Consider the following 55,602-nt stretch of genomic DNA (forward strand, 5'->3'; position numbering starts at 1 on the left):
GGGCTTCCACTGATGGAGACCTGCAGCACCCCAACTTTCTGATGGCTCTTGCGGCTTTCTGGATTTTTGGTGGTGGTCAGTGGTCGGCGGTGACTGCCGGTGCCCATGATGCCCACAATGACACCCCCTGGGTTGAAGAGCTAGCCTGGGATCTTGGCCAACCGACCGGCCCCATTGAGGGTGCACTGGGTATTTATGGGCGTAGCTTTGAGAAGGGCTGGGCGGCGGTTAACCTTACTGATCAGGTGAGCCCTGCGCTGAACTTTCCCGGTAGTGGACATGCGAACGGTACGATTTCTATCCCGCCGCACCAGGGTATGTTGGTTCAGGCCCAAGACGATGGTGGCCTGATTATTGCCCGGCGTTTTGATCTGCAGTAGGGGCGCGCTTCTAGCCGTAGACCGGGAAGTTGTGGTGGCCTGCGTGAACAAGGAGCTGGGTGCGGGTGGCTACACCCAGCTTGTCGTAAATGCGGGATAGTGCATTTTTGACGGTTGAGAGTGAGTAGTGGAGTTCTTCTGCTATCTCTTGATTGGTTTTACCTAGGCAGACTAGCTTGACGATGCCCTGTTCGGTTTCTGTGAGTTCGCTCCAGGGGTCCCCCTGGGGCGGTTCTGTCATATTCATGGAGATTACCAGGCTGGCTAGCGCCCGGCGGTCGATGATGGCGCGCCCCTCAATAGCTGCGGTGATGGCCTGTTTGATTTCTCGTGGCCGGGAGTTCTTGAGCAGGTAGCCGTCTACCCCGGCTTGGAGGGCTTTGCGGACGTAGTCGTAGCTATCAAAGGTGGTGATGGCGATAATTTTGGTGTCGGGGTAGGTGGCAAGGATCTGGCTGGTAGCTTGGATACCGTCCAGGCCGGGCATGTGTAGGTCCATGAGGAAGACCTGGGGGCGAGTGTTGGTTGCCAGTTCTATGGCTTCTTGCCCGTTGGTGGCTGTGCCTGCCAGGTGTAGGTCTTCTTGGCTCTCGATGTAGAGGCTGAGCAGTTCGAGAATTTCGGGGACGTCGTCGGCTACGGCCACGGTTGTTGTCTTCATGCTGGGCCTTTCTTAGTCAGTAACCAGGGGTAGGTTGATGGTTAGCCGCCAGGTCTGGCCCTCTACTCCGTAGTTGATGGTTCCGCCCAGCCTGCGGATGCGTTCTTGGATCCCGACTAGCCCGTAGCCGGTGCTGGGCGAACGCTTTTTCTTGCCGGTGATAGCCGGTAGGGGGTTGCTGGTGGCGATGGTGATACCGGTGAGGTTGGGGTGGGCTGTCACCTTTATAGTGCTGCCGGGCGCAGCATATTTTTCGGCGTTAAAGCGAATCTCTTCAATAACCTTGTGCAGGGTGGGGCGTACGCCTTCGGGAATCTCTGTGCTGGCTAGGTCGATGTGAGCATCCACCGTGAAGCCCTTGCTGGTCAGGCGGGCAATGGCCTGGTTGATGGATTCTTCAAGGTTGATGGTGACAGGGGATACCTCTGGGAGTGCCGTGATGCTGTGGTCTGCCCTGGTTGCTTGAATGAGTAGGCGCATATCGGCTAGGGCCCTATGGGTTTTTTCTTGAATGGTTGTGAGTGCGGTGTCTTTAGCATCCAGGGTGGGGGCGCTGAGTGCCTGGTTGGTGCTGAGCCCAATGATGCTGATCTGCCGGGCTATGGTGTCGTGGAGTTCGCGGGCCAGTGCTCTGTTGGCTTCTGCTACCTGTTCTTGGAGTTGCTTGTATTTGCGGTCGCTGGCTGTTTTCTGTTCCCAGGCTAGGCGCAGGCTAAAAGGGAGGCCGAAGAAGATAAAGAAGAGCGAAATGGCGACGATTATTGTGTAGACCATGCTACCAACCATGAAGCCATTGGAGAGAGCAATGCAGAGTGAGATTGCCAGGGCTAGTGCCTGCCGGGAGCTTGCCAGGAGTACTGCTAAGGGAAAACCAAACATACCCAGGAGAAAAAAGAGTTCGGATACCTGGTCGTTGAGGGTAAAGGCGGCGATAGTGATGATGCCAAAGATGTAGGCCGTGGGCAGGGCCCGGGCTGAGACACTCAGAGCGAGAGCTAGAACTAGCAGAAGGCAGTAAGCACGTACTAGAGCTTCGTCCGCTGGGGCGGTGAAAGCTAAGAAGATTTCGACAGCTAGCAGAGCAACAGTAATGATGAGAGCTGCTCTTTTGGCCTTGGGTGGGAGCCGAACCTCTTGGAGGTGCCTACCGGTTTCTAAAAGACTGTGCATCAGTAATGGCGGGAAAAATTGTTTACGCTTTCCAGCACCAGGGGAAGAGTCTAGAAATTCCCCGGTCGCACCTGATAGCTTCTGGGTCATTTGAGCTAGATACCAGAAGCCCCTGAGCGGGTAGCTCTGCGGCTGAGGCTGCGGTGGGGGCGGTGAAGGTGCTGGTCAGGGTGAGCAGGGCCAGAGCTAGGTATTTCATAGGTACTCTCTTTTTAGGTTATGTCTATCACCAGGTAATTCTATGGAGGCTCTGATGTCAAGGAGGGCAGGTGATAGTACAACCTTTATTCTTATTCCCTTGATTTCTGTTGCTCTGAATTTTTGGCGGGGCGAAGACCTAGAGCTTGAGTGCTTTATCTAGGTTGGTAATCACCATAGCCGAGGGGAACTGGTATTTTTTGTCTACGTTTTTGTAGTCGGGTAGTTTGGCGTGGGATTCCATTTCTCCGGTGGTGAGGTTGTAGCGGTAGAAGTCTGTATCGCGCCCAAAGCGGGGAATGGAGTGGAAGAGGTAGTCTTCCTCAAAGTAAATGAGTCCCGGTGACTCGGTCTTGGGGTCAAAGCCTTCTAGGGTGAAGAGCAGCGTGTTGTGGGCGGTTGCAAGGTCGGTGCGCACAACGTCACCATTGACCAGTATCCAGTAGAGACCTCCCTTATAGGTGTATTTTTCAAGTAGGGTGCCACCCCACATATCATCTGTTCTCCGAATGGCCCGGTCACCGGTGATATTGCGCTGTTCAATTTTTCCGGTTGCGGTGTCATATGAGATTAGCGTGGAGCCGTCATGGTCGCCGGGACCCCCACCGTAGGGGTCGGTGATTTCTGGTTTGAAATTATCAGTAATGTAGTAGAGCACCTTGTCGTAGCAGTTGAGGGCGGTGCCAGGAATCACCATACGGTCTTGGTTAATGGTGGCTATGGGGTCTGCCTTAAACTCGGGATAGATCTGTAGGATTCCTTGGGGTGCATTAGAGGGGCCGTACCCGCTATCGGTCGACGTTGAGTAGGGGTCAGTCATGGCCCAGACGCTGCCATCCTCGCACTGGGCGGCATAGTTGACATAGTGATGCAACGGGTGGACGGTGCGCTTGTTACCCTGGGTGACAATGACATCCCAGAGGTAGCCTTTCCCATCGTCAATGACCCCCTGATTTGCTAGGGCAACCATGCCTCCTCCCCGGTCTTGGGGGATACCGAACATGAGCGGAATACGGGGTACTTGGTGATCCTGGTGCTCAGCGGTGGCGAGGCCCTTGGGGGTGAGAGCGTAATCGGTTTGGTAGTCGGTGTAGTAGAGGGTCTGGTCTCGGTAAGTAAGCCTGGAGTGCTCCATGCCATCGGTGGCGACATCTGTCCAGGTCTTGGTGTCTGGGTTGTAGAAGAGGATGCTACCGCCGGGGTTATTCTCAAGCCCCCCGGCTGAGCGGTAGTCGGTTGACATGGAGTAGGCGATGACGCTGTTGGCTAGTTGCTCTTCGGGTGGGGTGGTGCTGATTTGTTGGTTGCCGTGGGTGCAGGCAGTAAGAAGGAGGAGGGCGGCGACTAGCGATGCGGTAGATGACTTTTTCATGGCTGTACCTTGTAGAAGTGGTGGTGCGTGGGCACCTTAATCCAGGTGCCCACGCACTGTTGACGAGAAATGCGGAGTCTAGGAGCGGGTCTCGTACCAGGTGGTCCAGCGGGAGTTAGCAATATCTGCCGGGTAGACTCCGGAGCCACCGTTAGAGTCTAAATCTACGTTGGGATCTGTTGATTTATAAGCCGCCCAGACCAGTTGGGAGCAGTTATACCTACCGCGCCTTACCCATAGCTACTTTTCTTGCTCATCCACCTGAGTTGAGGTCTGCTTGCCCTGCCTGAGAGTAGCTGGCAGTTTCGTGTGGAAAGGTATTGGTGCTGTAGCTTCGGGACTCATCTGCAACCCGCTGGGCGGCTTGCTCCAGGGTGAGGCCCTGCTCCTGGGCATATTCCTGAAGCCCCTCCAACATCTCAGCGCGGATAGCCTGGTCGTTGGCCTCTGCCCCTACCGAGGTAACAATATAATCAAGGTTCTGCTCAAAGGTGGTTTCTGCCCCTGCTGGTGCTATCCTCGACAAGCAGGTGAGGGTAAGTGCGGTAAGGGCAAATAAGCCGATAGCTTTCTTCTTGAAGGCTGGCATGAGAGTCATCTCCTAGGGGAGTGCTGCAGTTTTCGGGTTACAGAAAAGAGATAGTTTCTGTAATCTGGAATATACTCCTTTGATTATGAGATTCAATACATTGTGTGAAACATAGTACTTAAGTCCTGACTTTTCAGATCCCTCTTGATGTTCTGCCCACATGCGAGCAAGGACAGTAAGGAGTGTGTCTTGAAAACTTCGACAAGGGCAGTTGCTCAGTGCTCACACTTTAGTACATATGTCTTCCTGAAAAGCGCTCAAGCTGAATTGACGGCTTATAAGGTTAACCTAACCCAGCCCCCAGCGGTAGACTAATGGGTAATTGTGAAAAACGTCCTCAGCCGGTCAAGTCCACAGCCACCGGCGCCGAAAGGAAAACCCGTGTCCTCAGCCCCCCGCGCCCTCCGTGTTGCCGTCATCGGCGCAGGCCCCGCCGGTATCTATGCCGCCGACATCCTCACCAAGTCCGAAGAAGTCCGCTCAGGCGATGTCCCCGTAGCCATCGACATCTTCGACCGCTACCCGGCCCCCTTCGGCCTGATCCGCTACGGCGTAGCCCCCGACCACCCCCGCATCAAGGGCATTATCAAAGCCCTGCACAAGGTACTAGACCGCGGCGACATCCGCTTCTTTGGCAACGTAGACTACGGCACCGACGTGACCCTGGCAGACCTAGGCAAGCACTACGACGCCATCATTTTCGCCACCGGTGCCATCAAGGACGCCTCCCTGAACATCCCCGGTGTTGAGCTGGATGGCTCCTACGGTGCCTCCGACTTCGTCTGCTGGTACGACGGCCACCCCGACTACCCCCGCACCTGGCCCCTAGAAGCCAAAGAAATCGCTGTGCTCGGTAACGGCAACGTGGCTTTGGACGTTGCCCGCGTGCTCTCCAAGCACGCCGACGACCTGCTGGTTACCGAAATCCCCGACAACGTCTATCAGGGCCTTAAAGCCTCACCCGTCACCGACGTTCACGTCTTTGGTCGCCGCGGGCCCGCCCAGATCAAATTCACCCCCCTGGAACTGCGCGAACTAGCCCACTCCCGAGATGTAGACATCGTGCTCTACGAAGAAGACTTCCAGTTCGATGATGCCTCCCGCCAAGCCATGGAAACCAACGCCCAGACCAAGGTCATGATGAAGACCCTCAAGGGCTGGCTAGAGGAGCAGAAGGAAAACCCCGGCACCGCCTCCCGCCGCCTGCACCTGCACTTTTTGCAGGCGCCTTCAGAGATCCTGGGTGAGGACGGTAAGGTCACCGGTATTCGTATGGAACGCACCCAGCTCAACGGCAACGGTGGCGTTACCGGCACCGGCGAGTTCATCGACTACCCCGTCCAGGCCGTCTACCGCGCCATCGGCTACTTCGGCTCAGAACTACCCGAGGTAGGCTACGACTCCGAACGCGGCGTAATCACCAACCGAGAGGGTCGCGTCATTGACGACAGCGATGTGCCCGTCCCCGGCCTCTACGCCACCGGCTGGATTAAGCGCGGCCCGGTTGGCCTGATCGGCTCCACCAAGTCCGACGCCCTCGAAACCGTCACCCACCTGCTTGAGGACCGCGAGAACCTTTATACTGCAGAAGCTACAGACCCCGCCGACATTGAGAACTTCCTCAAGGGCAAGGGCATCCGCTACACCACCTGGGAAGGCTGGCACCGCCTGGACGACCACGAAAAGGCCCTGGGTGCAGCGGCAACCGATGCCGCCGGTGAGCCTCGCGCCCGCATTAAGGTGGTAGACCGCGAAGAAATGACCGCCATCTCTCGCGCAGAGTAAAACCGGGTGTGCCCTCTCCAATCAGTTCCCTTGGCCCCTGGAGAGGGCACCCCTAGGCCTTCGCTATCAAGAGGGTCTAGCCCCAAAGACACGCCCGGAGGATATTTTGTGGCTACTTCAGCCCTGAGCAGGTAACAGTACCTAAGATAAACCTTGTGCTACGTTCTTCCCGAATCAACCCTCAGCGCAGTGTTTTTTACGGTTTCCTCTCTGTAATCCTGATGGGCACTGTTCTCCTGCTCCTGCCTATCTCCCACCTGGACCCTTCTTCCACCAGGGTCATTGATAATCTTTTCACCGCTGTATCAGCAACCTGCGTGACCGGACTTTCAACCGTGGATACCCCCAACTACTGGTCAAACACGGGTTTAGTCATCATCCTGATTTTGATTCAGGTGGGCGGCCTGGGGGTTATGACCCTGGCAACGGCTATTGGTGCCTCGCTCCAGGGCAGGCATCTAGCATTCAGCGCCAAGCTCAGAGCCTCTGCAGAAGTGCGAGGCAACGGCCTCTTCAACATGCGCAAAGCCGTGCTTGGCATCGTTAAAACATCCCTGCTTTTTGAAGCCTGCGGTGCCCTTGCCCTGACCCTACGCTTTCACTGGGGTTACGATATGCCCCTAGGGCAGGCAACCTGGTACGGAGTCTTTCACGCGGTATCCGCTTTCAATAACGCAGGCTTTGCCCTCTACTCCGATAGCTTGATGGGTTTTAACCATGACCCCTTCATTCTTCTACCCATTAGCTTTCTGATTATCCTGGGTGGCCTGGGGTTTCCCGTGCTCATGCAACTACGCCGTTACGGCTCTAACAGGCGGCTGTGGCGTATGGGAACCAAGCTTGTTATCTATGGGACGCTTCTGCTTTTGAGCGTAGGCACCCTTGGGTTCGCTATCCTGGAATGGAACAACCCGGGCACTTTAGGCCCTATGAGTGCCTCCCAAAAAATTCTCAATAGCTTCGCTCAATCTGTTTCTACCCGAACAGCAGGCTTTAGCAACCTGGATATAGCCCAGTTCCACCCGGCAACAACCATGTTCGTTGACCTATGGATGTTCATCGGGGGAGGGCCAGCAGGAACAGCCGGCGGCATCAAAATTACAACCTTCGGTGTGCTTTTCTTTTTGATGCTTGCGGAGATCCGTGGCCAGGGGGCAGTAAACATCTTCGGTAAGCGTCTATCACGTTCGGTTCATCGTGAAGCAACCACGGTGCTCCTGTTAGGTTGTGCTTTTGTCTTTATCAGTATTTTTGCCCTGGAGCTCATCACAGATTTTACCAGTGACCAGCTCACCTTTGAAGCTATCTCCGCTTTCGCTACGGTGGGCCTGAGCACCGGAATCACCCCCATGATGCCAGATGCCGGCAAGGTTATTCTGATCGTTCTTATGGTCATAGGCCGGGTGGGTCCAGTTACCGCAGCTGCCGCCTTCGCCTACCGCCGTAAACCCGTCAACTATGAGTTCCCCAAAGAAAGGCCCATCATTGGTTAGCAAGAAGAAACTCTCCTTTTTTAGCCCAGAGCTGGTCAGCGAGCGTAAATCGGTAGCTGTCATAGGTCTGGGGCGTTTTGGCCAGTCGGTAGCCTTAGAACTTATGGAAGACGGTGCCGAGGTACTGGGTATTGATAGTGACCCCGGCGTTGTTCAGCAGTTGAACGGCCGGCTCAGTCACGTTGTGCGAGCCGATGCAACCCAAGAAGAAGCCCTAGAGCAGCTCGACATCTTAGATTTTGATCGAATTGTTGTGGCTATTGGCAACCACCTGGAATCCAGTATTTTGGTCACTTCTTACTTAATCCGGCAAGGGGTCAAAAATATCTGGGCCAAGGCCGTCTCAGATCAGCACGGTATTATTCTGCAGCAGCTAGGGGTAGAAAAAGTCGTTTTCCCCGAACGTGACATGGGTAAACGCGTTGCCCACCTGCTCCAGGGGAGCCTGAAAGAATACATCCAAATTGATAGCAACTGCGTAGCGGTTTTATCTGCAGCTCCACAAGGCTTTGTCGGTAAAGAGATCTATACCAGGTCCCTGCTTAAGGAGCACGGGATCGCAGTTACTGCCGTCAGAGACTCAAAAGGAACCTGGCACCATTTACCCGATAATTTCCCGGTTGAGTCCAACGACACGATCCTTTTTTCTGGGACGCCCCAGGCCGTTGAACAGTTCGCTCGGAACTATCTGCAGTAAAAGGTTCACAACTAGCCCTCAAGGAGCACCCTGTGCAGGTGGGGGTTGAGGAAGATCCCCCGGGGGTCCAGCTTGGCGCGCAGCTCTACAAAGTCCTTGAAGTGCGGGTAGAGCTCGGCTAAATCGTGAGCGCTCTGGCTGTGGAACTGCCCCCAGTGGGGGCGTCCCCCGTGCGCCTTGAAGATAGCCTCTAGGGGGCTAAAAAGCTCAGCCTGGGGTTGCCGCCAATAAGAGCGCGCGGAAACATAGAAAGTCTCACGCCCATAAGCTGGGGAGAGCCAGATATCGTCAGCGGCCGATGTGCTTATGACGAGCGGGTAAGAGCTCTGTACGGGGCTTCCCTTACAGTGGGCGCGGATATCAGACATGAGCTCGCTGAACTGGGATATATCGAAGGCATATTCCATAGTGCTGTGTCGCACGGTACGGTGAACGGTGAATACGCGGGCAGAGTAGTCTGCGTAGCGTCGGTTGCCCTTACCCCAGTTAGAGACCTTGTTCAGGGCAGGCTGGAGGGCAGGAGCCTTAGCGCCCAGGTAGCTGAGGGCAGAGAACATCCCGTTATTGAGCAGGTGGTCCCCGCCGTAGCGGCGGGCCTGGCTGACCGCTGCACTCGCAGGCATGTAGCCCTCGGTCAGCAGCGCCAGACGGGTGAGCCTGCGGGTGCGAACCTCAGCGGAGCCGGGGAACCAGCTGAACTCGTAGTGATCGGATCCGTGTGCGCGTTCGGTAAAGCTATGCACAATGTCGGTGTAGGAGTGGCCGCGTTCTACCGCATGCAGGCGGAATTGGGGAACCACCGCGAAGGTAATTTCTACGATGATGCCCAGGGCACCCAGACCGCAGAGGGCTGCCTTAAAAAGTTCTGGATTCTCCTGTACTGAGCAGGTGATGAGCTGACCTGAGGCCCCTACCAGTTTGAGTTCGGTTACCTGGGTAGCAAAAATACCGTAATCTACACCGGTGCCGTGGAAACCCGTTGAGATAGCACCGGCCAGGGTCTGCTCATCGAGCCTGCCCAGGTTGCTGAAAGCAAGATTGTAGTAACCCAAGATTTGATTGGCTTCGCGCACCGTGGTTCCTGAGCGAAAGGTGGCGGTAAGGCCCTCGGTGTCTACCCGCGTGAGGCCTGTGAGGTAGTCAAGTTCAAGTAGAGCATCGGTGGGCTGGGCTATAGCGGATGAACTGCGCCCCCGGCCTACTACCTTGAGGCGCTGGCCGGTTGCACCTGCATGCTCGATACATTCCTGCAGTTCGGGTATGGAACGGGGCCGGAACAGGCCGGTGGCCTGGGCCTCGTGCTGGCGGGCCCAAGTGCTCCAGGCCAGAGTGCTGTTTTGCGGGGTATCTGCCATGGTTTTCCTCTTATCTTGCTTCCTAGTGCATATCTTCGCACGATTAGTCAGGCTCTTACTAGCTGTTTGCTGAGTCTTTGCAGGGGCGGTTATCAGTAATGGTGAAAGGAGCGGGTAACCTGCCCGACCTGTCCCTGTCATGATGTGAAATAGGGGGATAAATGTGAGCGCACCCACTAAACTTTAAGTAGGACCCCAGCAGGGCTACCGGTAGACCGGCTGGCAGAGCGGGGTCGTCGTGAATCTAAGGAGATGACCATGACCGAACGCGAACTCACCTTCGGCGAAAAAGCAGTAGCCAGCCGTGACAACCTATCAGAAGTCGCCCAGGCTTCCGGGGAGATTATTGTAGGCATCGATGGCTCAGAGCAGAGCTATGGTGCCCTTCGCTGGGCGGTCCATGAGGCCGAAATTCGCAAGGTGCCGGTCCGAATGGTTACCGCCTACTCTCTGCCCGTCTTTACCGGTACCGGCTTTGACGCGGGTTATTCCATGGTCGATGAGCAGGCCCTGACCGATGGTGTCGCTCAGATTCTTGACGAGGCCCACTCCCGCGTTGGCGACACCAGCGTAGAACTGCGTGCCACCGTAGAAACCGGCGATGCCACCGCTGTCCTGCTTGAGCTCTCCAAGAAAGCCGAACTGATGGTGGTTGGCTCACGTTCACACGGAGGCTTCCTGGGTCGCCTGCTGGGTACCGTTTCAACCTCCCTTCCCGCTCATTCGCACTGCCCCACTATCGCTGTGCCCCAGTCTTACGCCGAGAAGATTGAGGGCGACCCTGAGATTCTGGGCCGTGGCCGTTCTATCGTGGTGGGCTCTGATGGCTCCGATGAAGCCCGCCTAGCTATGATGCAGGCGGCTGACGAAGCCTCGCGCCGCGGAGTCAAGCTGACCCTGGTCAATGCCCTGGCCCCCTACACCGGTGCGCTGAACTGGGTGCCCGCTGCCGTTGACTTTGAGGCACTTTACCGCGAAATCGCTGATCTTCAGCGTAAGGCTGCCGAGTGGATTCGTGGCTACTTCCCCCAGCTTGAAATTGAGTTCAAGCTGATTGATGGTTCGCCCGTTCAGGTTCTGCTTGAAGCTGGTAAGGCTGCCGACATGATCGTTGTAGGTACCCGTGGACGCGGCGGTATCGCCGGCATGATTCTGGGTTCAACCTCCCAGGGCATCCTGCACAACACTCAGGTTCCGGTCATGATTGTTCCGGAGATTGACGATCCTCGCATTAAGGAAGCCCCTGACGCAGGTATTAGCTGGGGTTAAGAACAGTCGCTAACTTCTGGTTAGAATCCCCGGTAGGGGAGTAAGCTAGAGGTAGAAAAGGCAGGACAGCTCCCGCCGTAGCATTTTCCGCAGTGAAGATGCTCCGACGGCGCTGTTCTGCCGTCTTTTTTAAAAAAGTTGAAAATTTTTTGTGCCCCCTATTGGAAATACCAGAATATGCCTTTGACAAGTTGTTTTAGGTGCTTTGGGGATTTGATTTCACTCATTTTTGTGTCGGAGAACACCGGTTTTTTAGCTCCAATAGGGGGTTTTGAGGGTTTCTCGATTTGCACGCCTTTTAGAAGTCGCGTAATGTATTACTTGTTCGAGCGACGGGCCAAGGGAACGAGGCCTGGAGCGAGTAGCGAACTAGCCCCTATCGTCTAGCGGCCTAGGACGCCGCCCTTTCACGGCGGTAACACGGGTTCAAATCCCGTTGGGGGTACTGTGAAACTTCGGTTTCACGGCCATGTTAGAATTTCGGTTCTAGCCTATGGCCCCGTAGCGCAGTTGGTTAGCGCGCCGGCCTGTCACGCCGGAGGTCGCGGGTTCAAGTCCCGTCGGGGTCGCTCCGACCGCGTAATTCTCACTTGTGGGGAAGGCGCGGTTGTGGCATATCTAAGGTATGCCTGGCTCTGTAGCTCAGTTGGTAGAGCGTGCGACTGAAAATCGTAAGGTCACCGGATCGACGCCGGTCGGAGCCACGAAATCCACTCTCTAGGCTTCTACGTGAGAGTGGATTTTTTACTTTAAACCTTTAAGCGCCCTATCTTCCTTGCGGAAGGTGGGGCGCTTTTGTGTGCCCCTGGGGGGGTGGCGCTTCTTGGTCTGTCTTTCTGCTCTGTTGCATATCGAAAAACGATATGTCACACTTTAAGCATATTGAAAAACGATATGTTTCTGTGTGGAAAGGAGAGTAGCCGGCAATGCCACCCCTTGAAGAACACCGCGTGACATGCCATTTGGATTGTTTGCTCTTGGACAGAGGAATGAGCTTGGTTGAACTCTCAGAAAAGGTGGGGGTTTCTGTGGCTAACCTATCGATTCTTAAAAATAACCGGGCACGGGCGGTGCGGTTTTCCACGCTGACTGCTCTCTGCGAGGTGTTGGACTGCGCCCCGGGTGACCTCTTTACAATCGACGAGGAAAGGAACTAGTCCTATGAGGCAAATCAAAAACTATCTAGGCTTAGAAGCACAGAACCCACAACCTGAGGAACACGCTTTCTCTCTTCCGTTGGTCTATAGCGCTGTTGTGTTCGTGCTTTTTATATGGCTCATTGTCATGCAGTGGCCAGAGGCTGGGATTCCTTCCCCTCTACACCGCTACAACCCGGAACTTGACGGTGGAATCAACTGGGTGGAAGACTCCCCGCTTGGGCAAGGTACTAGAGTGCTTGCCTGGGCGGCTTTTGCCTGGAAATTTAGCATGTACCTGGTAGTAACAGCCCTGCTCTACAGGTTGGCTCGTATTTTCTACACTAAGGCACACTTTGGTACCCAAGCTCTTGCTCTTTTGAGGGCGGCTCAGGTAGTCCTGCTAGGGGGAATGATCGTCTACTCGCTCCTGACAGCTTTTCTAACGCGGGCTGTGGCAAATGATTATGATCTGCCGGACATCCACAGCGAAAGCACCTTTTTCTCTGACCAGGGTCTGCTGACCCTACTCTTTGTGGCAACTCTCTTCTTTATAGAAGGCGCCCTGCGCCGCGGTCTCACTCTCCAGGAGGACTCCGATGCAACCATCTAAAACAGCCAACAGCTTCCAAGAATCATTCAGCCTACCGTTACTGGGCTTTATACTTCTGGCCTTTATTTTCCCAGTGACTATGGTCCTTTACTGGCCCTATCCCTCACAGGAAGCTCTGTGGGTGACCTATGAGTCGGCGCCGGGACAGATAACAACCCTGGACACAGCCTCGCTACCGCTCTTTGTCAAAGTTTTTGCTTGGGTGGACCACGCCCTACCCTCCCTGGGAGCAAGTATCTTTGCTCTTCAGATGGCCCGGGTATCAGCCAACTTTAACGTAGCTGCACAATTTACTCAGAAGTCAGTGCGCTACTTCTACCAGCTCCGTATGATGGTGCTGTGGTGGGGGATTGCTTATGCTCTTGTCCACAATATTATTGTTCTCTGGAGCGTAGAAAACTACTACGTAGGCTACGGCAGGATTACCATCAACGGTATCTGGCTCAACTGGCCAATCTTCTATGCAGTGGTTATCTTCCTAATAGCCGGATTTATGGAAGGGGCCCTAAGCCGTAGCCTCAAACTCCAAGAGGACGTAGACGCCACCATCTAAGAATTGAAAGAAGAGCACCCCGCCCACCCCGTAGCGCTAGCATATCTCCCGGGTTGGCGGGGTGCTCCTGTTTCTAGTTAATCTCCACAACCACCGGGGCATGGTCCGAAGCGCCCTTACCCTTACGCTCCTGGCGGTCAATCTCCGCACCCACCACACGGGCCGCCAGTGCAGGGGAATAGAGCTGAAAATCAATCCGCATACCCTCATTCTTAGGGAAACGCAGCTGAGTATAATCCCAGTAGGTATAAGGCACAGAGGTATGAGGCCGGGCCACATCGACCAGACCCAAAGGCTGATCCAAAAAGGCTTGGAAGGCCGCACGCTCCGGCTCCGTCACATGGGTCATCTGATTCTGGCGGAAGAAATCAATATCCCACACATCCTCATCGTGCGGGGCAATGTTAAAGTCACCTACCAGGGCAAACTGGGCGCCCGGGTCCTGCTCCAACCAGCCCAGCGCCTCCTGCCGGAGCTGACCCAGCCACTCCAACTTATAGGCCATATGCGGGTCGTCCACACCCCGCCCATTGGGCACATACAGGCTCCACACCCGAACCCCACCGCAGGTAGCACCCAAAGCGCGGGCCTCCACCTGGGGTTCCTGCCCCGGCTTACCAAAAGCAGGCTGACCCGCAAAGGTGCGCTGAATATCTTCAAGCCCTACACGCGAGGCAAGCGCCACACCGTTCCACTGCGAAAGCCCAAAATGAGCTACCTCGTAGCCCGAATACTCAAAAATCTCAAAAGGGAAATTCTCATCGGTAGCCTTGGTCTCTTGAAGGGCGAGCACATCCACGTCGCTACGCTCTAACCACTCCTCTACACGGTCAGCGCGGGCACGAATCGAGTTCACATTCCAGGTGGCAATCTTCATGAGTTTAAGGCTAACAGGAACTTCAAACGGAAGCGTCAAGATGGAGAGTAATCAGCAGGCAGGCGGTAGCAAATTGTATGCTGAATTTTTGTTCAGCCTCCCGCTAACTGGCAACCCGTACAAATAATTCAGAGGATAACTATTTACAGGGTGCGCTTTTCATGTGACCCGATGCCTCTGTGCGTGTAAGATTTAAAATTTAGAACTTCCCTGAATTGACCAGATCCTTGTGTGCGGGGATTTTCTCCATGTTATCCCAATGCTCAACGATTCTCCCTTTTTCGAGCCTAAAGATATCAAAAACAGCTAGCTCTTCATCATTAATTGTAACTTTTGAGTACGTAACTACATGGTTTCCCTGGCCTATTATTTTGAATACAAAGTTGTAATGAACTTTTTGTGTGGTTAGCAGTTTTTCTAGCGCATCAACCCCGTTTGGCATGCTCGGATTGTGCTGAATATAATTATCTTCAGAGATGTATTTTCGTATGTGTTCATAATTCTTGTTTTGAAATATATCGGTAATAAACTTACGGACAATAGACTTGTTCTCTTCAGTTTTATCCAGGTCGCAAATATGGAAGTCTCCAAGCACAGGGTCGTTCCCGGATACGGTTTCTTCTGGTGCCTTGTAGGCGGAGATGACGTCCCAGTGTTCAACCAGCTTATCATTTTCATCTGTATCGAACATGTCCGTGGTAACCCATTGAGATTCACCGTTATTGATGTTTTGGTAAACATGAACAAATACGTAGTTACCGTCTTCGAATGCCCGAACAATCCGAATATCTCGTTGCCTTGAGCGTTCTAAGAAATTCTGGAAAAATTCAATGAAGCCTTTCTGTCCATCCTTTACGCCGGTGCTATGCTGAACATAGCGTGAGCCTGTGTAACGGTGAACCGCATTGGTATCACCATCTCGAATGCCTTCCATATAAATTTTTCTTGCATTATCTAATTTTTGAGTCATTTTTTCCCTTGAGTGGTGCTGACGGTTGGTGGATGAATAAAATTTATGGCGAAAATATTTTTTGTGCACTGCGTAAAATTTAAAAGAAATTGTATGAATTATTTTATCATATATATCCTAGATCAATAAATGAAACCTTTCTATATTTCGATTCGTCGCCGCGGAGATATATCCGGTATTGCGCAAAATAACTTTAATGCTAGACTGATTCCCCTTTGAGAGCTAGGCTATGGCTCAGGAAATACCCGCTGCAGAGAGAGCATACATGGTAGGGACACCCGCAATTGAATTCATATCGGTCACTAAAAAATACGGAAACACGGCGGTAGTAGACAACCTTAACCTGTCCATACCCCAGGGGAAAATAACCGTCTTCGTTGGCCCCTCCGGCTGCGGTAAAACAACCTCCCTGCGCATGATCAACCGCATGATTGAGCACACCAGCGGACAGATCCTGGTTAACGGCCAGCCCAATACCGACCAACCCGAGCACCAGCTACGCCGCTCGATTGGCTATGTTTTACAGCAGGCTGGGCTCATGCCCCACCAGACCGTTGTCGATAATATCGCCACCGTACCCCGGCTCAAGGGAACTCCCGCCCGTCAAGCCAGAGAAAAAGCACTGGCTCTACTTGAAACCGTTGGACTTGACCCCTCACTGGCTAAAAAATACCCCGCCCAGCTTTCAGGCGGGCAGGCCCAGCGGGTAGGCGTAGCCCGTGCCCTAGCAGGCAATTCATCCATCCTGCTCATGGACGAGCCCTTTAGCGCTATCGACCCCGTCGTACGAGCCGAACTCCAAGAGAACCTGCTTGCTTTACAAAAGGAGCTCAACCTAACCATCGTCTTTGTCACCCACGACATTGACGAAGCAATCCTGCTGGGCGACTATGTAGCTGTTTTTGCCCAAAGCGGCCACATAGCCCAGTTCGGCACCCCCGAAGAAATCCTGCGCGTACCTGCCAATGACTACGTGGCATCATTTGTGGGGCGAGACAGAGGAACCAGGCGGCTCACCTTTGCCCAAGCAGACGGCCTCACTCTCTACCCGCTGACCTCACCCGAGGTCACCGCAGAGAGCTGGAAGCTACGCGTCACCGACGGCAAACCAGACGGCTGGGAGGCCGCAGGAAAATGCTTCCCCGGGGGCTCACTCTTTATACAGGGCGGTAGCCTGCGCGATGCTCTAGACTCGGCACTCTCTTCTCCCTCAGGCTGGGGCGTAGCTGTAGACCAAACTGGTCATCTACTAGGCCTACTCAAAGCAGAAGACGTTCTCCACGCAACCCGGCAGGAGCGAATCCAGCGTTACGGGATTAAGGGCGAGGGGGACAGCGCATGAGCTGGGCCCTCGATAACCTGGGCTATCTAAGCCGGCTCACCCTCCTGCACCTGCTCCAGGCACTTATTCCACTGATCTTCGGGTTCCTCCTATCACTACCCCTAGCCCGCCTAGCACTCAGCCGCCGTAAAGACGGGCGCTCCACCGAAGGGTACACCCCAGTAGGTAAGCTACGCCGGGGCCTAGTCATCAACGGCTCAGCCCTGCTGTATACCATCCCCTCTCTGGCATTATTTGTGCTCATGCCCCTGGTACTGGGTACCTCCATCACTTCCCCCGTAAATGTCTATGTTGCTCTGACCATCTACGTACTTGCCATGATGGTCAGAAGTGCTGTAGACGCCTTTGAATCTGTCTCACCCGTTACCCTCGAAGCCGCCACCGCGCTGGGCTACACCCCTGCCAGGCGGTTTCTCAAGGTGGAGTTCCCCCTGGCCCTGCCGGTCATGATTGCAGGCCTAAGGGTCGCCCTGGTCGCCAATATCTCTATGGTCTCGGTAGGTGCTGTCATTGGTATCCAGTCATTAGGCACCCTCTTCACCGACGGACTCCGCCGTGACCTACCCGCAGAAATTATCACCGGAATTTTACTGACAGTAGTGCTCGCCCTGATTCTGGACCGAGCCCTTGCCCTCGCCGGTAACGGCCTGACCCACTGGAGGAAGGCATGATTTTCGAACAAGTAGGGCACTGGTTCACCGCCCCCGGAGCCTGGTCCGGCGCCGGAGGTATCTGGCAACGCCTGGCTGAACACCTAGGATACTCGCTAGTCGTCCTGCTGATAGCTGCCGCTATCGCCCTACCCCTAGGAGCCTGGGTCGGGCATACCGGTAAAGGTGAGAACCTGGTGGTTGCTTCTACTGGAGCGCTCCGGGCCCTGCCCACCCTGGGTCTGCTCACCCTCTTCGCCCTCTGGCTGGGCTTGGGCTTCACCGCCCCAGCCCTAGCCCTCATCATCCTGGCTATCGCGCCCTTACTTGCTGGCACCTATGCCGGTATCTCCGCCGTAGACCCCATCACCATTGATGCCGCCCGCGCTCAGGGCATGACCGCCTGGCAGGTTCTGACCCGGGTAGAACTACCCATCGCCCTACCACTGATTTTTGGTGGCATCCGCAACGCTGCCCTCCAAGTTATTGCTACGGTCACCGTGGTCGCCTACATCAACCTGGGTGGCCTGGGCCGCTACCTCATTGATGGCCTAGCCGTCCGCGACTACGCCCGCATGGTTGCCGCCGTCATTCTGGTGGCAGCGCTCGCTCTTGTTGTCGATGCCCTGCTGGCTTTGATTCAGCGCCTACTGACCTATCCCGGATTAAGGTAAAAACATGACTTCATTCTCTTTCTCCCGCCGTTCTTTCTTCACCGGGCTAGGCCTGACCGCCGGTGCTCTGGGTCTGAGCGCCTGCGGCCTGGACGGTTCTAGCGCCTTTGGTAGCGGGGCTCAGGCAGGCACCATCACAGTTGGTTCGGCTGATTTCACGGAGTCTCAGATTATTGCTGAAATCTATGCGGCGGCTCTGAACACCCGTGGCTTTGAGGCCCAAACAGCGCCTGCTATCGGTGCCCGCGAGGCCTACCTTGGGGCGCTGGCTGAGGGCACCGTGACCGTGGTACCCGACTATTCGGGGAACTTGCTTCTCTACTTTGACGCGCAGGCTAAGGCACAAACAGCACAGGAAGTTCTCGAGGCCCTGCCCCAGGCCCTACCCCATGAACTGGCGGTTCTCTCGGCGGCCCCGGCCCAGAACAAGGACTCCCTGGTTGTCACAGCACAGACCGCGCAGGAACGCGGGCTGAACAGTCTGGAAGATTTAGCGGGTTTGAGCGGTAAGCTGGCCCTGGGGGCACCGCCTGAATTTGCCGAGCGCACCTATGGCTTGCCCGGATTGAAAGAAAAATACGGTTTTACTCCCTCTTCCTTCGAACCCATCAACGATGGGGCTGGTCCGCTGACCGTGGCCGCCCTGGCAGATGGGACAGTTGATATGGTCAACCTCTATTCCACCGACCCGGCTATTAAAGCCAACGGGTTTGTGGTGCTCGCAGACCCCCTCAACCTGATTCTGCCCCAGCAGGTTCTACCGGTGGCACATGCCGCTACGCTGTCGGTCGCGGCGGCCAAGGTGCTTGATGAAGTGTCGGCTCTCATCACTACCCAAGCCCTGATTGAGCTCAACACCAGGGTTTCGGGTGAAGAGAAAGCATCCCCCCAGGTCGCTGCTAGCGACTGGGTGAAGGCCAACTTCTCGGCCAAGAAATAGCGCCGTAGGCCCCACTAAACATAAGGTGCCCGCCAGCGCCACCCAACAGAGTGTTGAGGGTCGCGGCGGGCACGGTGTTTTCGAGGAACCGGTTAACTTTTAGAAATAGCCCTTATACGCTCTCGGGGAAGGCCTGAAGACGGCCACCGACCATGCGTTCGAGCACACGAATGACCTGGCAGGAGTAGCCGAACTCGTTGTCATACCAGACGTAGAGAATGGCGTTCTCGTCCCCGGAGGTAATGGTGGCTAGACCATCGACCACGCCGGCGGCACGGGAGCCTACAAAGTCGGTAGAGACAACCTCGTGTGAGTCGGTGTAGTCAATCTGGCGGCGCAGGGGAGAACGCAAGGAGCGCTCCCGCAGCAGGTTGTTGAGCTCGTCCTTAGACCCTACGGGCTTTTCCAACTGCAGGCTCAGAATCGCCATAGACACATCGGGGGTGGGCACACGAATGGCATTGCCGGTCAGCTTACCCTCAAGCTGGGGCAGGGCCTTAGAAACAGCCTTAGCAGCGCCGGTCTCGGTAATAACCATGTTGAGCGCAGCGGAGCGGCCACGGCGGTCACCCTTGTGGAAGTTATCAATGAGGTTCTGGTCATTGGTGAAGGAGTGAACCGTCTCCACATGCCCACGCTTAACCCCGTAGACCTCGTCCATGACTGCCAGCACCGGGGTAATAGCGTTAGTAGTGCAGGAAGCGGCAGAGAGGATCGCGTCCGAATCCTCAATGATGCTGTCGTTTACACCGCAGACAATATTTTTGACGCCCTTACCGGGTGCAGTGAGCAGGACACGTGAAACCCCCTTGGCTTCAAGGTGGCGGGAGAGGCCCTCTTTATCACGCCAACGGCCGGTGTTATCGACCACGATAGCCTTCTCAATACCATAGGCCGTGTAGTCGACTTCCGCCGGGTCGGATGCGTAGATAAAGCGGATGGGGGTGCCGTTGGCAATGATAGTGGAGTTCTCTTCATCGACCCGGATCGTCCCCTTGAAGGCCCCGTGAACCGAATCGCGGCGCAGGAGGGAAGCGCGCTTGTAGATATCGTTATCGGTGTTTTTACGAACGACCACGGCGCGGAGCTTGGGCCCTGCACCCGCTGAACGCTCTAGCAAGATACGCGCCAGCAGGCGGCCAATTCGACCAAAACCATAGAGAACAACGTCCTGCGAGGAAGTTTCGATCTGACCTTTCTTGCCAACAACCGGGGCTAGGGTTTGCCGCAACCATTCCTGGCGGTCGCGGGCACCAGATACCTCAAACTCGCCTTGCAGACTGGCGATGTCGATGGAGCAGGCTCCCAGTTCAAGCTGGCTGAGGGCCTGCAGAAGTGCCAGGGAATCAGCGGGGTTCAGCTCAACATCGTCGAGCTGACGAGCAAAGCGGTGGGCCTTGAGAATCTGAATCACTGACTTGTTAATGAGGCTGTGACCGTGGATTGAAACAACGACCTTATTCTCCCGGTTTAACCTGCCAATGAGGGGAATCATTGCCTCAGCTTCAGCCTCAGCGGCTAGCCACTGCTGGTGGGCGTTCTCGGCGGAGATTGACATGGTGATATGACCTCTTCTTCCTCGATGAGTAGCGTCCTTGAACTCACCGGTTAGTAGCGCGACGGTGCGCTGCTAGCTAGTGTCTGATGGGCGCCAAACCAGATTACAGCCAGGCAAAACCCCTGGATATGGTGGCGCTACAAATCCAGTCTAGCGTTCTTAAGAAGCTCTTTATTTCTGCGCGCAGTTTATGACAAAAAGACTGCTCACGAGACCAAAGAAATGAGTAAACTAAGTTTATGCTTACTGTCATTGGCGAAGCCCTCGTAGATCTTGTCCAGCGCCCCGGCGTAGAGTCCCACGCCCACCCCGGCGGTTCCCCTATGAATGTTGCTGTGGGCGTGTCCCGTTTGGGCCATGAGACCCAGTTTATTGGCCGCTACGGTAGCGATGCCTACGGTGATCTGATTGAGGAGCACCTGCGGGCTTCCGGCGTGATCCTTCCGGTTGGTGCAGATGCCAAGAAGACTTCTGTTGCTCAGGCCAAGACCGGTGAGACCGGTGCCGCTGACTACGAGTTCGACATTGACTGGTCCCTGGATGCAGCTGAAGCTGCCCTTGAAGAGGTAGCTAAGAAGGCGACCGCCGTCCACGTCGGTTCTATCGGTGCCATGCTTGAACCCGGTGCCAGCGCGGTGCTAGAAACCGTGCGCCAGGCCGCGCCTCACTCTCTGATTTCCTATGACCCTAACTGCCGCCCCACCATCGTCACCGATGCTTCTGTAGCTCGGGAGCGGGCTGAAAACCTGGTCCGCTACGCTCATGTGGTTAAGGCTTCTGACGAGGATTTGCTCTGGCTTTACCCCCACCGTGCTCTTGAAGACTCGGCCCGGGCCTGGTTGGATTTGGGCGCCTCCCTGGTGGTTATTACCCGCGGTGAGATGGGGCCTTGGGCGCTGACCCGCAAGACCTCACCCGAAGGCCTTGCCCTGCCTGCTTACCGTGTAGAGGTTGCCGATACGGTGGGTGCCGGTGACTCTCTGATGGCCGCCCTGCTTGCGGCTCTCCTGGATCGTGACATTGAGGGGAAAGATGCCCGTGCCGCCATTGAGCTCTTGAGCAAGGATGACCTCAAAGAGATTCTGGCTTTCTCCGTGGTTGCCGCCGGTATCACCGTTTCACGACAGGGAGCTAACCCTCCCACCCGCGAAGAACTAGACGCTGTACTCTATCCCGGCCAGTAAGCCGGTTACCGCGCCTTGCAGATAGTTTTCTACCCGCCCACTTCAAGGAGGCTCCGCCATGCTTAACCGCCAGCCCTACGCAGATCTGCCCGAGCTGCCGACTTTCACCCTGACTTCTGCCGATGTGGAGGACGGTGCGCCGCTACCTCCGGCCCAGGTCTCCGGAATCATGGGGTGCGGTGGGCAGGACGTCTCACCCCAGCTTTCCTGGTCAGGTTTTCCGCCCGAAACCAAGTCCTTTGTGGTGACCTGCTATGACCCCGATGCCCCCACCCCCAGCGGGTTCTGGCACTGGGCTGTCTCTAATCTGCCAGCAGATGTGACTGAGCTAGCTAGCGGAGCAGCGGAAAATCTGCCAGCAGGTGCGCTGACCCACCTCAATGACGGTGGTACCCGTGGATACATTGGCGCGGCACCACCGGCAGGTCATGGCCCCCACCGTTACATCTTCTGTGTCACCGCTGTTGACGTTGAGCGACTCGACCTGGACCAGAAGGCCAGCCCTGCTGTCGTCAACTTTAATCTCTTCTTCCACGGCATTGCCCGCGCCTTCCTGACGGCGACACACGAAGAGAAATAAAGCACCTGCACATGATCAAGCTGATTGCCAGCGACCTGGATGGGACGCTGATTGGTCATGACTTTAGGTTCCGCCCCCGTACCTTAGAGGCTCTGCATTTGGCAGCAGATGCTGGTATTCAGATCGTTTTTGTGACCGGGCGGCCCCTGCGCTGGATGCAACCCGTCTTGGACCAGCTCGGTTCTGAATGGAACGGTGAGAACTCTTTTGTTTTCTGCTCTAATGGGGCGGTGACCTATGACATTGGCCAGGGGAAGGTGCTTGCAACCCGCACTATGAGCGGCACCGAGACCCAGGCCCTGCACAGCGAACTGGAAAGAGTTTTCCCCGGTTCTCTCTTTATTGCTGAGACCCTGGACCAGGTCTACGTTCAGGGGAAGTATCGGCCACATGAGCAGGAAGACTCTACCAAGATCGTGGAAGGCCCCATAGGGTGCACTCTTGATTCCGAGGCGGGTGTCGTTAAATACCTGCTCTACCGGGAAGGGGCTGCCCCTTCTGCACTCTTAGACCAGGTGCGTGATGTGGTGGGGGAGCGAGCGGCTGTGACCCGCTCTGCCCCCTACCAGCCCCTGGTCGAGCTTGCCCGAAAGGGGCTGAACAAAGGCTGTGTTCTGGCTGACTTCGCGGCTGAGCACAGTATTAGATCAGATGAGGTCTTAGCGTTTGGCGACATGCCCAATGACTTGGAGATGCTAACATGGGCGGGGAAAGGTTACGCCATGGAATCTGGTCTTCCCCAGCTAAAAGAGCAGGTGGGGCGCACCTGCCCGGGGTTCGATCAAGACGGTGTAGCCCAGGTAATTGAAGGCATACTCGCTCATCCCTCAGAAGACCTTATTTGAACTGCGCGTAATAATATACTGGGGTCATGCAGGCACACGCATTTACATCCTTAAAGAGGTACGCCTCTACCTCTATCTATGCTCATAGAGGCTTAGCCCAAACACAGGCAGAGAATACCGATCTTGCTTTTGCGGACGCCCTCAAGGCTGGGGCTGACTGGATTGAAACAGATGTGAACACCACATCCGATGGTGCTGTGGTGGTTTTCCATGACCCTACCCTGGACCGGCTTAGCGATAGCGTCGGCGCTATCAAAGACATGACCTGGGAGCAGGTGCGGGCTGTCGAACTCAAGGACGGTGGCACCGTACCGCTGCTGGAAGGTACGCTTCGGGCTTTCCCCCAAGCCCGTTTTAACATTGACCTCAAAGATGCGGGATCGGCTGAAAGAATCATTCCAGTCCTTTTAGCGACCGGTGCCCAAGAGCGGGTTCGCGTGGCTTCCTTTAGCGAGCGTCGGCTGCGTCAGGCTCACCGCGCGGCGCAGAAGGCAGGTATCAGCCTGAGCATGAGTGCTTCACAACTTGCGGTTTCCCTCTTCTATCTTGCGTCGCGGGTAGCGCCTGGGCTGTGGGCTTCGCTCTTGCCTTTGATCAAGCACCTTTTTCTTCCCTTTGATTCTTTGCAGATCCCGGTCTACTACAGGTTGGCTGGCCGTAACATACGCATTGCCGACAGGGCATTGGTTGAGGCGGCCCACCGCGCAGGCCTGGAGGTCCACGTGTGGATCGTTGATGATCAGCGCACCATGCGGGAACTGATCGCACTAGGCGTTGACGGGATCGTCACTAACCACACAGACGTGCTTGCCAGAATCCTTGGGCGTTCTGAGTAAATAGTTCTTAACCCAAAGGCACCGAACCAAGATAGGTTCAGTGCCTTTTCTGTGGGCTGTGCATACCAGCTTTTGGGGCTAGTGGATGTCGCCTTTAGCCTCGGTGGGGGTGAGCGGTTCGGGGTGGGCACCGCTGCGCTTGTTGAGGGCAGCCATGAGATGGTAGACCACCAGGGTCGCTGCTGTACCCAGGGCGATACCGGCGAACTGCAGGCCGGCAATGTCCCAGGTGTAGTCGGCGATACCCACAATGAGAGCTACCGACGCGGCGCTCAGATTAACCTGGTTGGAGAAGTCTACGCGGTTCTCCACCCAGATACGCACACCGAGCATACCGATCATGCCGTAGAGCACGGTGGCGGCACCGCCCAGCACACCGGCAGGTACTGATGCCACGGCGGCACCAAAGACGGGGAAAATAGAGAGCAGGACAGCGAAGATAGCCGCTACCCAGTAGGCGGCGGTTGAGTAGACCTTGGTTGCGGCCATAACACCGATGTTCTCGGCGTAGGTGGTGGTACCGGAACCGCCACCGGCACCGGCCAGGGTGGTTGCCAGACCGTCCGCCATGAGGGCACGTCCTGAGTATTTATCGAGGTTATCCCCGGTCATCAGAGCCACTGACTTGACGTGGCCGATGTTCTCAGCGACCAGAACCAGGATGACGGGTATGAAAAGACCGGCCAGGTTCCAGTGGAACTCGGGGTGCTGGAAGTGGGGCAGACCGATCAGGCCCTCATTCTCCCAGGCGGCCTGAATCTTAGTGAAATCAACCTCTCCGCGCAGGGCAGCGGTGATGTAACCGATAACTACACCCAGCAAAATGGATAGACGGCCAATCATGCCCTTGAAGAGTACTGAAATGAGGATGATAGAGGTCAGCGTAACCAGCGCGGTCACAGGGGCTTCCATAAAGTTCTTCTTAGCGCTGGGGGCAAGGTTGAAGCCAATGAGAGCCACAATGGAGCCGGTAACCACCGGGGGCATGAGCTTGGTCAGCCAGGCGGTGCCAGCAATCTGAACAACGGCACCCACCATGAAGAGGGAGATACCGGCCATGACAATACCGCCCAGTGCCCCGCCGGGGCCGTACTGGTTACTTGCGGCCGCCAGAGGGGCAATGAAAGCGAAAGAAGACCCCAAATAGGAGGGTACGCGCCCGGCTGTCATCAGCAGGAAGAGCATGGTGCCCACACCCGAGAAGAAGAGCGTGGTCGCCGGTGGGAAGCCGGTCAGCAGGGGGACCAGGAAGGTTGCGCCGAACATGGCCACAACGTGCTGGGCGCCGATACCGATGGTACGGCCCCAGGTCAGCCGTTCAAGCGGGTGGACAACCCCGCCGGGGGTAATGCTTTTGCCGTCGCCGTGTAGCGTCCAGGCGAAGCCCAATCTGGAATTATTGTCTACCAATGCTCTGCGCTCCTTATACCCCACCAGTGGGGCTGTGCGGGTCTGAGGTGTGTGTGAACCGCTAGTAATTGTACGGTGCTCACTTGGTTTGCGGGCCAAGAGAACGGCGGTAACCGGTGTGATATTGCTTAGGGGAAACCAGAAAACCATTCCATAGGGTCTGCACCACCGTTTGGATCATGTAGAGGTTCCCCCGCTACCTGAAGAGAGGACACCCGACCCCAGCAATCGACAAATAGGCCCTTCAAAACTTAACCTGTTAAGTAACCCCGCCGCACCTACCAAGGGCCCACCTGTGACCATAGTTCTTGCGCTTTTTCTCCTTGCCACCATCGCCACACCCTGGCTCTACCGTCGCATGGGGACCTCCACCTTCTACCTGCTGGCCGCTACCTCGGCGGCGGTGCTTGCGCTGGTGCTCTCGCGCACCGGCTCCATCCTGGGCGGAACCCCCTGGCAGGAAAGCTATCGGTGGATCCCGCAACTGAGCCTTGAGCTGACCTTCCGCATGGATACCCTCTCCTGGGTTATGAGCCTGCTGGTACTGGGCGTCGGTTCGCTGGTGCTCTTCTACTGCGCCAGCTACTTCAAGCACTCCACCGGTGATAACGGCCAGTTCGCGGCCTATCTCTTTGGGTTTGCCGGTGCCATGTTCGGGCTGATCACTGCCGATGACTTCGTCGTCATGTTCATCTTCTGGGAAATCACCACCATTCTTTCCTACCTGCTCATTGGCTACTCCCGGCATCGCCTGTCGGCCCGCCGTTCAGCCCTCCAAGCGCTGACCGTTACCACCGCAGGTGGCCTGGCCATGTTGGTGGGTATTGTGATGCTGGGCTACAGCCTGGGCACCTACAGCCTGAGTGAGCTGGTAGAACGAGGCCCTGCTGTTCTGGCCGCCGCGCAAGAGGGGAAGGGCCCACTTAGCCTGGGCATGCTCTCAACCGCCCTGGTGCTGATTCTGTGCGGTGCCCTGTCCAAGTCCGCCATTTTCCCACTCCACTTCTGGCTCCCCGGGGCTATGGCCGCACCCACCCCGGTCTCTGCCTATCTGCACGCCGCCGCTATGGTCAAGGCCGGTATCTATATCCTGCTCCGCCTAGCCCCCGGCTATGGTGAAGTTGCCCTCTGGCAGAACACCCTCATCATCTTTGGTGCATTCACCATGGTTTTTGGTGGCTGGAGCGCCCTCAAACAGACCGACCTCAAACTCATTCTGGCCTACGGTACGGTCTCCCAGCTGGGCTTCCTGGCCCTGGTGATTTCGGGAGGGACCCCCGATGCGCTCTACGCGGCTGTTGCGCTCATGGTTGCCCACTCCCTCTTCAAGGCCAGCCTCTTTCTCTCCGTGGGTATTATTGACCACCAGTCCGGCACCCGCGATATTCATAAGCTTTCCGGTATCTACCGGCACGCGCCCAAGCTGGCTGTCCTGGCCACACTCTCCGCCGCTTCTATGGCGGGCCTACCGCCCCTGGCCGGTTTTGTGGCAAAAGAAGCCGTCCTAGAAACCTACCTGGGCCCCACCGTGGGCTGGCAGCACGGCCTAACCCTGATCGCCATTTGTGTCGGGTCTATCCTGACCTTCGCGTATTCAGCCCGCTTTGTCTGGGGTGCTTTCGCCGTCAAGCCCTACGCCTACATGCACCGTGAGGGTGTCAAATACTGCCAGCTACCGCACCAGGCCGGTGCCGAGGCCACCCCGGCAGATACCCCCGTCAGCCCGCGCGCTCTGGAAGGCAACCGCCGGGGAGTTAAGCTCAGCCCCGACACCGCCTTCCACCCGGTCCCCTATACTTTCCTTTGTGCACCGTTGATACTGACCCTGCTCAGCCTGCTCTACGGCTTCTACCCGGAACCGGTGCACCTCTTCATTACACCTATCCTCACCGCCTTCCCCGCAGAGGCTGAGCCGCTGAGCCTGCACCTGGCCCTCTGGCACGGCATCACCCCGGGGCTCCTGACTTCGCTGGCCATTATGGCAATCGGTACCCTACTCTTTATCTTCCGCAAGCAGATTGAAGAGCTCCAGAGCGCCCTGCCCACAACACCGAATGCCTCGATTGTCTACCGCGATCTCATGGACTCCCTGGACAGGCTAGCGGTCTGGGTCACCGGTGTCACCCAGCGCGGCTCCCTGGGTTTCTACCTGGGTATTATCCTGATTACCGCCGTGGTTGTTCCCTTCACGGCTCTCTACATCAACGAAACCCCACCGCTGGCCAACGTGCGAGTCTCCGAATCCCCGGCCCAGTGGTCCATTGTGATTGTGATGATTGTGGCCGCCCTGGTTGTGGTCTTTGTCCGCAAACGCTTCCTAGCTATCATGATGGTTTCGGTGACCGGCTATGGCATGGCAATTCTCTTTGCCTTACGGAGCGCACCCGATCTAGCCACCACCCAGCTTTTGGTGGAGACCATCGTCCTGGTTGCTTTCGTGTTGGCCATGCGCGTGCTACCCCGCAAAATCCCCCTGATCCGCACCAAGGGCGGGGCAGACGGGGCCCACAAAACCCTGCGCATCATCATTGCCTTGGGCTTTGCCGGTCTCATGATGGCCCTGGCCATGTTCACGCTCTCATCTCGCTCGCTTTCACCTATCTCCGTGGAGATGCCACAGCTGGCCTACCAGATCGGCCACGGCTACAACGTGGTCAATGTGATCCTGGTTGATATGCGCGGCTGGGATACCTTCGGGGAAATATCCGTGCTGGCCCTGGCCGCTACCGGTGTTGCATCCTTGCTCTTTATCGGCGGGCGGGCAGACTCTGCCAGCACCCGCCGACCGGACACCCAGACCATGAAAAAGATCGAGAAATCCTTTGCTCAGCGCACCCAGATTACGGTGCAACAGCGAGTCGCTGGCCAGTTCTCCTCGGTAGAGCGTGACCCCTTCATCGTGGCCGGGCGCACCCTGCCGCCCGAGTTCCGTTCCATCCTGCTGGAGGTCATGACCCGCCTGCTCTTCCACACCCTGATCATGGTTTCTCTCTACATGCTGTTTGCCGGGCACAACCTGCCCGGTGGTGGCTTTGCCGGTGGCCTGGTCGTTGGCCTGGCTTTGGCCGTGCGCTACCTAGCCGGTGGGGGAGCAGAGCTTCGTGCCGCCTCACCGCTCTCTGCGGGTGCTTTCCTGGGCTCAGGTCTGGGTATTGCAGCCCTCTACGCCCTGGCTCCCGTATTCTGGGGTGACCCGGTGTTCTCCAGTTATGCCCTGGACTTCTGGCTACCGGTCTTTGGCCAGGTCCACTTTGTCACCGCCACCATCTTCGATGTCGGGGTCTACCTGCTGGTGATCGGACTGGTTCTAGATATCCTGCGAAGCCTGGGTGAACGCATCGACCTGAAGCTCATGAACGAACGCCGCAGAAAAGAAAAACAAGCCCGCGCCAAAGCAGGAAAGGCCTAAGAAATGGTCATTGATTTCAGCCTTATCCTGGTCATGGGCGTGCTCTACGCTGTGGGGGTCTACCTCATTCTGGACCGATCCCTGACCCGCGTCCTACTCGGTCTGATGCTCATGACCAACGCGACAAACATCCTGATTCTGCATGCGGGGGGACCGGCGGGTCTGGCACCTTTCTATAAGGCAGATGCCGCCGCAGGTGACTATTCAGATCCGCTTCCGCAGGCCCTGATTCTAACGGCAGTCGTGATTTCCTGCGCAGTCACTGCCCTGGTCCTGGGCATCATCTACCGTAGCTGGTTGCTCTCACGCGCCGATGAAATTACCGATGATATCGAAGATATCCGCGTTGCTATCAAAGACAGCTTCGACAAAGAAGAGGACGCCGCCGCAGAGGTCGATAGTTCCGAGTTCGACGGTGACGAAGAGACCCGTGAGAAAAAATTCACTGAAGCTGAAGAGAAGAATAAACTGATCCACACCGGCTCCTACTCAGCCACACCCAAGAAGGCGGACTAGCTCATGCAGATAGCCCAGCTTGCTCCTCTTTGTGTCATCATTCTGTTCCTGGCGGCAGCCATCACCTTTATCTCTCGCAAGGCGCGCCTTCAGCGTGTCATTGCCTTTACTGCGGTAGCTTCTACCCTTGCTTTTGAGAGCCTGCTCCTGGCTTCGGCTTGGTCTGGCCCGCCTCAGACCGTGCATCTAGCGGGCTGGGAGGCACCCTTTGGTATCACCATGGTGGTGGATCAGCTGTCGTCGCTCATGCTGGTGGTGTCTTCGATTATCTCACTGGCGGTGCTGGTTTTTGCTACTGGCCAGCACCTGCAAGATGAAGACGATGAGGTGCCCATCTCTGTCTTCTACCCCACCTACCTGCTTCTGTTGGCGGGCGTATCTAACGCCTTCTTGGCGGGTGACCTGTTCAACCTCTACGTGGGTTTTGAGATCCTGCTCATGGCCTCCTACGTGCTAATCACCATGAACGCTAATACCCCGCGTATCCGGGCCGGTGTGACCTATGTGGTGGTTTCGGTTGTCTCATCCATGCTCTTTCTGACCGCTATCGGCTTTGTCTACGCGTCGGTTGGCACCATCAATATGGCTGATCTTTCCCTCAAATTGGGTACCCTGCCCGAGGGCACCCAGATGCAACTCCACCTGATGCTCCTGATTGCTTTCGGTATTAAGGCGGCGGTGTTCCCGCTTTCCCTCTGGCTCCCGGACTCCTACCCGACGGCACCGGCCCCGGTGACGGCGGTGTTTGCGGGCTTGCTGACCAAGGTGGGTGTGTACGCGATTATCCGTACCGAGACCTTACTCTTCCCTGAGGGACGGCTCGATACCCTGCTGGGGGTTGTAGCGGCCCTGACTCTGGTGGTGGGTATCTTGGGTGCCCTGGCTCAGGATGACATCAAGCGTCTGCTGTCTTTCATCTTGATTAGCCATATCGGCTATATGATCTGGGGGATTTCGCTGGGTAATGAACTGGGTCTGACCACAGTGGTCTTCTACATCGCTCACCATATTGTGATTCAGACTGGCCTCTTTATGGTGGTTGGCTTGGTGGAACGCCGCGGCGGGTCCACCAATACCCGCCGTCTGGGTGGCCTTGTTAAGACAGCGCCTTTCCTGGCCCTGCTCTACTTCATTCCCGCCATTAACCTGGGTGGCATCCCGCCTTTCTCGGGCTTTATCGGCAAGGTGGGCTTCCTGGAGGCTTCTGTAGAAAATGGTGGATTTCTGGCCTACGCTAACGCCGGAATCGGTGTTTGGGTCTCCCTGCTGACTCTGCTGTCTCTGGCCCGCGTGTGGAACAAGGCCTTCTGGCGGCCCGCTAGGGAAGCAGAAGATCCCACCCCTGAGCTGGTCATGGCCGAGCACTCCGAGGACCCGGCTCACTACCAAGCCAAGCCTATTCCCGCAACCATGATGCTTCCGACCGTCAGCCTGGTAGTGGTGGGCGTACTGATTACCGTGTTTTCGGGTCCCCTGTTTCAGCTCGCTGATAAGGCCTCGGATAACCTCTTTACCCCCGATATGTATATCACCTCGGTCTTTGGGCCGGATGCCCCCACCCGCTCCGATTACCTGCAGCAGCAAATCGTTGATCACAGATCCCAGGAGGTGAACCAGTGAAGAAGTCTTCCCTGAGCCTGGCGGGCCTGGTTCACGCCCTTCCGCCGTTTGCCTGGCTGGTCTTTGTCTGGTGTGCCCTCTGGCAGGATTTCTCGCTCCGCTTTGTGGCTTTTGGTGCGCTCCTGGCATTTCTGGTCATGGCCGTCTTTAAGCTCCCCACTCTTTACCTGTCCAACCGGCTCAATATCTTCTACGCTTCTCAGTTTGTGGTGCTCCTGTTCTGGAATATCGCCAAGGCGAGTGTGGAGGTCATGTGGCTGGCCGCTATCTTCCGCCCACCCCTGTCTAACTCGGTGGTTGCGGTACCTTTGCGCACCCGCTCTGACCTTCTGCTGACGGCTGTTTCTCATACCATGTCGCTGATACCGGGCTCGGTGGTTGTTGAAGTGGATCGTCCCCATTCGGTGCTTTACTTCCATGTTTTAAATATTTCTACCCCCGCTGAAATTGAGCGCTTCACCAGGAGTGTCGCCTATTTTGAGGCGCTCATTATCAAGGCATCTGGCAGTAAAGAAGAGTACGAGGCCCTCAAAGCTGAAGAAGCGGCTATGACCGTAGCCCGTGAGGAGGAAGGATGAGCTGGGTTTTCTGGGCTACAGGCCTGATGCTGACGCTGGCCACTTGGGGCACCGTCTACAGGATCTGGAAAGGGCCTGCACTCCTGGACCGTGTACTCGCCAGCGATGTGCTTCTTTCCATTTTGACTGCGGCTTTGTGCCTGCTCATGATTCTGACCGATAGCCAGTTCTACATGATTCTGCTGGTTACTATCGCCATGATTGGTTTTGTGGGTTCGGTGACGGTCGCCCGGTTTGCCGATAACTCTAAGGCTGATGAACCCGCACCGGCATCTAAGGTTATTGCTCCTGGCCGTTTGAAGGCCCGCCGCCAGCGTCTTGCGGGTTCAAAGAAGAGCCGCTCGGCAACTAAGAACAGCGAAGTTAAGTCAGAGGAGGGCCGCAAATGAGTTTCGATACGGTTTTTGATGTGCTCACCGCCGTCTGCATGATTGCCGGTGCCCTCATGTCCTTGGGGGCGGCAATCGGTCTGGTGCGCTTCCCGGACCTGCTCACGCGCTTGCACGCGGGTACTAAGCCTCAGGTTTTTGGCATGATTCTGATGCTCCTGGCGGTGGGATTTCATTTCCGCTCCTGGGCCCTGCTCCCGGTCCTGCTGGTGATTTTGCTCCTGCAGATGCTGACCATCCCCATTTCCGGGCATATGATGGGCCGCTCGGGCTACCGTAACAAGCACTTCCATAAGGACGACCTGCGTCACGATGACCTGCGTGCTCTAGTCGATAGGTCCGAACCCTAACCTTGCCCCATGAGACAGGCCAGCCCGGTAGGAACATTGAAGGGCCTAACGGGCCAGTATGCCTCTTGAGTACACGGAATAAAGAGGGGGCTAGGAGTTAGCGGATTCCCGCCATTTTATGGACAATCCACCGATTCATACCACCCAGGGCTACTCCTAGGGCGATGGTTATAAGCCCTAGTGTAGTGAAATAGGCTACTTCGGTTTCTATAGAGTAGAAGCGCCCAAGCCAGCCGGCTAGCACCGTGCCAAGTGCCGAAGAGGTGAAGTAGAGGGCCATCATGGCTACTCGGTGGTTTTGGGGTGCCAGCTTGGTTGCTAGCGAGATACCTACAGGAGAGATTGCTAGTTCACCCAGGGTGCAGATGAAGAGAATCAAGACAATCCACAGGAAGCTAACCTCAGTGTTCCCAGCCTGGGGGATAAAGAGCAAGAAGGCGACCCCGGTCAGAATAAGAGCTAGGGAGAACTTGAGGGGGGTGGTGGGTTGGCGCTCGCCCATCCTGGTCCACAAGGCTGTGAAAACGGCACCGAAAATGATGATGAAGATCGGGTTGATGGAGTTCATGAATTCCGGTGTGAGCTGTAGACCCATGATGTTCCAGTTGATACGGGACTCGGAGTAGATAGCAAGCACGGTGAACTGTTGCTGGAAGAGCGCCCAGAAAGCCACGCTTCCAAAGAACATGGGGATAAAGGAGATCACCCGTGAGTGTTCTTCTGCAGTGGTGAGTTTGGAGGTCAGCAGAGTGTAGAAAAGTGCGAGAGCGCAGACCGCGATAAGGCTCATGACCCAGGTATCCAGGTTGTCGGGGGTGATCAGGCCGGTGAAGACCAAGGCTAGAATTGCGGCAATAATGACAACTGCGGCTACGCTGTAGGCCTTCTTTTCGGAAGGGCTTAGGGGCGCAGAGATCTGGTGGACGCTCTCTGGCAGGTTCTTTCGGGTTAGAGCGTATTGGATTAGGCCGATAGCCATGCCAGCCGCCGCTAGGCCGAAGGCCAGGTGGAAGCCGTAGGTTTCACGGGTAAGGCCGGTCAGTGCTGGGCCGAAGAGGGCACCCAGGTTAATACCGATGTAGAAGATAGTGAAACCCCCATCACGACGGGGGTCTTCGTGCTGGTAGAGAGAACCTACTAGTACGGAGGCATTGGCTTTGAGCCCGCCAGAGCCGATAGCGACCATGATGAGGCCGGTGATAACACCACTTGCACCTGGTAGAAGGGCTAGCGCCAGGTGGCCGCCCATGATGAGGGTAGCTGAGGAAAATAGGGTGCGTTCGGGCCCTAGGATCCTATCCCCAAAGACGCTGCCAACGATGGTCATCAGGTAGACCATGCCACCGTAGGCCCCCATGACACCTGCAGCTGAGGTATCGCTGAGCAGGGCAAGTCCGCCGCGTTCAGTTTCCCAGTAGAGGTAGTAGAGCATGAGCACCTGCATCCCGTAGAAGGAAAAACGTTCCCACATTTCTACGGAGAAGAGGTTAGCTAGCATTCGGGGGTGGCCGAAGAAGGTTTTTCCGCTGGAGGGGGCCGGGTGTTCTCGTTTTGTCTTGTGTGCAGTTTCGGAGAGCGAAGACATGTATGTTTCTCCTGGTTGCTGGGGTTGATGCCTCATAAGTGCGGGCATTGCTTGCTTTACTGTGTGAGTTTACATCCTCTCCGCCAAAGGCCTTAGGCTAGGTCAAGGAGCAGTGACGGGATCCATAGGTAGCTGGTGTAAAGGGTAAGGCTCCTGCACCATGCTTTAGCCCCCTTGCTTTAGCCCTGATAGAAGCTGAGAGTAACAGAAAATAGCTGGTTTCCAAGGAGGAATGTAGCAGCATGGAATTTGAGATACAACCCAAATCGGTGAATGAGTTGGCTGAGCAGCTGGTTGCTACTGGCGTGCAAACCAACAAGTATGCCCAGGTTCTGTTGGAATCTAATTACTATGACCCAGCTGTATCTGGACGGTTCACAGTGGAACTTGTGAACTTATCTGATTTAGGGTTTGATGAGCCAGCAACGCTACAACATGTTTATGAGCGTGCTCAGGCCACAGGCTACTGCCTCTGTCCACTTGAACTTGCCCCGTATGCGCGTATGCAGTGGTTAGAGCAGGCCCAGAGCAAGACTTCGATACTGAGCGGTACCCACTCTATGCCAGATAGTGCCGTCAACGTTGCTACCCCGGTACTTTCAGAAGATAACACATTCCCTAAGGGCTTTTACTTGCGCGTAGTGGACGGCGTTCCTTGGTTACGGGGCTACCGATGTGATGATACCTATCTCTTCCCCTTGGAAAGCTGCTTCATGTTTGTCCTACCGCCAGAAAACTAGCCAGGGGAAGGGCCCCTTACCCCGCACGGAGTAAGAGGCCCTTGAGGTGCGAGCGGGGGTTAGGCGATGACGCTATCGACCAGCGCCTTGGCTTCGTTCTGTACCTGGGTCAGGTGATCAGGGCCGATAAAGGATTCTGCATATATCTTGTAGACGTCCTCGGTCCCTGAGGGGCGAGCTGCGAACCAGGCGTTCTCGGTGGTCACTTTCAGACCGCCAATGGAGGCACCGTTGCCCGGTGCCTGGGTGAGCTTAGCGGTAATGGCCTCGCCTGCCAGCTGGGAGGCGGTCACATCGGCGGGGGAGAGCTTGCTCAGCTTAGCTTTCTGTTCACGGGTTGCAAGGGCGTCTATGCGGGCATAGGCGGGCTCACCAAAAGCGTCAGTTAGCTCTGCGTAGCGCTGCGACGGGGTCTTACCGGTCACAGCAGTCATTTCGGAAGCCAGCAGAGCCAGAATGATACCGTCCTTATCTGTAGTCCACACCTGCCCCTGACGGTTCAGGAAGGAAGCGCCAGCTGACTCTTCGCCACCGAAGCCTAAGGTCCCAGCGCTCAGGCCGTCAACAAAGAATTTGAAGCCAACGGGCACCTCAACCAGCTTGCGACCCAGCGACTGGGCAACCCGGTCAATCATGGAAGAAGACACCAGGGTCTTACCGACCCCTGCGGCGGACGACCAGCCGGTGCGGTTGCTGTAGAGGTAGTCGATGGCAGTTGCCAGGTAATGGTTGGGGTTCATCAGGCCCGCGTCGGGGGTGACGATACCGTGGCGGTCAGAGTCGGCATCGTTACCGGTGGCGATGTCGTACTTATCTCGGTTGGCAATCAGCGAGGCCATGGCATTGGGTGAAGAGCAATCCATACGGATTTTCTCGTCCCAGTCCAGGGTCATGAAAGCCCACTGGGGGTCAACAACCGGGTTAACAACTTCGAGGTTGAGCTTGTACTGCTCAGCGATACGCTGCCAGTAGGCCACTGAAGCTGAGCCCATGGGGTCAGCGCCAATAGTGAGGCTGGACCCGGCGATAGCATCGAGGTCAATAACGGTACCTAGCTCGTTGACGTAAGCGCCCAGGTAGTCGTAGGTACCACTGGTCTCAGCGGCCTTGGCCTGTTCTAGGGAGATACGCTTGACCCCCTTGTTGCCTCCTTCAAGGAGCTGGTTAGCGCGGTCGGCAATCCAGCCGGTGGCGTGAGAATCAGCAGGACCGCCGTGAGGGGGGTTGTACTTGAAGCCACCGTCTGCGGGTGGGTTGTGGCTGGGGGTAATAACGATGCCGTCAGCCTGGGCTCTGTTGCTGGGATTAGCGTTGTGGACAATGATGGCACGTGACAGTGCGGGGGTGGGGACGTAGCCAGCTGCGGCATCAAGTAGGACGGTGACACCGTTGGCGGCGAGAACCTCAAGGGCAGTGTCTTGAGCCGGGCCGGAGAGCGCGTGGGTGTCTTTGCCCATAAAGAGCGGGCCGCTAATACCCTGGGCGGTGCGGTACTCAGCGATAGCCTGCGAGATAGCGGCAATGTGAGCATCGTTGAAGGATGCTTTCAGGGAGCTGCCTCGGTGCCCCGATGTTCCAAAAGCTACCCGTTGGGTGGGGTCCTTCAGATCGGGGGTTAGGTCATAGTAGGCGCCGATGAGCGCATCGAGGTTAACAAGGTCTTCTGGGGTGGCAAGAGTGCCTGCGCGAGTGGACATACTTCTAAGAGTAGCCCGCAGGTCTTGGCAAAAGGCACAGATTAGGCCGTGACTGGCGTAAATGTAGGTGTGTTACAGGATTAACTTGCCTAGTCAGAGTGAACCCGCTAGCGGGATTGGGTACCCAGGAGTCCCGCTGCCCGGCGCTTGTTGGGCTTGTGGCTAGGCCTTGCCCGGGCATAAGCTGAGACTGAACGTGAAACCTATGAAAGGGTAAACCTGTGAACGAAGATATCCCCCAGGTAACAGTGGATCAGATTCCGGATGGCGCAAAGATTTTGGATGTGCGCGAGGATTACGAGTGGGTAGAGGGCCATATTGAGGGCGCTCAGCATATTCCCCTGGGTGAGGTTCCCGAGCGTTACGGTGACGTTCCGCTCGATGAGGATGTGTACGTTATTTGCCGTGCCGGAGGCCGTTCCTTGAGGGCCGTGGCCTACCTGAACCAGTACGGTTTCGATGCCATTAACGTTATTGGCGGTATGGGTGCCTGGCAGGACGCTGAACTCCCTATGGTTTCTGAGAACGGGCAGGAGCCGCAGGTCCGCTAGCTTGTGGGTCTCTGGTGCCCTAAAGGGAGTTAGACTATCCGGGTGAACTTTCCGAACCACCCCCGCTATGTGCCCGGTGCTAGCATCCAGGTTAGGCCGCTGGGCTTTGCCGTAGACTGTGCCCGGGCCTACCGGCTGATCTCGGCAGGTTCCCGCTATTCCTTCTGGCTGGATTCTGCCCGCCCAGAATCTCCCATGTCGCGCTACTCCTACCTGGGGGTGGTGCCGGCGGAGGGGCGGGTTCTTATCAGTGACGATGCCCGTGAGCCCGTCTACCGTGAGCTCAACGGGTCAGGCCAAGAGGTAGGGCGTGTACCCGGTAGCTTGGACCGGGGACTCAGCACCTATCTGGCGCAGGGGCCTGCCGTGAACGGTGCCCCCGGCCAGCTGGACGAAGCTCTATTGGGTGGCTACGTTGGCTACTTTGGCTACGAATACCGGGCACGCACCGAGCCAGGCTCACCGGTGACCCATAGCTCACCCACCCCAGACGGGGCCTGGCTTCAAGCTGTGCGCTACATGCTTTATGACCATCAGGGCGGGCAGAGCTGGCTGGTAGGGGACACAGCTTGGCTTGATGCTATCGAGGCAGCTCTTTGCGACTATGCCGGGGAAGAATCAACTGCTCCACCCACCGCAGGCGCCGATGCCCAGCCTATGAGCGGCCTGGTATTCTCCCCACCCACCCGCACCGACTACACCGCCGATGTTCGCACCTGCCAGCAAGAAATCGCAGACGGCAAGAGCTACGAGATCTGTCTGACCGCCCAAACCCAGGCCAGCACCGTCACCCCGGTTTCCCCAGAGCAGGCCATAGCAACCTACCTGCTTCAGCGCCAACATAACCCCGCCCCCTACGCGGCCTTTATACACTGCGACAGCTTCTATATTCTGAGCTCGTCACCCGAACGGTTCCTGACCATCAGCCCAGCGGGGCAGGTGGAGACTAAACCCATTAAAGGCACCATTGAACGCACAGATGACCCCCTAGAGGATGCCCGCCGCGCCTACTGGCTAGCGCACGACCCCAAAACCAGGGCTGAGAACCTCATGATCGTTGACCTGCTGCGCAACGACCTCTCCCGCATCAGCTACCCGGAGTCGGTGCGGGTCCCCGTCCTCATGGGGGTTGAAAGCTACCAGACCGTACACCAGCTCGTCTCCACGGTTCAAGCGCAGATGCGCCCGCAGGTAGGCAGGGTAGAAGCCGCCCTGGCCTGCTTCCCCGGTGGCTCTATGACCGGGGCACCCAAACCGTCCACCATGGATATCATTGACCGGTTAGAGGGGCGCGCTCGCGGTATCTATTCGGGGGCTCTAGGCTTCTTTTCTGCGACGGGTGCCGTCAATCTGTCCATCGTGATTAGGGCCCTGGTGATTTCGTCCTCCGGGCAGGTCAGTCTGAGCGCGGGTGGTGCTATTGTGGCTGATTCAGACCCGGATGCTGAGTACGAAGAGATGCTGACCAAGCTGGCGGCGGCCCTGCCGCCGCAGCTGGGCAGGCTGGGCTAAAGAAGCCCGCTCGCGTAAGCCTGTGAGGTGTTAGCGGGCCTTGCGGGCAAGATAAAGACCCGCCGCAATCAGGGGGATCTGGAGGGGCAGGCGGCGCAGTCGCTTAGCGTCGGAATCCAGTAGGCCGGGAATATCAATCTTGTGGGTGTACTGGTAGATGTTCGCCGGGTAGACCGCAGTGAAGAGGGCGGCGGCCCCTAGTCCAGTGATGCGACGTGCCCCCGGTGCGGCCAGCAGACCCAGCCCCACACCGAGCTCGGCAACCCCAGAAGCGTAGACTACCTGCTTTGCGCTCCCCGGAACCCAGGGCGGAACGATGGAGGCAAAGCTGGGTACCTTATCGCGCTTAAAATGAAGGGCCCCCATGGTGGTCAGGCCCGCGCCCAGGGTGTAGCGGGTTATCTTTTGGCCGGTGGTTTCGCTGGTATCGTGTGCAAAAAGGTTCATGGTTTTTATAGTAGGCCAGCGGTGGGCCTGCGCCTCCCGGTGGAGTCTCCGTTTATTTTATTCTTCTTTTGTAGAGAGCCTTGTATTGCTTTAACTGAGTCCATGCCTTAGGTTAGTTACATAACTAACTAACCAATGAACCAACTAGCGTGGTTTGGTGCATACAGAGAAAGGGGGTGCCCATGCTCACCGGTGATAAACCCATCTTCCAACAAATTGCGGACCACATTAGCGGTCAGATCCTCGCGGGAACCTACCCCGAAGAATCACAGGTCCCATCGACCAACGAATTTGCGGCCTTCTACCGCATCAACCCGGCAACAGCCGGTAAGGGCGTCAACCTCCTGGTAGACCAAGGGGTGCTCTACAAGAAGAGAGGTATCGGCATGTTTGTGGCTCAAGGAGCACAAGACATTCTGCGCTCTGCTCGGCGCAAAGAATTTATCGCAGGCTATATCACCCCTCTGGTCGAAGAAGCCAGGGTGCTGGGGCTCAGCAGTGACGAGGTACTCGCTGCCCTGCAAGCTGGCCTGAGTGAGGCCGCTAGCAAGACAGGGGAGAACGCATGAACACCATCGCCCGCACACAGAACCTCAGCAAAACCTTCCGGGGCACCAAGGCCCTGGACGGTATTAACCTGGAGATCGAAGAAGGCCTCATCTACGGCCTAGCAGGTAGGAATGGTGCCGGTAAAACAACCCTGCTGACGGCACTGACCGGCCAGACCCTGCCCGATAAGGGCTCACAGATAGAGCTCTTTGGGCAGAGCCTTAATGCCACCACTATCGCTAGAACCCACCTGCAAAGAACCAACCAGAGCTACCCTGATGACCTGCGGGTTTTCCAGGTGCTCAAGATGGGCCGGCTGGCTCACCCCAACTGGGATCAGTCCCTGGCGCTATCGCTACTGCTTGATTTTGAGATTCCGTTCAAGGCCCGTGCCCGCAGGCTCTCGGACGGGCAAAAATCAGCCCTGGGTATCGCGGTTGCCCTTGCCAGCCGCGCAGACCTGACCCTGATGGACGAGCCCTACACCGGCCTTGACCCGGTAGCACGCGCCCTCTTCTACGATCGCCTGCTCGAAGACTTTAGCGCCCACCCGCGCACCTTTATTATTTCCACCCACCTGCTCGACGAAATCTCACCCCTGCTTAACCGCGTCATCTTGATTGACCGGGGTGAACTGGTCTTTACCGGTGACGCTGAGGACGCCACCTACACCGCCCACGAGGTTGCGGGGAACCAGGACGCTGTTTCTGTTTACCTTGCCAAGACCTCCCTGGAGGGCTTTGTGGTGCGCGACCGCGCAATCGGCTCTATGCGGAGTCTTGTAGTGGCTGCCGCTCTCACAGCAGAGAACGAGGAACTTGCGGGCAAGCTGGGCGTTGGTGTCCAGCCGGTCTCACTCCAGGACACCGTTGCCGCCCATAGCCGGAAAAATACTGACCAGATTACACAAGGAGAGCTCTCATGACCGCAACAAACCCAGTTTGGGCTGAGGAAACAGGGCTCCACGCCCCCGGAGCTGAGAAGAAAAGGCGGGCACGCTCCGCCCGAATTCAGGGGAGCTGGACTGTCTTCCACATGCTACGCAACCAGAAAACAATGGCAACCCTACTTCCGCTACTACTGCCCATCGGGATTGCCGCGCTGATTATGCTCCTTGTTAGCATCAACAGTCTGCTCACCGGAATGTCGTTTGGTGCCCACGGTGGCTTTATCAACGCAAATTCTTTGCACACCACTATCGTCCCCGTGGTGCTAGGAGTCTCTTCCCTTCTGGGTTTTTATTCTCATGCACAGCTCGTCCTCAACATGGGACGAACCCGGTGGAGCTACCTGGGCGGTTTTACCCTGCTCTCCTTCTACAGGGCTACTCTTGCAACCCTTGTCTACGCACTAACATCTGTTATCGAGCTCGTGACACACGGTTACGGTAAGGGCTGGCAGGTCTTTAACCCAGAGCTGGACCCCTGGCCCTTCGCCTTCTGGCAGAGCTACTCAACCCCGGGGCGTTTCTACGCTCTGGGCAGCTACCTGGCAACCTGGTTGGCGGTGCTGATTGCGGTTCAGGTCGCTGGAATCGCTGTGGCAGCCCTCTACCTGCGGTGGGGCAAGGTCACAGGCTCCGTGGCGTTGGTTCTTGCCGTCCTGGGGGCGCTAGCCATTAGCCGTTCCCTGTTTGGCGAACATCAGTGGGATATGGGAATCAGCGTCCTCTGGGAGCAGTTCGATAACGACTACAGTGACTTCAGCATCTGGGATGTAGCCAAAGAGAGTGGCGGATTCTCAGACGAACATATTGGTAATATCATTGTCCCAGCGCTCGGCTTGATAGCCTACCACTACGGGTCACTCTTGGGAGCTGCCGCGGTGTCTTATCTGGTCGCAACTATGACCTGGGCCAGAACTTCCCTGCGCTAGACCCTCTTTGCCCGTCCCGGCCTTCCTGATCCGGGGCGGTGCTTTATAGAGTGGCCGGGGCTGAATAATTTTTCACCTGCCGGGATTCTCCCACCCAAAAACAAGCCCCGCCCACCCCATCTACTAGACTAAAACCCATGACTACCCTCTCCGAAAATCTCCCCATCGAAGCCGCCCGCGAACGCCTCCGCCAGCTCATCAGCGAATTGGCTGTAGTTCGCGGAAAAGTAACCCTAGCCTCCGGCAAAGAAGCTAACTATTACGTTGACCTGCGCCGCATTACCCTGCACCACGAAGCCTCCCGCCTAGTCGGCCAGGTCATGCTCGACCTTCTTGATAAGGCCGGTATTGAATTTGAGGCAGCAGGTGGCCTGACCATGGGTGCTGACCCGGTGGGCCACGCTATTATGCGCACCGCAGGTGATCAGGGCCGCGCTATCGACACCTTTGTTGTTCGTAAAGCCCAGAAGTCCTACGGTATGGGTCGCCAGGTTGAAGGCCCCAGCGTGGTAGGTCGCCGCGTGGTCGCTGTGGAGGACACCTCCACCACCGGTGGGTCAGCCCTTACTGCCGTTGAAGCCCTCCGTAATGCGGGGGCCGAAGTTGTCGCTGTCGCCGTTATCGTTGACCGAGCCACCGGCGCCAAGGAGCATATCGAAGAAGTCGCGGGTGTGCCCTGCCTCTACGCCTACTCCAAGAGCGACTTGGGTCTGGACTAAACCTTTAAAGGCAGATAAAAGCAGACAAAGATGCGCTGGACGCGCCCCGCCGACACCCTTAAACGCCAGCCCCCCGAGCCAGTCGGCTTCTGGCGCGTCCACCGCCTTCCCACTGGTAACCCCTAAACGCCAGCCCCGAGCCAGGGTTGCGCGGATACAATTTTGCCCTTTTCCTATAGGCTCTACCCCGAACGCCTAGCCCTGGAGTTGTAGTAAACACATATGAACGAGAAGAACACTGAAGCAGAGGCCCCCGCCAAGGTTGCTGAGCCCAGTAGTGAGGTTAGCGAACCCGAACGAGAGGTTGGCGTCGGCCCCTGGGAGGGTCCCTGGCCCGAAGGGGACCACTGGGACCCCGAACTATTGCGCGAGGGTGACCGCCGTAACGTGGTAGATAAGTATCGCTACTGGCGCATGGAAGCAATCATTGCACACCTCGACCAGCACCGGCATGAATTCCACGTAGCTATCGAGAACTGGCAACACGACCTGAACATCGGAACCGTGGTCCGCACCGCTAATGCTTTTCTCGCACGGGAGGTCCACATTATTGGTAGGCGTCGCTGGAACCGCCGCGGTGCCATGGTGACCGACCGCTACCAGCATGTGCGCCATCACCCCACCATCGAAGACTTTCTGGCCTGGGCAGACTCCCAGGGTGTTGCTGTTATTGGGATTGATATTTTCCCTGATTCCCAACAGCTTGAAACCTACGACCTGCCCAAGAAATGCGTGCTGGTCTTTGGGCAGGAAGGCCCTGGGCTATCGCCCCAGATTCATGAGGCGGCGGTTGCTACCCTCTCCATTGAGCAGTTTGGCTCAACCCGTTCCATGAACGCGGCTTCTGCGGCGGCGGTTGCTATGCACGCCTGGATCCGCAGGCACGTCTTCGGGCAGAAAGTCTCCTAGCGGTTTTAGGTCATTAGATGCATACCCTCTAAGTGATGAGCGACTCAGAAATCCGTTCCAGGTAAAGAGCACCGGCCGGAGTCACCGTAAAATCTTTGCGTCTGGCTCCCGTACCGGGCACACTCACCGGTGTGATGGTCAGTAGGCTCAGTGAAGCTAAGCGCTTGAGGGTGCGGTAGAGGCCGCGCCCGGTGATGCTCCAACCCGTTTCAGCCTCAAAAACCTTATGAATTTCCTGGGCCGGGATAGGCCCCCTCTGGCTGATAATCCTTAGAAGCACCAGAGTTGTGGCTGACTTCTTGTAGACCTCAATCCAGGAGCCTGCCAGCTCTTCAACCCATTCCCGTTCAGCTGAGCCTAGCTTTTTCTCTGTGCTCATGAGACTACTTTTCTAACTCCCAGGACGCTGGTTTCCTCAAACCCGCGGCTACCGATGACGGCGAACATATGAATGAGTAGGCCCAGGCCCCAGAGCACCGGCACAGCAACGGCTGGTCCGCCCCAGGTAGCCAGCAGGATACTGCGATCCCAGGTACCAAAAACCGCATCGACCGTAAAATGTACTAGATTGCCACAGGTTAGGAGGGTGTAGGTAAAAGCGTTAATGATGACTCCTCCGAAGCGGAGGCGGTCTAGGCCCTTGCCGAAGGTGATGGCATGGGCGAGCATGAGCAGAAGGACTGCTATGGTTCCCAAGGCAACAATCAGCATGGTGGCCCAGGGGTAGGCGGCGGCCAGGGTATGGGTGGCAACTACCAGTGTTGTGGTAGCTAGGCAGTAGGGCATCATCGTTTTGAGAGCGGTATCTGGGCTTTTACGAGTGCGAATCAGCTTGCTCAAGGAAAAAGGGGAAGTGGACATGTGCGCCGTCCTTAGCTTGTAGTGTACCTATGGTTCATAGAATGACTGTACCATAGGTACACTAAAGATGTGCTAGGGGTCGGGTCAGCAGAAACATAATTCATCACTCCCGGGCAGACCCTGACCTACTAGCAGTTAAGGGGCAAATTCAGAAGCCCATCCAGCGGCACCCTTCCCCGAAACCGTTTGACTTAGTTGCTATGGGCAAAAAGGTACCGCAGGCTACCCTGGGCTACCATCTGGCCCTCAGCACCTTGCTCAAGAATGGCAGGTTTAGAGAATAGGGGCGCATGATATTTTTCAAGATCTTGGGTGCTGATATGAGGAAGACCAACCATATCTCCCCTAAAAACTCCCAGGTGGGCTAGCGCAAGCATACGCCAAGGTAGCGGCGGGGCTGGGTTCGTCCAAGCAGCCACCAGGTTAAAAATCTTTTCCCTGCCAGCCCTCTTAATTGTTTGAGAGGGGTGAAAGTCCAGCCAGCAGTCCTTTGAAAGAGCCAAGACCCCAAAATAGTCTGCCGCATATTCCGGGGCCAAAGCCGCCCCGTAACGATCCGCGGTATAGGTCTCTGTCCAATTCAACAGGTTCTTCAAGAACGGGATGGATTGGCTGACCGTAGTTGAAAACTCGTACCAGAGCGCCTGATGGTTAGCCGAAAGGTTACCGACTTCCCGGGCCAAGGCAAAATGGAGCGCACCCAGGGTACCATCTGGGCGAGGGGCATTGAGGAGGTCTGAATGAATGAGGATAACCGATTCGCCTCCCGCTTGCAGAGAATGAGACAGCCCCTCAAGACCCGGAACCACAACCACCAGAGGAGTCCGCTCTAAACCGGCATCGTGAGCTAGCCCCTCAAGGGTACTTAACACCTGGGGAAATTGCTGGCTATCAACTAGGCAGCCCTTGGTTTTTGATTGCGCGGACTTGAGCAGGCGAATAAATCCCAGGGCAAAAGGAAAAACAAGTGCCAGCACTACGAACTGATAAATCTCATCCAGGGCCTTTGTATCAAGAGCGCTGCTCATCTCTGGGAAGAAGAGGAAAACTCCAGCAATCGCTAAGGCCATACAAACAGTTAGAGACGTGAGAAAGACAGATAAAGTGAAGGCCAGCTTGTGCCAGCGATACCTTAAAGAGCGTTTTTCTAATCTACTCAGAGGATAATTCAAGGCCTTTGATTCCTATTGTCGTTTATTTCTACCCCCCCAGAAGGCTTCTGCTGAGAGGTTAGCGTGCGTTCCACCGGTCCGGGAGTCAGTAGCGAGCTCAGATACAACCAGAAGGGGGCTGATAAGGAAAGGTTGCCAGTCATGGAGGAGATGACATGCCCCGCGTCCACTTCACAAAGGCAGATATCGGGTAGATTGATAATCTGCACTCTCGTAGCTGGCTACCAGCAGTCTGCAAGGGTCGCTTCCCTGAACACACAAAGACGTGAGGTCTCAGCATGAACAAACCCCATATTACGGGTGATCACCTACAGAAATACAGTGCCACCCCCACCCAGTCCATCGATCAGATCCACCGATCCCGAGGCTCCCAGGCACCAGAGGTCGAAGCCAAGGAACGCACTAAGCGCTTGCTGGGACTTCTGGGTGGTCTGCTTCTTGCCCTCGTAATCTATTTCGCGATGCCAGCGGACCTATCCCACCCTGCCCGTCTCACCGCTGCCATGGCTGTACTCATGGGTATCTGGTGGATGACAGAAGCACTACCTATCCCCGCCACCGCACTCTTACCTTTAGTCGTTTTCCCTGTCCTGAACCCAGAGGTGAAAATTAATGAGGTAGGAGCTAGCTACGGCAACAGCATCATCTTCCTTTTCATGGGTGGCTTTCTGCTGGCGCTTGCCATGCAACGCTGGAACCTTCACCGCCGTATTGCCCTGCTCACTCTTAAATCTATGGGCACCAAATCGTCAACCATGGTAGCCGGTTTTATGATCGCCACCGGTTTTCTGTCCATGTGGGTTTCCAATACCGCTACCGCTGTCATGATGATCCCCATCGGAGTTTCAGTGCTCATGCTGATAGCCCAGGCAAGCGGGTCAACCCAGATACAGATTGAGGAGGGTGCTGCCGCAGAGAGCCAGCAGGTCAAGCAGGCTGTCATCAACTCCAATTTTGGGACCGCTCTGATGTTGGGGATAGCGTATGCGGCCTCTATTGGGTCCCTGGGAACTCTCATCGGAACCCCTCCTAATACCCTTCTAGCCGGTTATATGGCAGATACCCACGGTATCCAGATTGGCTTTGGTCAGTGGATGCTGGTGGGCGTTCCCCTGTCCATAGTTACCCTTTTTTGCTGCTGGTTCCTGCTAACTAAAGTATTTTTTAAACCAGAAATCAGCGAAATCCCCGGAGGCAAGAAACTTATTGCCCAGGAATACGCCAAGCTAGGCCCCATGGGGTCCGGCGAACTGCGTGTGCTCATTATCTTTATCGCCGCAGCTCTGGCCTGGATTTTTGTTCCCCTCATCTGGTCTAAACCAGCTCCTATCACAGATGCAGGTATCGCGGTGCTGGTGGGCCTTATCCTCTTTGCCCTCCCTGCCGGTGGGACAGCTCAGAAAGGTGTACGCCTGATTGATTGGGAGACAGCCACTAAACTTCCCTGGGGCGTTCTCTTGCTCTTTGGCGGGGGGCTAGCCCTTTCATCCCAGTTCACCGGATCGGGCCTCACTGATTGGATTGGCAAACTGGTAGGAGGTATGGGCGCAGTTCCTCTGGTGTTCCTTGTCTTGATGGTAACCGCCGGTGTTATTTTCCTGACCGAGCTGACGTCCAATACCGCAACGGCAGCTACCTTCCTGCCTGTTGCCGGTGGTATTGCGATGGGTATGGGCCAGGCGCCTATGGTTCTAGCTATTCCTGTTGCCTTGGCGGCAACCTGCGCTTTTATGCTGCCTGTTGCAACCCCGCCCAACGCCATCGCCTACGGGTCTGGTTATGTGACCATTGGGCAGATGGTCAAGGGCGGTCTTTGGCTGAACATTTTCTGTATTGTGGCCATCACCGCAGTGACCATGACTTTAGCTGTCTGGGTCTTTGGCTTATAGGTTGAGCCCGAGGCTAGAGCCCTCTAGCTGCCTGCCCTGAATTCGGAGGTCCGGTAGCTGGAGGGTTCCCTGCTTTTGTGATCTTGCCTGGCAGTTGGTGGCCTGGCAGGCAAACCCATAAAAAACAACATTATTTTCCACTTATCGCCGATTAGAGGGGGAAGGTGCCTGGTATTTACACCAAAACACATTGTTTTGAGTGGGTTTATGCCCGAAATTAATGTGGGAAAGCTCCCCATTGCACCGCTACCCTTGGTAAACTGGGAACCAGGCAGGCGCCCACCTCTGCACCTTAGACGGGTCGGGGGAGCGGGCACCAACTCACAGCAGGCCGCCAACCGGGTGGCCCAACCCAACATATGAGGAGTCAGCATGCCTATTGCAACCCCCGAAGTCTACGCAGAAATGCTCGAAAACGCCCGCTCTAAGGGCTTTGCCTACCCCGCCGTTAACGTAACCTCATCACAGACCCTCAACGCAGCCATCGCCGGTTTCGCTGAGGCAGGCTCAGACGGCATCATCCAGGCTTCTACCGGTGGCGCAGCCTACTGGTCGGGCTCCACCAAGAAGAACATGGTTGCTGGCTCACTTGCTTTTGCCGCGTACGCACGCGAAGTTGCTAAGCAGTACGACGTCAACATTGCTCTGCACACCGACCACTGCCCCAAGGACAAGCTGGACGGCTTCGTCCTGCCCCTGCTCGAAGAGTCAGAGAAGGCCGTAGCTCGCGGTGAAGCCCCCATCTTCAACTCACACATGTGGGACGGCTCCGCTATCTCCCTGGAAGAGAACCTGGAAATCGCTCAGCAACTGATCGCTCGCACCGCTAAAACCGGTCAGGTTCTGGAAGTTGAAATCGGCGCTGTGGGCGGCGAGGAAGACGGCGTTGAGGGCGCTATCGACGATTCCCTCTACACCACTGTTGAGGACGCCATCAAGACCGTTGAGGCCATCGGCCTGGGTGAAAAGGGCACCTACATGGCAGCTCTGACCTTCGGTAACGTCCACGGCGTCTACAAGCCCGGTAACGTCCACCTACGCCCCGAACTGCTCAAGGAAATCCAGACCGAGGTCGGCGCTAAGTACGGCAAGGGCGAAAAGCCCTTCTTCCTGGTCTTCCACGGCGGCTCAGGTTCCACCGAGCAGGAGATTGCAGATGCAGTTTCCTACGGTGTTATCAAGATGAACATCGACACCGACACCCAGTATGCCTACACCCGTCCTGTAGCCGATCATATGTTCCGCAACTACGATGGTGTGCTCAAGGTAGATGGCGAAGTGGGCAACAAGAAGACCTACGATCCCCGCGTATGGGGTGCTGCAGCTGAGGCTGGTATGACCGCTCGTGTGGTTGAAGCCGCTCAGCAGCTCGGCTCTGTTGGCACCTCCCTTAAGTAGTCTCTGCTGGTAGAGACTCGCTTACCGAGGTGAGCTAAGGCGCCGGCCGCCCCTGTAGAGGGGCGGCCGGCGCCTTTATCTGTTCGGTTTCTTTCTGGTAAAAACCGCTGCTTTTACGTTTTAGCTGTATGCCCCGGCGACCCTTAAACGTAAAAAGCGGTGTTTTTACGTTTAAGAGTTAGCTAAGGTAGGTGCTAAAACGTAAAAAGATCGGTTTTTAAGAGGTAGGAGGTAAACCGGATGAAGAAGTATAAGTCCCTTAAATCTGTCTTCCACCAAGATGACCGTTCTACAGCAGAGCAGGAAGCTCAGCGCAGGCGAAGCAATGGGTTCGAGACCAACTTTGAGATGAACGGGAACAAACTGTTCTACACTGTGACCCCTCAGCTCTTACTCTTGCAAGAGCAAGTCTTGCTGAATGAACGCACTTTAGAAGTACTTGCGGCGGATATCCCCCTAGCTGCCCGGCGTAGCTATCTTTATGAGCTTATTACCCAGGAGATTACTGCAAGCCATGAGATTGAGGGGGTTCGCTCTACCCGGCACGAGATTCAGCAGGCTCTTGAAGCGGAGCCTGGTGAGAATAGGAAATTCCGGGAAACTGCTAGGCTCTATCTGGAACTTTCAGACGGCCAGGTCAAAGCTCCTACAACTTTAGATGAGATTCGGGAGGTTTATGACCGCCTATTTGGTGCTGAGATTGCAACAGAAGACAGGCCTGACGGGGACCTGTTTAGGCTAAATCCGGTATATGTCTATGACGGTGCAGATAAAGGTATTCATGCCGGGTCTGCCACCGAAGAGGACATAAGTAAACAGCTCTCCAAGCCATGCTGGATCACCTTGCAGATGATGAAGCGCCTTCTCTCCTGTCGCGGGTGGTCTCGCACTTCATGTTTGAGGCTGTACACCCTTTCTACGACGGCAACGGCAGATTGGGTAGGTTCCTACTGAGCGTTCAGCTCCAGGAAGTTTTTTCTGCTTATACCGTGCTGACGCTCTCTTACCTCATCAACCAGAGGAGAGCCGAATACTATAAGGCCTTTACGGAGGTGGAAGAGCCCCTCAACATGGCTGACGCCACTTCTTTTGTCCAGACTATGCTCGGTTTTATCCGTGATGCCCAACAGAGGCTTATTGACGATTTTGTAGACAAAAAGTATCTCATGGAGGGCCTTAAATTTCATGTACACCATTTGTCGCAGTCTGCTGAGCTACCGCAGGATACCGTTTCTACGCTCTTTATTCTTGGCCAAGTTCACCTCTTTGGTGGTGAACGAGGGCTGGATTGGGATACTTTGAGCGAGGTAATAGGTAAGTCAAGGAGCACTACCCGAAAGTACATCACAGAGTTAGAGGAGCAGGGGCTTGCCCAGCGAGTTTCATCCCGGCCTCTACGTATTAGGCTGAGCGAGAAGGGTCTTGTGCTTCTGTTCCCGGAACAATGACCTTGTAATTCTAAGGTGCCGGCCGCCCCTGTATAGGGGCGGTAGCTTGCAGGCTGTTAAGCGTCGGCTTTCCCGGTGTGAACAGCCGGTTAAAGCGGGCTTGGGCAGAGTTCCTCTTCCCTGCGACTGTTAATCTGCCTCGCGCTAGCTGCTGCACTCTTAGGGCCTGCGAGTAGACTGTTGTGTAATTACAACTTTTCACAAAAGGAGCATCGCATGTCACTTGCCGGTAAGAACCTACTAGATGGCCCTGCCCCCACTTACCTGCCGGAGAACCCGGATCTGGATGCCCGCATCGCAGCTGGTGATACGCCGCAAGAGCTGGCCCAGGCCTTCCCTAAGTCCTCACTGGCATGGGCTCTACTGGCTGAGGAAGCGCTCGCGGCTGGCCGTACCGTGGAGGCTTACGCTTACGCCCGTGTAGGCTACCACCGCGGGCTTGATGCCCTCCGAGGTAATGGTTGGCGCGGCCACGGCCCCATCCCTGTGGCCCACCAACCTAACCGGGGCTTCCTTCTGGCGCTACTGCTGCTGGGGCAAACTGCCGCTGTGATAGGTGAGACCGATGAGGCTGAGCGTATTGATACTTTCCTCAAGGATTCAGACCCTCAGGCGGTGACTGTGCTCACAGGTCAGGGGTAGAGTCTGGTCTTGATGAGCACAGAGGCCCTTCATAGTGAGTTATAAAGGTGAGGTGGCTTGTGGGTGCCAAAGGAAAAGGCGTAGGCTGAAACCAGCATTTTTCAACGACGAAAATGAATGGAAGACACCTCTCATGCGCATTGGCGTACCCCGCGAAATCAAGCCCCAGGAACAGCGCGTTGGGCTGACCCCTGACGGCGTTCTTGCTCTCACCCAAGCAGGCCATCAGATCTTTATTGAGAAGGACGCTGGCCTGGGTGCTGGCTTCTCCAACGACGAGTACGAGCGGGTCGGCGCCCAGCTGGTCAGCCAGGACCAAGCCTGGTCACAGGCTGAACTCCTGGTCAAGGTCAAGGAACCTATCGAAGCCGAGTACAAGTATCTGCGTGAAGATCTGACCCTTTTCACCTACCTGCACCTGGCAGCAGACAAGCCCCTGACTGAGGCTCTGCTGACCGCTAAGACTCGCGGTATTGCCTACGAGACCGTTCGTAGCGGGCGTGCCCTGCCCTTGCTACTGCCCATGAGCGAAGTTGCTGGCCGCCTGGCCGCCCAGGCTGCCGCCCAGTACACTATGGGAACCGAAGGCGGGCAGGGTTTGCTCCTGGGCGGTGTGCCGGGTGTAGCGCCTGCACGGGTGGTTGTACTCGGTGGCGGTAACGTGGGTACCCAAGCCGCTAAGCTCTCGGTTGGCCTCGGTGCAGAGGTTACCATTCTGGAAGGCTACGGCCCTCGTGTCCGCGAGCTAGCTGACCTCTTCGGTTCAACAGCCCGCGTCTTGCACTCAACCCCCGCCAATATTGAGCGTGAAATTGCCGGTGCGGATGTCATTATCGGCTCTATTCTGGTACCTGGCGCTAAGGCCCCTAAGGTGGTTCGTCGTGAGCACCTTGAAACCCTCAAGCCTGGTGCCCTGCTCATTGATGTAGCTATCGATCAGGGCGGTTGCTTTGAGACGTCCCGCCCCACCACTTACGCTGATCCTATCTTTGAGGTCGAGGGTATCCGCCACTACTGCGTTGCTAATATGCCTGGCGCTGTGCCCCGTACCTCTACTATTGCGCTAACCGACGCTACTCTGCCTTACGTGCTGAAACTGGCGGAAGGTGTTGACGCTGCGCTGGCGCAGAACCCTGACCTGGCGCTTGGCCTGAACACCGATGCCGGCAGGATTAGTTGCCCTGCGGTCGCTGAAGCCTTCCCGGACCTGGCAGGCTAGACCTAGTTCTAGGGCCTGCCGATAGAAGCCCCTGCTATCTCGCTGTTTGAGCGAGGTAGCGGGGTTTTATGTGGTTTTAGTGGTTCCTGGGGCTTGGTGATTAACTAGTCTGTGCCTGGTGGGGGAGGACCGGCATGCGCTTACGGAAAATACGGTAGAGGGCAAAAGTCGCAACTGCTTGAGACAGGAAGATGCTGGCGATGAGTGTAGATGAATCATCGAGAGGCAGGAGTCTAGTAACTGCGTAACTGATGAAGATACTTCCCATAATTGCAAGCAGAACGATGCCCGCACTGTACCAGGCCAATCTACCCCTGGTAGGGGGATTCATGGTGCGAACCCCTAGTAAGCCAATGACAACCGACAGGGCCCCAATCCAGGTATTCTCCGAAAAGTCTAACCATACGAGAACGCTTAATCCCAGTGCGGCAAGAAGAGAGGGGCGTGGGGATGCTCCGAACATAATCCGGGTTTCGTGGGTGGGAGTTTCTGCCGTCATCACTTGTCCTCTCGTGCAAGGTGGTAGCCGGGGGTAAGGGCTTTGCTAGTCGCAGCTACCCGCTTTGGCATCTTTCCATCAGTATAGTGATGTGCGACATGTTGAGAAAGGTGGGGGTTGTTGCTTGGGGCCAAAGAAAAGGGCCGCAACCTGTTGGTTGCGGCCCTTTCCCCATACACACACATTTCTCATGAACCGCCCCTTGCGGGGCGACGCCTCAGAGGTTCACACACGTTCTCTGAAAAGGTGACTCATCGTCACGGCGAGATTATTAGTCTCTTGAAGGTTGCGGGGTTTTCTCTCCTCGTCCTTGTGTTTTAACTATGGCACCCTAACCTAGGTGGGGAGTACAGGAAGCCTGTGTGTAAGCTAGGAAAAGTTTTGGGATGAAGTATTTTGGGTGGTGGCGGCCACTGATTTAGGTGCCGGGGCAACCCCAGGCTTGTGGGTTCTGCTCGCAATCATCTGCGACAAGACCCGCTTTGACCCGCCATACGCGGACGAGCTGGGGGTCAGTGGAGCGTTCGACGGTCCCATCGATAACCTGCCAGGGTCCACCGTTGACGGAGTATTCACCGCGGTAGCTGGTGGTAATGGTGAACTGGTAGTCCCCGGGCTCTGTGTATTTGTGGGAGGTGTCTGTGGGCTGATCCCAGATATCTTCACCTAGCTGGTAGCCGGGGTAGTTGATTGGCCCTAGAGTTGTGCCGTCACCGTAATGGAAGGTGTATGAAACGGGGGTAGCTCGCAGGGAGACTTCTTGCCCGGCAATGGTGCGGGTAAATTCTTGGGGGTTAGGGTCAGCCCAGAAGTTGGTGTTGTAGTTTTTGAGGGTGTGCGGTGCTCGTTCTTGGTGAGCTTGTGCGGGGGCGACCGGGAAGGTGTTGAAATCTTCTACGCTCAGGATAACTTGTGTGGCACGTAGGACGGTTTGTCCGTCTACTTCTGTGGCTTCTAAACCTGCTGCTTCAAGGTCTTCTGGCGTGAGGGGGACACAACCTCTGAGTCCGCTAGGGGTGTTGTAGGGCGTATCTGCCCCATCGCCCCAATCGGGAGGAACCAATGCCATGATGCCAATTTGATCTCCCTCGGTCAAGCAATAACTCCCACTCTGAGGGCCACCATTTACTAGAAGCCGCGCACGTCTGTCATTCGGGTCCTTACGCTCCCGGAAGTGAAGGATCTGAACCGCTTCTACCGGCGTATCACCAGGTATCTCTTGATGTTTTGCTTGGGAGCCATTTTCCCCGGTACTTCCCACTTCACCGATTTTTAGGTGCTCCAAGGTGACTGAGACATCAAAGCTTCCTTCATTTGCTTTTCCGTTTGAATCTGCATGTGCGGGTAGCATCAATAGGAACAGTGGAGGAAATATAACACAGAGTGCTTTAAAAAACTTTTTCATAGCAGACCTAGCTCACAATATTGGCACTAATTACTTTCCATGAACTATCTTTAAATTTGAGTTTAAGTTCGACACCTTCATAGATAGCATTAGAATTGTCATTGTAGGTCGACTTACCATCGAGCCAAAATACAGAATCTTTTACCTCAAAATTTGCTCCTATCGAGTACTCACCATTGCCGTGGGATAGTAGAAGATCTTTGTTGTAGTGAATTGTTCTTCCCCCTCCTATTACCCACCCATCGGCTGTGTACATTTGGTTGAGCGCTGTATAAAAGTTCTGCTCTTGGGTAAAAGATTCATCTACGAGCTTGGTAATCTCTGTTACATCCCCGGTTTGCATAGCGTAGTTGCGCAAATCATTCCAGTAATTAATGAATAGCTCCATGCCTTCCGTTGTCTCAACATTCATACCTTCGGGTTTAACCGGTTTGGGGACGTTTTGGGCCGGACCGAACTCGTCTGCCGGGCGGTACTCACCGTCGGGGGCCTTGGATCCACCGGAGTAGTGCTCAGTTTCTTGAGCTGTTGCGCTAGCACTCACGCTACTGCTAGCACCGCTTGCACTACTGGCTGAGCTGCTATCTGAGGGCTCTGGGATTGAACCAGTCTTTTGTTCACCGCAACCTGTGAGGACCAGGAGGGCAAGAGCGGTCAAGGTCAGGGTTCGTTGTGCGGTGCGCATTGAGTCCTCCTGGGACATATTTGTGACTAGGGTGTATGTGTTCGTTTATAGTGCTGGACACCTGACTTGGCAAGGACCTGGGGCGATTAGACCGTTTTTGACAGCAGATTACGCCCAATGTAGCTGGTCTATCCACAGATCTGACATAAAAACTAGGGCCCCTAGCTGAGGGCTATAGCAGTAGCCGCGTAACGGCTCAGAGCATGGCTGAAGTATGCTGCATATATGAGTAATAAACAGGTTCTCCCCATCGGTCTGTACGAAACTCTTAAGACTCGTCGGATGCTCTCCCAAGCTCTCCCCATCGAGTCTGAATGGATCGAGTCAGAGATCCCTGTCGATGACTCTGAGCATGTTTCTTCGTTAGCGCGTTATCTTGCACAACAAGTTGTTGCGAAACTTGAACAAACCGAGGCCCACGAGCGCATTATGCTCATCAACTCTCTCCTTAACCATTTGGAAGAAGAGCAGGCTGAATCTGACGAAGTCCTAACGCTAGAGAGCCAGAAAAAAGTGGGTTCTCTAGTTCAGCTCACCGAACTCAAACCCCTGCACCAAGAAAAGCCTCTAAGCCGTCCCAATACTCCGCTGAGCAATGTTGCACTGTTGACGAACAACCCGAAAGAGCCTCAGCTAGGCGACGAACTTAAGAGAGAGCTAGAGAGCGCCGATCGTGTTGATCTGCTGTGTTCCTTCCTCAAATTAACTGGTGTTAACGTTCTTGCACCGCAACTTAACATCCTAAAAAAGCGGGGTATCCCCTTCCGCGTCATTACTACAACCTACATGGGAGCTAGTGACCGTAAAGCCGTCGATAAGCTGGTGAAAGAATACGGGGCACAGGTCAAGATTAGCTACGAGAAAAATTCAACTCGATTACATGCGAAAGCCTGGCTCTTTCACCGTAATACGGGCTTCTCAACAGGATATGTAGGCAGTTCAAATCTTTCACATGCTGCACTCACCGATGGCCTTGAATGGAACGTCAGAATATCCAATATTGTTACCCCCGGCATTCTCCGGCAATTCAATGCGGCTTTTGAAAGCTATTGGGAATCCCACCAGTTTGAAAGCTACACAGGGTCAGATGAAGACCGCAAAAAGCTTGATAAGTCGCTAGAACAAGCAAAAATAGGTACAGGCGCATCAGCGCGGCCGAACCTTGGGATTAACTTTTCATACGTTGATGTTCACCCCTACCCGCATCAAGCCATTATGCTTGATGAGCTTCAAGCGGAGAGGCAAAAAGGCCACCACCGGAACCTTGCCGTAGCTGCTACAGGTACAGGTAAAACGATCTTCTCAGCTCTTGACTAGAAGAGGTTGTGCGAAGACGCTGGCCGCCGCCTGCGCCTTCTTTTTATCGCTCACCAGTCTGAGATTCTGAACCAGTCACAGAGTGCTTTTGCCACGGTCATGCGTGATGCTAACTTTGGTGAGCAATACTTCGGAGGTATGGTCCCCGAATATAATGACCAGGTCTTTGCAACGATTCAGACCCTTGCAGGCACTGGTAGCGAACGATTTAAACCAGACCACTTTGACGTAGTTATCGTTGATGAATTCCACCACGCCTCGGCCCCTACCTATCAAAAAATTCTTAATTATTTCCAGCCTCAAGAGCTATTAGGTCTTACTGCCACCCCTGAACGAACAGATGGCAAGAACGTTGCTGCTGAATACTTTGATGGGCGCCTTGCTACCCAGCTTCGTCTTTGGGACGCACTTGAAGCCGACCTGCTGGTTCCTTTTCACTACTACGGCATTAACGACGCAACAGACCTTAGTAGCCTCACCTTTG

The 55,602-nt window shown here is 55.9% G+C and carries 55 protein-coding genes, 3 tRNA genes and 1 pseudogene (2 of these 59 cut by a window edge); 40 read left to right on the forward strand and 19 right to left on the reverse strand.

Going from position 1 to position 55,602, the window contains the following annotated elements:
* A protein-coding gene (locus ACN08V_RS00280; protein WP_419104110.1) for a putative glycoside hydrolase crosses the window boundary here: on the forward strand, positions 1-380 show its end. Its footprint begins 772 nt before the window's first position; 380 of the gene's 1,152 nt are visible here — the last part of the coding sequence; the start codon falls outside the window, past its left edge; it ends in the stop codon at positions 378-380.
* Positions 381-390: 10 nt separating this feature from the next.
* On the opposite strand, the gene ACN08V_RS00285 is transcribed toward ACN08V_RS00280, so the two are convergent.
* From ACN08V_RS00285 to ACN08V_RS00305, 5 genes are all read right to left on the reverse strand, one after another.
* Positions 391-1,041 (reverse strand): response regulator transcription factor, encoded by a 651-nt coding sequence (locus tag ACN08V_RS00285; RefSeq protein WP_419104111.1) that lies wholly within the window; start codon positions 1,039-1,041, stop codon positions 391-393.
* 12 nt (positions 1,042-1,053) lie between these two features.
* A complete protein-coding gene (locus ACN08V_RS00290) occupies positions 1,054-2,211 on the reverse strand; it encodes a sensor histidine kinase (RefSeq protein WP_419104112.1) in 1,158 nt (385 codons plus the stop codon).
* A gap of 22 nt (positions 2,212-2,233) precedes the next feature.
* Entirely contained in the window at positions 2,234-2,410 is a 177-nt protein-coding gene (locus tag ACN08V_RS00295) for a hypothetical protein (protein ID WP_419104113.1), read from the reverse strand.
* Between the two features lie 138 nt (positions 2,411-2,548).
* On the reverse strand, positions 2,549-3,781 hold the full coding sequence (locus ACN08V_RS00300; RefSeq protein WP_419104114.1) for a hypothetical protein: 1,233 nt from the start codon (positions 3,779-3,781) through the stop codon (positions 2,549-2,551).
* A 253-nt stretch (positions 3,782-4,034) separates the two neighbouring features.
* A complete protein-coding gene (locus ACN08V_RS00305) occupies positions 4,035-4,370 on the reverse strand; it encodes a hypothetical protein (protein WP_419104115.1) in 336 nt (111 codons plus the stop codon).
* Positions 4,371-4,751: 381 nt separating this feature from the next.
* Here ACN08V_RS00305 and ACN08V_RS00310 point away from each other — a divergent pair, with 381 nt between their 5' ends.
* The 3 genes from ACN08V_RS00310 (at position 4,752) to ACN08V_RS00320 (ending at position 8,345) form a co-directional block, all read left to right on the forward strand.
* Positions 4,752-6,155: an FAD-dependent oxidoreductase gene (locus ACN08V_RS00310; RefSeq protein ID WP_419104116.1), complete on the forward strand. Its 1,404-nt coding sequence runs from the start codon at positions 4,752-4,754 to the stop codon at positions 6,153-6,155.
* A 155-nt stretch (positions 6,156-6,310) separates the two neighbouring features.
* Entirely contained in the window at positions 6,311-7,648 is a 1,338-nt protein-coding gene (locus tag ACN08V_RS00315; protein ID WP_419104117.1) for a TrkH family potassium uptake protein, read from the forward strand.
* Complete coding sequence (locus tag ACN08V_RS00320; RefSeq protein WP_419098947.1) at positions 7,641-8,345, forward strand: potassium channel family protein; 705 nt, start codon at positions 7,641-7,643, stop codon at positions 8,343-8,345. Before ACN08V_RS00315 ends, ACN08V_RS00320 begins: the two co-directional genes overlap by 8 nt.
* Positions 8,346-8,356: 11 nt before the next feature.
* Here the strand turns inward: ACN08V_RS00320 and ACN08V_RS00325 are convergent, their stop codons facing one another.
* Positions 8,357-9,700: a D-arabinono-1,4-lactone oxidase gene (locus tag ACN08V_RS00325; protein WP_419104118.1), complete on the reverse strand. Its 1,344-nt coding sequence runs from the start codon at positions 9,698-9,700 to the stop codon at positions 8,357-8,359.
* A gap of 258 nt (positions 9,701-9,958) precedes the next feature.
* Between ACN08V_RS00325 and ACN08V_RS00330 the strand changes: the two genes are divergently transcribed.
* The 7 genes from ACN08V_RS00330 to ACN08V_RS00360 all read left to right on the forward strand — a co-directional run bounded on the left by ACN08V_RS00330 (position 9,959) and on the right by ACN08V_RS00360 (position 13,271).
* Positions 9,959-10,969, forward strand: a complete 1,011-nt coding sequence (locus tag ACN08V_RS00330; RefSeq protein ID WP_419098949.1) for a universal stress protein — start codon at positions 9,959-9,961, stop codon at positions 10,967-10,969.
* Positions 10,970-11,341: 372 nt separating this feature from the next.
* Positions 11,342-11,414: transfer RNA gene (locus tag ACN08V_RS00335), tRNA-Glu, on the forward strand.
* 50 nt (positions 11,415-11,464) lie between these two features.
* A tRNA-Asp gene (locus tag ACN08V_RS00340) sits at positions 11,465-11,538 on the forward strand.
* Between the two features lie 62 nt (positions 11,539-11,600).
* A tRNA-Phe gene (locus ACN08V_RS00345) sits at positions 11,601-11,673 on the forward strand.
* 222 nt (positions 11,674-11,895) lie between these two features.
* On the forward strand, positions 11,896-12,126 hold the full coding sequence (locus tag ACN08V_RS00350; protein ID WP_419104119.1) for a helix-turn-helix domain-containing protein: 231 nt from the start codon (positions 11,896-11,898) through the stop codon (positions 12,124-12,126).
* A gap of 4 nt (positions 12,127-12,130) precedes the next feature.
* Positions 12,131-12,718, forward strand: coding sequence for a hypothetical protein (locus ACN08V_RS00355; protein ID WP_419104120.1), 588 nt, complete (start codon positions 12,131-12,133; stop codon positions 12,716-12,718).
* The gene (locus ACN08V_RS00360) at positions 12,705-13,271 is read left to right on the forward strand and encodes a hypothetical protein (protein ID WP_419098952.1); all 567 of its coding nucleotides are present in this window, start codon (positions 12,705-12,707) and stop codon (positions 13,269-13,271) included. Before ACN08V_RS00355 ends, ACN08V_RS00360 begins: the two co-directional genes overlap by 14 nt.
* Before the next feature lie 73 nt (positions 13,272-13,344).
* Here ACN08V_RS00360 and ACN08V_RS00365 read toward each other — a convergent pair whose 3' ends face one another.
* Together ACN08V_RS00365 and ACN08V_RS00370 are read right to left on the reverse strand one after the other, a co-directional pair.
* Positions 13,345-14,148 carry an exodeoxyribonuclease III gene (locus ACN08V_RS00365; protein ID WP_419104121.1) on the reverse strand — a complete coding sequence of 268 codons (804 nt, stop codon included), beginning with the start codon at positions 14,146-14,148 and terminating at the stop codon, positions 13,345-13,347.
* A gap of 199 nt (positions 14,149-14,347) precedes the next feature.
* Positions 14,348-15,118 carry a nuclear transport factor 2 family protein gene (locus ACN08V_RS00370; RefSeq protein WP_419104122.1) on the reverse strand — a complete coding sequence of 257 codons (771 nt, stop codon included), beginning with the start codon at positions 15,116-15,118 and terminating at the stop codon, positions 14,348-14,350.
* A gap of 229 nt (positions 15,119-15,347) precedes the next feature.
* On the opposite strand from ACN08V_RS00370, the gene ACN08V_RS00375 reads away from it, so the two are divergent.
* Genes ACN08V_RS00375 through ACN08V_RS00390 form a run of 4 tightly spaced genes read left to right on the forward strand, consistent with a single transcriptional unit; the run spans position 15,348 to position 18,724 of the window.
* Positions 15,348-16,460, forward strand: coding sequence for an ABC transporter ATP-binding protein (locus ACN08V_RS00375; protein WP_419104123.1), 1,113 nt, complete (start codon positions 15,348-15,350; stop codon positions 16,458-16,460).
* Complete coding sequence (locus ACN08V_RS00380) at positions 16,457-17,131, forward strand: ABC transporter permease (RefSeq protein ID WP_419098955.1); 675 nt, start codon at positions 16,457-16,459, stop codon at positions 17,129-17,131. The genes ACN08V_RS00375 and ACN08V_RS00380 overlap by 4 nt, the downstream gene beginning before the upstream one ends.
* On the forward strand, positions 17,128-17,784 hold the full coding sequence (locus ACN08V_RS00385; protein WP_419098956.1) for an ABC transporter permease: 657 nt from the start codon (positions 17,128-17,130) through the stop codon (positions 17,782-17,784). The genes ACN08V_RS00380 and ACN08V_RS00385 overlap by 4 nt, the downstream gene beginning before the upstream one ends.
* A 4-nt stretch (positions 17,785-17,788) precedes the next feature.
* A complete protein-coding gene (locus ACN08V_RS00390; protein WP_419104124.1) occupies positions 17,789-18,724 on the forward strand; it encodes an ABC transporter substrate-binding protein in 936 nt (311 codons plus the stop codon).
* A 112-nt stretch (positions 18,725-18,836) separates the two neighbouring features.
* Here the strand turns inward: ACN08V_RS00390 and ACN08V_RS00395 are convergent, their stop codons facing one another.
* Positions 18,837-20,282 (reverse strand): glyceraldehyde-3-phosphate dehydrogenase, encoded by a 1,446-nt coding sequence (locus tag ACN08V_RS00395; RefSeq protein WP_419104125.1) that lies wholly within the window; start codon positions 20,280-20,282, stop codon positions 18,837-18,839.
* A 239-nt stretch (positions 20,283-20,521) separates the two neighbouring features.
* Between ACN08V_RS00395 and ACN08V_RS00400 the strand changes: the two genes are divergently transcribed.
* Genes ACN08V_RS00400 through ACN08V_RS00415 form a run of 4 tightly spaced genes read left to right on the forward strand, consistent with a single transcriptional unit; the run spans position 20,522 to position 23,727 of the window.
* Positions 20,522-21,466, forward strand: coding sequence for a carbohydrate kinase family protein (locus ACN08V_RS00400; RefSeq protein ID WP_419104126.1), 945 nt, complete (start codon positions 20,522-20,524; stop codon positions 21,464-21,466).
* 58 nt (positions 21,467-21,524) lie between these two features.
* Entirely contained in the window at positions 21,525-22,046 is a 522-nt protein-coding gene (locus tag ACN08V_RS00405) for a YbhB/YbcL family Raf kinase inhibitor-like protein (RefSeq protein ID WP_419098963.1), read from the forward strand.
* An 11-nt stretch (positions 22,047-22,057) separates the two neighbouring features.
* Positions 22,058-22,891, forward strand: coding sequence for an HAD-IIB family hydrolase (locus tag ACN08V_RS00410; RefSeq protein ID WP_419104127.1), 834 nt, complete (start codon positions 22,058-22,060; stop codon positions 22,889-22,891).
* A 26-nt stretch (positions 22,892-22,917) separates the two neighbouring features.
* The gene (locus ACN08V_RS00415) at positions 22,918-23,727 is read left to right on the forward strand and encodes a glycerophosphodiester phosphodiesterase family protein (protein WP_419104128.1); all 810 of its coding nucleotides are present in this window, start codon (positions 22,918-22,920) and stop codon (positions 23,725-23,727) included.
* 78 nt (positions 23,728-23,805) lie between these two features.
* Here the strand turns inward: ACN08V_RS00415 and ACN08V_RS00420 are convergent, their stop codons facing one another.
* A complete protein-coding gene (locus ACN08V_RS00420; protein WP_419104129.1) occupies positions 23,806-25,137 on the reverse strand; it encodes a uracil-xanthine permease family protein in 1,332 nt (443 codons plus the stop codon).
* A 295-nt stretch (positions 25,138-25,432) separates the two neighbouring features.
* On the opposite strand from ACN08V_RS00420, the gene ACN08V_RS00425 reads away from it, so the two are divergent.
* The 6 genes from ACN08V_RS00425 to mnhG are packed head-to-tail and all read left to right on the forward strand — an operon-like array spanning position 25,433 to position 31,999.
* Entirely contained in the window at positions 25,433-28,546 is a 3,114-nt protein-coding gene (locus tag ACN08V_RS00425) for a Na+/H+ antiporter subunit A (protein WP_419104130.1), read from the forward strand.
* 3 nt (positions 28,547-28,549) lie between these two features.
* Positions 28,550-29,062: a Na(+)/H(+) antiporter subunit C gene (locus tag ACN08V_RS00430; protein ID WP_419098968.1), complete on the forward strand. Its 513-nt coding sequence runs from the start codon at positions 28,550-28,552 to the stop codon at positions 29,060-29,062.
* Between the two features lie 3 nt (positions 29,063-29,065).
* Positions 29,066-30,682: a Na+/H+ antiporter subunit D gene (locus ACN08V_RS00435; RefSeq protein WP_419104131.1), complete on the forward strand. Its 1,617-nt coding sequence runs from the start codon at positions 29,066-29,068 to the stop codon at positions 30,680-30,682.
* A complete protein-coding gene (locus tag ACN08V_RS00440) occupies positions 30,679-31,260 on the forward strand; it encodes a Na+/H+ antiporter subunit E (protein WP_419104132.1) in 582 nt (193 codons plus the stop codon). The genes ACN08V_RS00435 and ACN08V_RS00440 overlap by 4 nt, the downstream gene beginning before the upstream one ends.
* On the forward strand, positions 31,257-31,649 hold the full coding sequence (locus ACN08V_RS00445) for a monovalent cation/H+ antiporter complex subunit F (RefSeq protein WP_419098971.1): 393 nt from the start codon (positions 31,257-31,259) through the stop codon (positions 31,647-31,649). The genes ACN08V_RS00440 and ACN08V_RS00445 overlap by 4 nt, the downstream gene beginning before the upstream one ends.
* Positions 31,646-31,999, forward strand: coding sequence for a monovalent cation/H(+) antiporter subunit G (gene mnhG / locus ACN08V_RS00450; protein ID WP_419104133.1), 354 nt, complete (start codon positions 31,646-31,648; stop codon positions 31,997-31,999). The genes ACN08V_RS00445 and mnhG overlap by 4 nt, the downstream gene beginning before the upstream one ends.
* Positions 32,000-32,096: 97 nt before the next feature.
* Here the strand turns inward: mnhG and ACN08V_RS00455 are convergent, their stop codons facing one another.
* Complete coding sequence (locus ACN08V_RS00455) at positions 32,097-33,584, reverse strand: peptide MFS transporter (RefSeq protein ID WP_419104134.1); 1,488 nt, start codon at positions 33,582-33,584, stop codon at positions 32,097-32,099.
* A 242-nt stretch (positions 33,585-33,826) separates the two neighbouring features.
* Here ACN08V_RS00455 and ACN08V_RS00460 point away from each other — a divergent pair, with 242 nt between their 5' ends.
* On the forward strand, positions 33,827-34,324 hold the full coding sequence (locus ACN08V_RS00460; RefSeq protein WP_419104135.1) for a hypothetical protein: 498 nt from the start codon (positions 33,827-33,829) through the stop codon (positions 34,322-34,324).
* Between the two features lie 59 nt (positions 34,325-34,383).
* Here the strand turns inward: ACN08V_RS00460 and pgm are convergent, their stop codons facing one another.
* Positions 34,384-36,021, reverse strand: a complete 1,638-nt coding sequence (pgm, locus tag ACN08V_RS00465; RefSeq protein WP_419104136.1) for a phosphoglucomutase (alpha-D-glucose-1,6-bisphosphate-dependent) — start codon at positions 36,019-36,021, stop codon at positions 34,384-34,386.
* A gap of 221 nt (positions 36,022-36,242) precedes the next feature.
* Here pgm and ACN08V_RS00470 point away from each other — a divergent pair, with 221 nt between their 5' ends.
* Positions 36,243-36,572 (forward strand): rhodanese-like domain-containing protein, encoded by a 330-nt coding sequence (locus ACN08V_RS00470; protein ID WP_419098976.1) that lies wholly within the window; start codon positions 36,243-36,245, stop codon positions 36,570-36,572.
* Between the two features lie 42 nt (positions 36,573-36,614).
* Positions 36,615-38,084, forward strand: coding sequence for an anthranilate synthase component I family protein (locus tag ACN08V_RS00475; RefSeq protein ID WP_419104137.1), 1,470 nt, complete (start codon positions 36,615-36,617; stop codon positions 38,082-38,084).
* A gap of 30 nt (positions 38,085-38,114) precedes the next feature.
* On the opposite strand, the gene ACN08V_RS00480 is transcribed toward ACN08V_RS00475, so the two are convergent.
* Complete coding sequence (locus ACN08V_RS00480) at positions 38,115-38,531, reverse strand: hypothetical protein (protein ID WP_419098978.1); 417 nt, start codon at positions 38,529-38,531, stop codon at positions 38,115-38,117.
* 182 nt (positions 38,532-38,713) lie between these two features.
* Here ACN08V_RS00480 and ACN08V_RS00485 point away from each other — a divergent pair, with 182 nt between their 5' ends.
* The 5 genes from ACN08V_RS00485 (at position 38,714) to ACN08V_RS00505 (ending at position 42,583) form a co-directional block, all read left to right on the forward strand.
* Positions 38,714-39,100 (forward strand): GntR family transcriptional regulator, encoded by a 387-nt coding sequence (locus ACN08V_RS00485; RefSeq protein WP_419104138.1) that lies wholly within the window; start codon positions 38,714-38,716, stop codon positions 39,098-39,100.
* The gene (locus ACN08V_RS00490) at positions 39,097-40,005 is read left to right on the forward strand and encodes an ATP-binding cassette domain-containing protein (protein ID WP_419104139.1); all 909 of its coding nucleotides are present in this window, start codon (positions 39,097-39,099) and stop codon (positions 40,003-40,005) included. Before ACN08V_RS00485 ends, ACN08V_RS00490 begins: the two co-directional genes overlap by 4 nt.
* Positions 40,002-40,955: a hypothetical protein gene (locus ACN08V_RS00495; RefSeq protein ID WP_419104140.1), complete on the forward strand. Its 954-nt coding sequence runs from the start codon at positions 40,002-40,004 to the stop codon at positions 40,953-40,955. The genes ACN08V_RS00490 and ACN08V_RS00495 overlap by 4 nt, the downstream gene beginning before the upstream one ends.
* Before the next feature lie 137 nt (positions 40,956-41,092).
* The gene (gene pyrE / locus ACN08V_RS00500) at positions 41,093-41,674 is read left to right on the forward strand and encodes an orotate phosphoribosyltransferase (RefSeq protein ID WP_419098983.1); all 582 of its coding nucleotides are present in this window, start codon (positions 41,093-41,095) and stop codon (positions 41,672-41,674) included.
* A 222-nt stretch (positions 41,675-41,896) separates the two neighbouring features.
* A complete protein-coding gene (locus ACN08V_RS00505) occupies positions 41,897-42,583 on the forward strand; it encodes a TrmH family RNA methyltransferase (RefSeq protein WP_419104141.1) in 687 nt (228 codons plus the stop codon).
* 28 nt (positions 42,584-42,611) lie between these two features.
* Here the strand turns inward: ACN08V_RS00505 and ACN08V_RS00510 are convergent, their stop codons facing one another.
* The 3 genes from ACN08V_RS00510 to ACN08V_RS00520 form a co-directional block, all read right to left on the reverse strand.
* Positions 42,612-42,962, reverse strand: coding sequence for a hypothetical protein (locus tag ACN08V_RS00510; protein WP_419104142.1), 351 nt, complete (start codon positions 42,960-42,962; stop codon positions 42,612-42,614).
* Complete coding sequence (locus ACN08V_RS00515) at positions 42,959-43,444, reverse strand: hypothetical protein (protein ID WP_419104143.1); 486 nt, start codon at positions 43,442-43,444, stop codon at positions 42,959-42,961. The genes ACN08V_RS00510 and ACN08V_RS00515 overlap by 4 nt, the downstream gene beginning before the upstream one ends.
* A 191-nt stretch (positions 43,445-43,635) precedes the next feature.
* Positions 43,636-44,514, reverse strand: coding sequence for a hypothetical protein (locus ACN08V_RS00520; protein ID WP_419104144.1), 879 nt, complete (start codon positions 44,512-44,514; stop codon positions 43,636-43,638).
* 380 nt (positions 44,515-44,894) lie between these two features.
* On the opposite strand from ACN08V_RS00520, the gene ACN08V_RS00525 reads away from it, so the two are divergent.
* From ACN08V_RS00525 to ald, 6 genes are all read left to right on the forward strand, one after another.
* Positions 44,895-46,505, forward strand: a complete 1,611-nt coding sequence (locus ACN08V_RS00525; RefSeq protein ID WP_419098986.1) for an SLC13 family permease — start codon at positions 44,895-44,897, stop codon at positions 46,503-46,505.
* Positions 46,506-46,877: 372 nt separating this feature from the next.
* The gene (gene fbaA / locus ACN08V_RS00530; RefSeq protein WP_419098987.1) at positions 46,878-47,903 is read left to right on the forward strand and encodes a class II fructose-bisphosphate aldolase; all 1,026 of its coding nucleotides are present in this window, start codon (positions 46,878-46,880) and stop codon (positions 47,901-47,903) included.
* A 240-nt stretch (positions 47,904-48,143) separates the two neighbouring features.
* A complete protein-coding gene (locus tag ACN08V_RS00535; RefSeq protein ID WP_419104218.1) occupies positions 48,144-48,857 on the forward strand; it encodes a hypothetical protein in 714 nt (237 codons plus the stop codon).
* On the forward strand, positions 48,782-49,351 hold the full coding sequence (locus tag ACN08V_RS00540) for a Fic family protein (protein ID WP_419104216.1): 570 nt from the start codon (positions 48,782-48,784) through the stop codon (positions 49,349-49,351). Before ACN08V_RS00535 ends, ACN08V_RS00540 begins: the two co-directional genes overlap by 76 nt.
* 216 nt (positions 49,352-49,567) lie before the next feature.
* Entirely contained in the window at positions 49,568-49,993 is a 426-nt protein-coding gene (locus tag ACN08V_RS00545; protein WP_419098989.1) for a DUF3151 domain-containing protein, read from the forward strand.
* Positions 49,994-50,126: 133 nt separating this feature from the next.
* Entirely contained in the window at positions 50,127-51,212 is a 1,086-nt protein-coding gene (ald, locus tag ACN08V_RS00550) for an alanine dehydrogenase (RefSeq protein WP_419104145.1), read from the forward strand.
* Positions 51,213-51,312: 100 nt separating this feature from the next.
* On the opposite strand, the gene ACN08V_RS00555 is transcribed toward ald, so the two are convergent.
* The 3 genes from ACN08V_RS00555 to ACN08V_RS00565 form a co-directional block, all read right to left on the reverse strand.
* Positions 51,313-51,711, reverse strand: a complete 399-nt coding sequence (locus ACN08V_RS00555; RefSeq protein WP_419104146.1) for a hypothetical protein — start codon at positions 51,709-51,711, stop codon at positions 51,313-51,315.
* 418 nt (positions 51,712-52,129) lie between these two features.
* Positions 52,130-52,780, reverse strand: a complete 651-nt coding sequence (locus ACN08V_RS00560; protein WP_419098992.1) for a hypothetical protein — start codon at positions 52,778-52,780, stop codon at positions 52,130-52,132.
* Between the two features lie 343 nt (positions 52,781-53,123).
* A complete protein-coding gene (locus tag ACN08V_RS00565; RefSeq protein ID WP_419104147.1) occupies positions 53,124-53,801 on the reverse strand; it encodes a DUF6318 family protein in 678 nt (225 codons plus the stop codon).
* A 429-nt stretch (positions 53,802-54,230) separates the two neighbouring features.
* On the opposite strand from ACN08V_RS00565, the pseudogene ACN08V_RS00570 reads away from it, so the two are divergent.
* A pseudogene (locus ACN08V_RS00570) lies at positions 54,231-55,602 on the forward strand (DUF3427 domain-containing protein); it runs 1,643 nt beyond the window's last position.

This window comes from Rothia sp. P5766, from assembly GCF_048513555.1.
In the GTDB taxonomy this organism is placed as follows: Bacteria; Actinomycetota; Actinomycetes; order Actinomycetales; family Micrococcaceae; genus Rothia.

Excerpts from the sequence above, each read along its gene's own strand:
- ACN08V_RS00400 (WP_419104126.1), top strand. The coding sequence starts at position 20,522 with ATGCTTACTGTCATTGGCGAAGCCCTCGTAGATCTTGTCCAGCGCCCC.
- ACN08V_RS00525 (WP_419098986.1), top strand. The coding sequence starts at position 44,895 with ATGAACAAACCCCATATTACGGGTGATCACCTACAGAAATACAGTGCC.
- pgm (WP_419104136.1), bottom strand. The coding sequence starts at position 36,021 with ATGTCCACTCGCGCAGGCACTCTTGCCACCCCAGAAGACCTTGTTAAC.
- ACN08V_RS00495 (WP_419104140.1), top strand. The coding sequence starts at position 40,002 with ATGACCGCAACAAACCCAGTTTGGGCTGAGGAAACAGGGCTCCACGCC.
- ACN08V_RS00355 (WP_419104120.1), top strand. The coding sequence starts at position 12,131 with ATGAGGCAAATCAAAAACTATCTAGGCTTAGAAGCACAGAACCCACAA.
- ACN08V_RS00490 (WP_419104139.1), top strand. The coding sequence starts at position 39,097 with ATGAACACCATCGCCCGCACACAGAACCTCAGCAAAACCTTCCGGGGC.
- ACN08V_RS00370 (WP_419104122.1), bottom strand. The coding sequence starts at position 15,118 with ATGACTCAAAAATTAGATAATGCAAGAAAAATTTATATGGAAGGCATT.
- ACN08V_RS00385 (WP_419098956.1), top strand. The coding sequence starts at position 17,128 with ATGATTTTCGAACAAGTAGGGCACTGGTTCACCGCCCCCGGAGCCTGG.
- ACN08V_RS00460 (WP_419104135.1), top strand. The coding sequence starts at position 33,827 with ATGGAATTTGAGATACAACCCAAATCGGTGAATGAGTTGGCTGAGCAG.
- ACN08V_RS00290 (WP_419104112.1), bottom strand. The coding sequence starts at position 2,211 with ATGCACAGTCTTTTAGAAACCGGTAGGCACCTCCAAGAGGTTCGGCTC.
- fbaA (WP_419098987.1), top strand. The coding sequence starts at position 46,878 with ATGCCTATTGCAACCCCCGAAGTCTACGCAGAAATGCTCGAAAACGCC.
- ACN08V_RS00510 (WP_419104142.1), bottom strand. The coding sequence starts at position 42,962 with ATGAGCACAGAGAAAAAGCTAGGCTCAGCTGAACGGGAATGGGTTGAA.
- ACN08V_RS00295 (WP_419104113.1), bottom strand. The coding sequence starts at position 2,410 with ATGAAATACCTAGCTCTGGCCCTGCTCACCCTGACCAGCACCTTCACC.
- ACN08V_RS00505 (WP_419104141.1), top strand. The coding sequence starts at position 41,897 with ATGAACGAGAAGAACACTGAAGCAGAGGCCCCCGCCAAGGTTGCTGAG.
- ACN08V_RS00485 (WP_419104138.1), top strand. The coding sequence starts at position 38,714 with ATGCTCACCGGTGATAAACCCATCTTCCAACAAATTGCGGACCACATT.
- ACN08V_RS00545 (WP_419098989.1), top strand. The coding sequence starts at position 49,568 with ATGTCACTTGCCGGTAAGAACCTACTAGATGGCCCTGCCCCCACTTAC.
- ACN08V_RS00415 (WP_419104128.1), top strand. The coding sequence starts at position 22,918 with ATGCAGGCACACGCATTTACATCCTTAAAGAGGTACGCCTCTACCTCT.
- ACN08V_RS00300 (WP_419104114.1), bottom strand. The coding sequence starts at position 3,781 with ATGAAAAAGTCATCTACCGCATCGCTAGTCGCCGCCCTCCTCCTTCTT.
- ACN08V_RS00410 (WP_419104127.1), top strand. The coding sequence starts at position 22,058 with ATGATCAAGCTGATTGCCAGCGACCTGGATGGGACGCTGATTGGTCAT.
- ACN08V_RS00390 (WP_419104124.1), top strand. The coding sequence starts at position 17,789 with ATGACTTCATTCTCTTTCTCCCGCCGTTCTTTCTTCACCGGGCTAGGC.
- ACN08V_RS00520 (WP_419104144.1), bottom strand. The coding sequence starts at position 44,514 with ATGGCCTTAGCGATTGCTGGAGTTTTCCTCTTCTTCCCAGAGATGAGC.
- ACN08V_RS00455 (WP_419104134.1), bottom strand. The coding sequence starts at position 33,584 with ATGTCTTCGCTCTCCGAAACTGCACACAAGACAAAACGAGAACACCCG.
- ACN08V_RS00305 (WP_419104115.1), bottom strand. The coding sequence starts at position 4,370 with ATGCCAGCCTTCAAGAAGAAAGCTATCGGCTTATTTGCCCTTACCGCA.
- ACN08V_RS00560 (WP_419098992.1), bottom strand. The coding sequence starts at position 52,780 with ATGGCATTGGTTCCTCCCGATTGGGGCGATGGGGCAGATACGCCCTAC.
- ACN08V_RS00330 (WP_419098949.1), top strand. The coding sequence starts at position 9,959 with ATGACCGAACGCGAACTCACCTTCGGCGAAAAAGCAGTAGCCAGCCGT.
- ACN08V_RS00360 (WP_419098952.1), top strand. The coding sequence starts at position 12,705 with ATGCAACCATCTAAAACAGCCAACAGCTTCCAAGAATCATTCAGCCTA.
- ACN08V_RS00435 (WP_419104131.1), top strand. The coding sequence starts at position 29,066 with ATGCAGATAGCCCAGCTTGCTCCTCTTTGTGTCATCATTCTGTTCCTG.
- ACN08V_RS00380 (WP_419098955.1), top strand. The coding sequence starts at position 16,457 with ATGAGCTGGGCCCTCGATAACCTGGGCTATCTAAGCCGGCTCACCCTC.
- ACN08V_RS00350 (WP_419104119.1), top strand. The coding sequence starts at position 11,896 with ATGCCACCCCTTGAAGAACACCGCGTGACATGCCATTTGGATTGTTTG.
- ald (WP_419104145.1), top strand. The coding sequence starts at position 50,127 with ATGCGCATTGGCGTACCCCGCGAAATCAAGCCCCAGGAACAGCGCGTT.
- pyrE (WP_419098983.1), top strand. The coding sequence starts at position 41,093 with ATGACTACCCTCTCCGAAAATCTCCCCATCGAAGCCGCCCGCGAACGC.
- ACN08V_RS00430 (WP_419098968.1), top strand. The coding sequence starts at position 28,550 with ATGGTCATTGATTTCAGCCTTATCCTGGTCATGGGCGTGCTCTACGCT.
- ACN08V_RS00445 (WP_419098971.1), top strand. The coding sequence starts at position 31,257 with ATGAGCTGGGTTTTCTGGGCTACAGGCCTGATGCTGACGCTGGCCACT.
- ACN08V_RS00480 (WP_419098978.1), bottom strand. The coding sequence starts at position 38,531 with ATGAACCTTTTTGCACACGATACCAGCGAAACCACCGGCCAAAAGATA.
- ACN08V_RS00285 (WP_419104111.1), bottom strand. The coding sequence starts at position 1,041 with ATGAAGACAACAACCGTGGCCGTAGCCGACGACGTCCCCGAAATTCTC.
- ACN08V_RS00395 (WP_419104125.1), bottom strand. The coding sequence starts at position 20,282 with ATGTCAATCTCCGCCGAGAACGCCCACCAGCAGTGGCTAGCCGCTGAG.
- mnhG (WP_419104133.1), top strand. The coding sequence starts at position 31,646 with ATGAGTTTCGATACGGTTTTTGATGTGCTCACCGCCGTCTGCATGATT.
- ACN08V_RS00405 (WP_419098963.1), top strand. The coding sequence starts at position 21,525 with ATGCTTAACCGCCAGCCCTACGCAGATCTGCCCGAGCTGCCGACTTTC.
- ACN08V_RS00515 (WP_419104143.1), bottom strand. The coding sequence starts at position 43,444 with ATGTCCACTTCCCCTTTTTCCTTGAGCAAGCTGATTCGCACTCGTAAA.
- ACN08V_RS00535 (WP_419104218.1), top strand. The coding sequence starts at position 48,144 with ATGAAGAAGTATAAGTCCCTTAAATCTGTCTTCCACCAAGATGACCGT.
- ACN08V_RS00555 (WP_419104146.1), bottom strand. The coding sequence starts at position 51,711 with ATGACGGCAGAAACTCCCACCCACGAAACCCGGATTATGTTCGGAGCA.
- ACN08V_RS00375 (WP_419104123.1), top strand. The coding sequence starts at position 15,348 with ATGGCTCAGGAAATACCCGCTGCAGAGAGAGCATACATGGTAGGGACA.
- ACN08V_RS00365 (WP_419104121.1), bottom strand. The coding sequence starts at position 14,148 with ATGAAGATTGCCACCTGGAATGTGAACTCGATTCGTGCCCGCGCTGAC.
- ACN08V_RS00325 (WP_419104118.1), bottom strand. The coding sequence starts at position 9,700 with ATGGCAGATACCCCGCAAAACAGCACTCTGGCCTGGAGCACTTGGGCC.
- ACN08V_RS00565 (WP_419104147.1), bottom strand. The coding sequence starts at position 53,801 with ATGCGCACCGCACAACGAACCCTGACCTTGACCGCTCTTGCCCTCCTG.